Annotated in this window: 33 protein-coding genes and 1 pseudogene; 11 read left to right on the forward strand and 23 right to left on the reverse strand. The window is 70.9% G+C overall.

Annotated elements, in window-relative coordinates:
* The 3 genes and pseudogenes from GRC12_RS10600 to GRC12_RS10610 form a co-directional block, all read right to left on the reverse strand.
* Positions 1-553, reverse strand: a pseudogene (locus GRC12_RS10600) (amidohydrolase); the annotation flags it as partial.
* A gap of 78 nt (positions 554-631) precedes the next feature.
* Positions 632-952 (reverse strand): hypothetical protein, encoded by a 321-nt coding sequence (locus GRC12_RS10605; protein ID WP_208778946.1) that lies wholly within the window; start codon positions 950-952, stop codon positions 632-634.
* An 84-nt stretch (positions 953-1,036) separates the two neighbouring features.
* Entirely contained in the window at positions 1,037-1,990 is a 954-nt protein-coding gene (locus GRC12_RS10610; RefSeq protein WP_208778947.1) for a heme o synthase, read from the reverse strand.
* Positions 1,991-2,372: 382 nt separating this feature from the next.
* On the opposite strand from GRC12_RS10610, the gene tkt reads away from it, so the two are divergent.
* From tkt to pgl, 5 genes are read left to right on the forward strand one after another with little or no spacing between them, the layout of a single operon-like run.
* Positions 2,373-4,460 carry a transketolase gene (tkt, locus tag GRC12_RS10615; protein WP_208778948.1) on the forward strand — a complete coding sequence of 696 codons (2,088 nt, stop codon included), beginning with the start codon at positions 2,373-2,375 and terminating at the stop codon, positions 4,458-4,460.
* A 33-nt stretch (positions 4,461-4,493) separates the two neighbouring features.
* Positions 4,494-5,612: a transaldolase gene (gene tal, locus GRC12_RS10620; RefSeq protein ID WP_208778949.1), complete on the forward strand. Its 1,119-nt coding sequence runs from the start codon at positions 4,494-4,496 to the stop codon at positions 5,610-5,612.
* Positions 5,613-5,625: 13 nt separating this feature from the next.
* A complete protein-coding gene (gene zwf / locus GRC12_RS10625; protein WP_208778971.1) occupies positions 5,626-7,155 on the forward strand; it encodes a glucose-6-phosphate dehydrogenase in 1,530 nt (509 codons plus the stop codon).
* A complete protein-coding gene (opcA, locus tag GRC12_RS10630) occupies positions 7,152-8,261 on the forward strand; it encodes a glucose-6-phosphate dehydrogenase assembly protein OpcA (protein WP_208778950.1) in 1,110 nt (369 codons plus the stop codon). Before zwf ends, opcA begins: the two co-directional genes overlap by 4 nt.
* Positions 8,258-9,040, forward strand: coding sequence for a 6-phosphogluconolactonase (gene pgl / locus GRC12_RS10635; RefSeq protein WP_208778951.1), 783 nt, complete (start codon positions 8,258-8,260; stop codon positions 9,038-9,040). Before opcA ends, pgl begins: the two co-directional genes overlap by 4 nt.
* A 38-nt stretch (positions 9,041-9,078) precedes the next feature.
* Here pgl and GRC12_RS10640 read toward each other — a convergent pair whose 3' ends face one another.
* The 5 genes from GRC12_RS10640 to GRC12_RS10660 all read right to left on the reverse strand — a co-directional run bounded on the left by GRC12_RS10640 (position 9,079) and on the right by GRC12_RS10660 (position 15,694).
* Complete coding sequence (locus tag GRC12_RS10640; protein ID WP_208778952.1) at positions 9,079-9,918, reverse strand: carbohydrate ABC transporter permease; 840 nt, start codon at positions 9,916-9,918, stop codon at positions 9,079-9,081.
* On the reverse strand, positions 9,915-11,273 hold the full coding sequence (locus GRC12_RS10645) for an ABC transporter permease subunit (RefSeq protein ID WP_208778953.1): 1,359 nt from the start codon (positions 11,271-11,273) through the stop codon (positions 9,915-9,917). Before GRC12_RS10645 ends, GRC12_RS10640 begins: the two co-directional genes overlap by 4 nt.
* A 6-nt stretch (positions 11,274-11,279) precedes the next feature.
* A complete protein-coding gene (locus GRC12_RS10650; protein WP_208778954.1) occupies positions 11,280-12,608 on the reverse strand; it encodes an ABC transporter substrate-binding protein in 1,329 nt (442 codons plus the stop codon).
* A 64-nt stretch (positions 12,609-12,672) separates the two neighbouring features.
* A complete protein-coding gene (locus GRC12_RS10655; RefSeq protein WP_208778955.1) occupies positions 12,673-14,283 on the reverse strand; it encodes a glycoside hydrolase family 13 protein in 1,611 nt (536 codons plus the stop codon).
* Positions 14,284-14,425: 142 nt separating this feature from the next.
* Positions 14,426-15,694 carry an ABC transporter substrate-binding protein gene (locus GRC12_RS10660; RefSeq protein ID WP_208778956.1) on the reverse strand — a complete coding sequence of 423 codons (1,269 nt, stop codon included), beginning with the start codon at positions 15,692-15,694 and terminating at the stop codon, positions 14,426-14,428.
* Positions 15,695-15,819: 125 nt separating this feature from the next.
* On the opposite strand from GRC12_RS10660, the gene GRC12_RS10665 reads away from it, so the two are divergent.
* The 3 genes from GRC12_RS10665 to GRC12_RS10675 all read left to right on the forward strand — a co-directional run bounded on the left by GRC12_RS10665 (position 15,820) and on the right by GRC12_RS10675 (position 19,637).
* Entirely contained in the window at positions 15,820-16,335 is a 516-nt protein-coding gene (locus GRC12_RS10665) for a PadR family transcriptional regulator (protein WP_133042668.1), read from the forward strand.
* Entirely contained in the window at positions 16,332-17,081 is a 750-nt protein-coding gene (locus GRC12_RS10670; protein WP_133042669.1) for an ABC transporter ATP-binding protein, read from the forward strand. The genes GRC12_RS10665 and GRC12_RS10670 overlap by 4 nt, the downstream gene beginning before the upstream one ends.
* Before the next feature lie 273 nt (positions 17,082-17,354).
* A complete protein-coding gene (locus tag GRC12_RS10675; protein ID WP_208778972.1) occupies positions 17,355-19,637 on the forward strand; it encodes an ABC transporter permease in 2,283 nt (760 codons plus the stop codon).
* A 255-nt stretch (positions 19,638-19,892) separates the two neighbouring features.
* Here GRC12_RS10675 and pgi read toward each other — a convergent pair whose 3' ends face one another.
* From pgi to GRC12_RS10740, 13 genes are all read right to left on the reverse strand, one after another.
* Positions 19,893-21,548, reverse strand: a complete 1,656-nt coding sequence (gene pgi, locus GRC12_RS10680; RefSeq protein WP_208778957.1) for a glucose-6-phosphate isomerase — start codon at positions 21,546-21,548, stop codon at positions 19,893-19,895.
* Positions 21,549-21,600: 52 nt separating this feature from the next.
* On the reverse strand, positions 21,601-22,869 hold the full coding sequence (locus GRC12_RS10685; RefSeq protein ID WP_208778958.1) for an MFS transporter: 1,269 nt from the start codon (positions 22,867-22,869) through the stop codon (positions 21,601-21,603).
* Between the two features lie 134 nt (positions 22,870-23,003).
* Positions 23,004-23,339: an RNA polymerase-binding protein RbpA gene (locus GRC12_RS10690; RefSeq protein ID WP_003976875.1), complete on the reverse strand. Its 336-nt coding sequence runs from the start codon at positions 23,337-23,339 to the stop codon at positions 23,004-23,006.
* A gap of 227 nt (positions 23,340-23,566) precedes the next feature.
* Positions 23,567-23,800 (reverse strand): preprotein translocase subunit SecG, encoded by a 234-nt coding sequence (gene secG, locus GRC12_RS10695; protein WP_133042674.1) that lies wholly within the window; start codon positions 23,798-23,800, stop codon positions 23,567-23,569.
* 94 nt (positions 23,801-23,894) lie between these two features.
* Complete coding sequence (gene tpiA / locus GRC12_RS10700; protein WP_208778959.1) at positions 23,895-24,671, reverse strand: triose-phosphate isomerase; 777 nt, start codon at positions 24,669-24,671, stop codon at positions 23,895-23,897.
* 7 nt (positions 24,672-24,678) lie between these two features.
* On the reverse strand, positions 24,679-25,890 hold the full coding sequence (locus GRC12_RS10705) for a phosphoglycerate kinase (RefSeq protein ID WP_208778960.1): 1,212 nt from the start codon (positions 25,888-25,890) through the stop codon (positions 24,679-24,681).
* Between the two features lie 125 nt (positions 25,891-26,015).
* The gene (gene gap, locus GRC12_RS10710) at positions 26,016-27,023 is read right to left on the reverse strand and encodes a type I glyceraldehyde-3-phosphate dehydrogenase (protein ID WP_133042677.1); all 1,008 of its coding nucleotides are present in this window, start codon (positions 27,021-27,023) and stop codon (positions 26,016-26,018) included.
* A 228-nt stretch (positions 27,024-27,251) separates the two neighbouring features.
* Positions 27,252-30,206 carry a M14 family metallopeptidase gene (locus tag GRC12_RS10715; protein ID WP_208778961.1) on the reverse strand — a complete coding sequence of 985 codons (2,955 nt, stop codon included), beginning with the start codon at positions 30,204-30,206 and terminating at the stop codon, positions 27,252-27,254.
* A gap of 146 nt (positions 30,207-30,352) precedes the next feature.
* The gene (gene whiA / locus GRC12_RS10720) at positions 30,353-31,342 is read right to left on the reverse strand and encodes a DNA-binding protein WhiA (protein ID WP_208778962.1); all 990 of its coding nucleotides are present in this window, start codon (positions 31,340-31,342) and stop codon (positions 30,353-30,355) included.
* Positions 31,333-32,400, reverse strand: coding sequence for a gluconeogenesis factor YvcK family protein (locus tag GRC12_RS10725; protein ID WP_208778963.1), 1,068 nt, complete (start codon positions 32,398-32,400; stop codon positions 31,333-31,335). Before GRC12_RS10725 ends, whiA begins: the two co-directional genes overlap by 10 nt.
* Positions 32,397-33,383 (reverse strand): RNase adapter RapZ, encoded by a 987-nt coding sequence (rapZ, locus tag GRC12_RS10730; RefSeq protein WP_208778964.1) that lies wholly within the window; start codon positions 33,381-33,383, stop codon positions 32,397-32,399. Before rapZ ends, GRC12_RS10725 begins: the two co-directional genes overlap by 4 nt.
* A complete protein-coding gene (gene uvrC / locus GRC12_RS10735; protein WP_208778965.1) occupies positions 33,380-35,440 on the reverse strand; it encodes an excinuclease ABC subunit UvrC in 2,061 nt (686 codons plus the stop codon). Before uvrC ends, rapZ begins: the two co-directional genes overlap by 4 nt.
* Positions 35,441-35,508: 68 nt before the next feature.
* Complete coding sequence (locus GRC12_RS10740; protein ID WP_208778966.1) at positions 35,509-36,183, reverse strand: response regulator transcription factor; 675 nt, start codon at positions 36,181-36,183, stop codon at positions 35,509-35,511.
* 207 nt (positions 36,184-36,390) lie between these two features.
* Between GRC12_RS10740 and GRC12_RS10745 the strand changes: the two genes are divergently transcribed.
* Positions 36,391-36,552: a hypothetical protein gene (locus tag GRC12_RS10745; protein WP_208778967.1), complete on the forward strand. Its 162-nt coding sequence runs from the start codon at positions 36,391-36,393 to the stop codon at positions 36,550-36,552.
* Between the two features lie 108 nt (positions 36,553-36,660).
* Here the strand turns inward: GRC12_RS10745 and GRC12_RS10750 are convergent, their stop codons facing one another.
* Positions 36,661-39,318, reverse strand: a complete 2,658-nt coding sequence (locus GRC12_RS10750; RefSeq protein WP_208778973.1) for a nitrate- and nitrite sensing domain-containing protein — start codon at positions 39,316-39,318, stop codon at positions 36,661-36,663.
* Positions 39,319-39,591: 273 nt separating this feature from the next.
* Positions 39,592-40,950, reverse strand: coding sequence for an extracellular solute-binding protein (locus tag GRC12_RS10755; protein ID WP_244372599.1), 1,359 nt, complete (start codon positions 40,948-40,950; stop codon positions 39,592-39,594).
* 205 nt (positions 40,951-41,155) lie between these two features.
* Between GRC12_RS10755 and GRC12_RS10760 the strand changes: the two genes are divergently transcribed.
* Together GRC12_RS10760 and GRC12_RS10765 are read left to right on the forward strand one after the other, a co-directional pair.
* A complete protein-coding gene (locus GRC12_RS10760) occupies positions 41,156-41,530 on the forward strand; it encodes a response regulator (RefSeq protein ID WP_208778969.1) in 375 nt (124 codons plus the stop codon).
* A 211-nt stretch (positions 41,531-41,741) separates the two neighbouring features.
* Positions 41,742-42,692 carry a hypothetical protein gene (locus tag GRC12_RS10765; RefSeq protein WP_208778970.1) on the forward strand — a complete coding sequence of 317 codons (951 nt, stop codon included), beginning with the start codon at positions 41,742-41,744 and terminating at the stop codon, positions 42,690-42,692.
* Positions 42,693-42,713 lie beyond the last annotated feature (21 nt).

A 42,713-nucleotide genomic window follows, 5' to 3' on the forward strand; every position in this document is an offset into this window, starting at 1 on the left:
CGCCCCGCACCTCCCCCGGGCCGGGCGGCTCGGGCGCCAGCGCCAGACCGTGCCGTACGCCCGCGACCGAGGTGAAGGCGACGGCGTTCCCGGCGGCGCCGTGCACCGACTCGGCGAGGTTGGCGAGGAAGGACTCGACGGTGCCGGAGGTGTCGGCGACCTGCTCCGCGAGCAGTTCCAGCCGCACGATCTCATGGGCCTCGGCGTCGCCCGTGGACGCCATCTCGGAGGGCCCGGTGAGGTCGCCGGGCAGCCCCGTGTCGACCAGGTACGTCGTGATGCCGCTGCCCCGCAGCAGCCTGCGGCCCGATTCCAGGACGCCGAGCTCCCGGCGACGGGCGAGATAACGCGCGGGGGGACAGTGCGGTTCCAGACCGAGTAAGGGAGGACACCAGCGTCGTACGGCGAAACCGGTCTGGGTGTCGAAGAGGGTGGTGCCCGGGGCGGGCGGGCCCTCGGTCCGGGCCAGCTGGGTCTCGAAGGTCCCGAGACCCAGCTCCGTCCTCAACACGCCGTGGCAGTACTGGTCCACCAGGGTCGGCGTTTCGATCATCCGGACTCCCCGTGGGACGTGGTCTTACACGTCCTAACGGGTGAACCGGGTGTGAGGTCGCGGCCTGAGGGGCGTCGCTCAGCCGCCCACCTGGATGCCGGCCATGCGCTTCCACTCGTAGGCGCCGGTGCGCACCTTCGCCGCGAACTCGCCGTCGAAGGACTCGTGGGCGGTGATGCCGGACCGCTCGACCGCCTTGCCGGCGATCTCGTAGGTGGGGGCGACCAGGTCGCCCCAGGCGCCGTCCTCGCCGACGAGGACGATGCGGGCGCCGCGTTCGCCGATGTAGGCCACCTGGCCCTCGGCACCGCCGTGCGCCTTGGAGAAGGCCTGGATCCGCTGCGCGAGCTTCGCCGCCTTGCGCTCCGCCTTCGCGTCAACCTGCTGCGTGTCTGCCATGGCCAGGATGCTACCCACGAGTAGATCGACTGACGACGGATGGGGCACGTGACCCCCGCCTCACCGGCGGCTATCGGCTGTCGGCTATCGGAGGAAGGGGTCCACCGCGATCGCCACGAACAGCAGCGACACATAGGTGATCGACCAGTGGAACAGGCGCATCTCCTTGAGCTTCGCGCCCGTCACCTCCGCCTTCGCACGGCTCTGCAGCGCGTGCGCCTCCCACAGCCACCAGCCGCCCGCGACCAGCGCGACCGAGGTGTAGAACCAGCCCGTGTAGCCGAGCGGGGTCAGCAGGAGGGAGACGGCGACCATGACCCAGCTGTAGATCACGATCTGCTTGGCGACCACCTTGTTGGAGGCGATGACCGGCAGCATCGGCACGCCCACGCGCGCGTAGTCCTCCTTGACCTTCATCGACAGCGGCCAGTAGTGCGGCGGCGTCCAGAAGAAGATCACCAGGAAGAGGATGAGCGGGGCCCAGGAGAGGGAGTCGGTCACGGCCGACCAGCCGATCAGCACCGGCATACAGCCCGCGATGCCGCCCCACACGATGTTCTGCGAGGTACGGCGCTTGAGGATCATCGTGTAGACGACGACGTAGAAGAGGAGCGCACCGAGGGAGAGCCAGGCGCTCAGCCAGTTGACGGTGAGGCCGAAGAGCAGGGTGGAGACGACCGCCAGGGAGATGCCGAAGGCGAGGCACTCGCGCGGGCTCACCATGCCGGTGACCAGCGGACGCTGCGAGGTGCGGTCCATCAGCGCGTCGATGTCGCGGTCGATGTACATGTTGAGCGCGTTCGCGCCGCCCGCGGAGAGGTAGCCGCCGACGCAGGTGAGCAGGACCAGCTTCAGGTCCGGCACCCCCTGCTGGGCCAGGAACATCACCGGCACGGTGGTGATGAGCAGGAGCTCGATGATCCGTGGCTTGGTCAGCGCCACGAACGCCTTGACACGGGCCCCGAACGGCCGGTGACGCGGGCTCTCGCTCGCACCGAGTACACCCGCTGGACGGGATTCGACGGCCGTCACGCACACCCCTACAGAGACATCCCAGCGAGCCTCACCCGTGTGAAGTGCCGGTAAAGGCTCGCGCGTACCACGCCACTGTAGACGTTGCCCATACCCCGGCCTTCGCGGGGGTGGGGTCGTGTTGGCGGAGCCCCTCCACCGGCGCCTTCCGGGGTCTCTCGGAGGCCGTACAGAAGGTCGTACGGAAGCTCGATTGAGCAGTCAGATGAGCGGCTGCGTATTCACTTGCCGAACACGCATCACCGCAGTCGGGAGGCGGATCCCCCGCGGGCCGGGCAGTCTGGAATGACTCGAAAAAACGCGCTTGTTCCGGGGGTAGGCTCGACAACGGCCGGTGGGCGTCCAGTGCACCGGCGTTCGAACATGTGGAGAGGAGCCCTGACCCAGGGTGAGCACCAAGCCGACCACCACAGACCTCGAGTGGACCGAGTTGGACCAGCGGGCCGTCGACACCGCCCGTGTCCTCGCCGCCGACGCCGTACAGAAGGTCGGCAACGGCCATCCGGGTACGGCCATGAGTCTGGCGCCCGCCGCCTACACCCTCTTCCAGAAGGTGATGCGGCATGACCCGGCCGACCCGGACTGGGTGGCCCGCGACCGCTTCGTGCTGTCCGCCGGCCACTCGTCCCTGACCCTCTACACACAGCTCTACCTGGCCGGCTTCGGCCTGGAGCTGGACGACCTCAAGGCCTTCCGCACCTGGGGCTCGAAGACCCCCGGCCACCCCGAGTACGGCCACACCAAGGGCGTCGAGACGACGACCGGCCCGCTGGGCCAGGGTGTCGCCAACGCCGTGGGCATGGCCATGGCCGCCCGCTACGAGCGCGGTCTGTTCGACCCCGAGGCGGCGCAGGGCGAGTCCCCGTTCGACCACTTCATCTTCGCGATCGCCGGTGACGGCTGCCTCCAGGAGGGCATCTCCGCCGAGGCCTCCTCGCTGGCCGGCCACCAGAAGCTCGGCAACCTGATCCTGCTGTGGGACGACAACCACATCTCGATCGAGGGCGACACCGAGACGGCGGTCTCCGAGGACACCGTCAAGCGCTACGAGGCCTACGGCTGGCACGTGCAGCGGGTGGCCCCCAAGCCGGACGGCGACATCGACCCGCACGCGATCTACAACGCGATCGAGGCCGCGAAGAAGGTGACGGACAAGCCGTCCTTCATCGCGATGCGCTCGATCATCGCCTGGCCCGCCCCGAACGCGCAGAACACCGAGGCCGCCCACGGCTCGGCGCTCGGCGACGACGAGGTGGCCGCCACCAAGCGCGTCCTCGGCTTCGACCCGGAGAAGAGCTTCGACGTCTCGGACGAGGTCCTCAAGCACACCCGTCAGGCACTGGACCGCGGCCGCGAGGCGAAGGCCGAGTGGGAGAAGTCCTTCCAGCAGTGGCGGGAGGACAACCCCGAGCGCGCGGCCGAGTTCGACCGCGTCAGCAAGGGTGAACTGCCCGCCGGCTGGGAGGAGAAGATCCCGGTCTTCGAGACGGGCAAGGGCGTCGCCACGCGCGCGGCCTCCGGCAAGGTGCTGCAGGCGCTCGGCGCCGTCATCCCCGAACTGTGGGGCGGCTCCGCCGACCTGGCCGGCTCCAACAACACGACGATCGACAAGACGTCGTCCTTCCTCCCGGCGGACAACCCGCTGCCGGAGGCGGACCCCTACGGCCGCACCATCCACTTCGGCATCCGCGAGCACTCCATGGCCGCGGAGCTGAACGGCATCACCCTGCACGGCAACACCCGTGTCTACGGCGGTACGTTCCTCGTCTTCTCCGACTACATGCGCAACGCCGTCCGCCTGTCGGCGCTGATGCACCTGCCGGTGACGTACGTGTGGACGCACGACTCCATCGGCCTGGGCGAGGACGGCCCCACCCACCAGCCGGTCGAGCACCTCGCCTCGCTGCGCGCCATCCCGGGCCTGAACGTGGTCCGCCCGGCCGACGCCAACGAGACCGCCATCGCCTGGCGCGAGATCCTGCGCCGCTACACCAAGGTCTACGGCAAGGGGGCCCCGCACGGTCTCGCGCTGACCCGTCAGGGCGTGCCGACGTACGAGCCCAACGACGACGCGGCGAAGGGCGGTTACGTCCTGTTCGAGGCCGAGGGCGGCGACGCCCAGGTCATCCTCATCGCCACCGGTTCCGAGGTGCACGTGGCCGTCGAGGCGCGCGAGCAGCTGCAGGCGGACGGAGTGCCGACGCGGGTCGTGTCCATGCCGTGTGTGGAGTGGTTCGAGGAACAGGACCAGGGGTACCGGGACAGCGTCCTGCCGCCGCAGGTGAAGGCGCGGGTCGCGGTCGAGGCCGGTATCGGACTCACCTGGCACAAGTACGTCGGGGACGCCGGCCGCATCGTTTCCCTGGAGCACTTCGGTGCTTCCGCGGACGGCAAGGTCCTCTTCCGCGAGTTCGGCTTCACTGCCGAGAACGTGGCCGCCAAGGCCCGGGAATCCCTTGCGGCTGCCCAGCGCTGACGCCCGTATACGACACGTAGGAGATGTAATTCCATGACAGACGCACTCAAGCGCCTCTCCGAGGAAGGCGTCGCGATCTGGCTGGACGACCTGTCGCGCAAGCGGATCACGTCCGGCAATCTCGCCGAGCTGATCGACCAGCAGCACGTCGTGGGCGTCACCACCAACCCGACGATCTTCCAGAAGGCGATCTCCGAGGGCGACGGCTACGACCAGCAGCTGTCGGACCTCGCCGCCCGCAAGGTCACCGTCGAAGAGGCCATCCGCATGATCACCACGGCGGACGTCCGCGACGCCGCCGACATCCTGCGCCCGGTCTTCGACGCCACCGAGGGCCAGGACGGCCGCGTGTCGATCGAGGTCGACCCGCGCCTGGCCCACAACACCAAGGCCACGGTCGCCGAGGCCAAGCAGCTCGCCTGGCTGGTCGACCGCCCCAACACCCTCATCAAGATCCCGGCCACCCGGGCCGGCATCCCGGCGATCACCGAGGTCATCGGTCTCGGCATCAGCGTCAACGTCACGCTGATCTTCTCGCTGGAGCGCTACCGCGAGGTCATGGACGCCTACCTGGCCGGCCTGGAGAAGGCCAAGGAGCGCGGCCTGGACCTGTCGAAGATCCACTCCGTGGCGTCCTTCTTCGTCTCCCGGGTGGACACCGAGGTCGACAAGCGGCTCGACGCCCTGGGCACCGACGAGGCCAAGGCGCTGCGCGGCAAGGCCGCCGTCGCCAACGCCCGGCTCGCCTACCAGGCGTACGAGGAGGTCTTCTCCTCCGACCGCTGGAGCAGGCTGGAGAACGCGGGCGCCCGCAAGCAGCGTCCGCTGTGGGCCTCCACCGGCGTGAAGGACCCGGCGTACAAGCCGACCCTCTACGTCGACGACCTGGTGGCGCCGAACACGGTGAACACCATGCCGGAGGCCACCCTGCACGCCACCGAGGAGAGCGGCTCCATCACCGGCAACACGATCGCCGGGACGTACGAGCGGGCCCGCGCCGACCTCGACGCCGTCGAGAAGCTCGGGATCTCCTACGACGACGTGGTGCGGCTGCTCGAGGACGAGGGCGTCGAGAAGTTCGAGGCGTCCTGGAACGACCTGCTCAAGTCGACCGAGGCGGAGCTGGAGCGCCTCGCCCCCGCGGAGGGCTGAAACCTTGGCCCCTATTTCCGGTTCCGGAGCGAACCCGCTTCGTGACCCCGCCGACCGACGGCTCCCGCGTATCGCGGGGCCGTCGGGCCTGGTCATCTTCGGCGTCACCGGCGACCTCTCCCGCAAGAAGCTGATGCCCGCCGTGTACGACCTCGCCAACCGGGGTCTGCTGCCGCCGGGTTTCTCGCTGGTGGGCTTCGCCCGCCGCGAATGGCAGAACGAGGACTTCGCCCAGGAGGTCCACGACGCCGTCAAGGAGCACGCCCGCACGCCGTTCCGTGAGGAGGTCTGGCAGCAGCTCATCCAGGGGATGCGCTTCGTCCAGGGCACCTTCGACGACGACGAGGCCTTCGAGCGGCTGCGCGGCACCATCGAGGAGCTGGACAAGGCCCAGGGCACGGGCGGCAACTTCGCCTTCTACCTGTCGGTGCCGCCGCGCTCCTTCCCCGTGGTCATCCAGCAGCTGAAGAAGCACGGGCTGGCGGACCAGACCGGCGGCTCCTGGCGCCGCGCGGTCATCGAGAAGCCCTTCGGCCACGACCTGAAGTCGGCCGAGGAGCTCAACAAGGTCGTCCACGAGGTCTTCGCCCCGGACCAGGTCTTCCGCATCGACCACTACCTGGGCAAGGAGACCGTCCAGAACATCCTGGCGCTGCGCTTCGCCAACACGATGTTCGAGCCGATCTGGAACCGGTCCTTCGTGGACCATGTGCAGATCACCATGGCCGAGGACATCGGCATCGGCGGCCGCGCCGGCTACTACGACGGCATCGGCGCCGCCCGTGACGTCATCCAGAACCACCTCCTGCAGCTGATGGCCCTGACGGCCATGGAGGAGCCCGCCTCCTTCGACGCGGACGCGCTGGCCGCGGAGAAGACCAAGGTGCTCGGGGCCGTCCGGCTGCCGAGGGACCTGGGCCGGGACACCGTGCGCGGTCAGTACGCGGCGGGCTGGCAGGGCGGCGAGAAGGCGGTCGGGTACCTCCAGGAGGAGGGCATCGACCCCAACTCCAAGACCGACACCTACGCGGCGATCAAGCTGGAGGTGGACAACCGCCGCTGGGCGGGCGTCCCGTTCTACCTGCGCACCGGCAAGCGGCTGGGCCGGCGCGTCACCGAGATCGCGGTCGTCTTCCAGCGGGCCCCGCACTCCCCCTTCGACCACACGGCGACGGAGGAGCTGGGCAAGAACGCGATCGTCATCCGCGTCCAGCCGGACGAGGGCGTGACGGTCCGCTTCGGCTCCAAGGTGCCCGGCACGTCGATGGAGATCCGGGACGTGTCGATGGACTTCGCCTACGGCGAGTCCTTCACCGAGTCCTCCCCCGAGGCGTACGAGCGGCTGATCCTGGACGTCCTGCTGGGCGACTCGAACCTCTTCCCGCGCACCGAGGAGGTCGAGCTGTCCTGGAAGATCCTCGACCCGATCGAGCAGTACTGGGACGCCAACGGCAAGCCCGCCCAGTACCCGTCCGGTACCTGGGGGCCCGTCGAGGCGGACGAAATGCTCGCACGAGAGGGACGGAGCTGGCGCCGGCCATGAAGATAGACCTCACGGACACCACGGCCAGCAAGATCAACAAGGCGCTGGTGCAGGGCCGGCGGGCCATCGGCACGCCGGCCGTCGGCATGGTGCTCACGCTGGTCATCGTGACGGACGAGGAGAACGCGTACGACGCCCTGAAGGCGGCGAACGACGCCTCGCGCGAGCACCCCTCGCGCACGCTCGTCGTCATCAAGCGGGTCTCCCGCTCGCCCCGCGACCGCACGTCGTCCCGCCTGGACGCGGAGGTCCGGGTGGGCGCGGACGCGGGAACGGGCGAGACGGTGGTGCTGCGTCTGTACGGCGAGATCGTGGACCACGCGCAGTCGGTCGTCCTGCCGCTGCTGCTGCCGGACGCGCCCGTCGTCGTCTGGTGGCCGGTCAACGCCCCGCTCGACCCTGCGAACGACCCGCTGGGCGCCCTCGCCCAGCGCCGGGTCACGGACACCTACGCCGCCGAGCAGCCGGTGCGGGAGCTCACCGCCCGCGCCGACACCTACACCCCCGGCGACACCGACCTCTCCTGGACCCGCATCACCCCCTGGCGTTCGATGCTGGCGGCCGCTCTCGACCAGGTCACCTGCCAGGTGGAGGCCGTCGAGGTGGAGGGCGAGGAGTTCAACCCGAGCTGCGAGCTGCTGGCGATGTGGCTGGCGGACCGGCTTGACGTGCCGGTGAAGCGGTCGCTGTCGTCGGGCCCCGGTCTGACGGCGGTCCGGATGCACACGGACTGCGGCCCGATCACCCTGGACCGCGCGGACGGTTCCCTGGCGACCCTCTCCATCGAGGGCCAGCCGGCCCGCGCGGTGGCGCTGAAGCGGCGTGACACGGCCGAGCTGATCGCGGAGGAGCTGCGGCGGCTGGACCCGGACGACACGTACGCCTCGGCGCTGCGGTTCGGCGTGGAGAAGCTGAACGACGGCGCCTCCTTTCGGGAAGGCGCTCCCAAAGGAGCACCGGTCGCCGGAGGGGACGCCGCCGGAGGGCCGGCCGACGACCCCGTCGCCGTCGAAACGCCTGTCGAGGACGCTGCGAAAGCTCCCGCGAAGGAAGCGGCGGCGCGGGAACCGGTGAAGCAGGAGTCCAAGAAGGCGGCGGCGAAGTGAGCACTCCGCAGCTGGTCGTGCACCGCGACAAGGAACTGATGGCGCAGGCCGCGGCGGCCCGTCTCATCACGAAGATCGTGGACGCGCAGGCCTCCCGGGGCTTCGCGTCCGTGGTCCTCACGGGCGGCCGCAACGGCAACGGCCTGCTGGCGGCCCTGGCCGCGGCTCCGGCCCGGGACGCGATCGACTGGGGCCGGCTGGACCTGTGGTGGGGAGACGAGCGCTTCCTGCCCGAGGGCGACCCGGAGCGCAACGTCACCCAGGCCCGCGAGGCCCTGCTCGACGCCGTCCCGCTGGACCCGAAGCGCGTGCACGCCATGCCCGCGTCGGACGGTCCGTACGGAGCGGACGTGGAGGCGGCGGCGGAGGGGTACGCCGAGGAACTCGCGCGTGCGGCCGGCCCGGAGAACCATGGGTCGGTCCCCACCTTCGACGTCCTGATGCTGGGCGTCGGCCCCGACACCCATGTGGCGTCGCTCTTCCCGGAGCTGCCCGCGGTCCGGGAGACGGAGCGCACGGTGGTCGGTGTCCACGGCGCCCCGAAGCCGCCGCCGACCCGGGTCACGCTGACCCTCCCCGCCATCCGCGCGGCCGCCGAGGTGTGGCTGCTGGCGGCGGGCGAGGACAAGGCGGAGGCGGCGGCGATCGCCCTCTCCGGCGCGGGCGAGATCCAGGCCCCGGCGGCGGGCGCCCAGGGCCGCCGGCGCACCCTGTGGCTGCTGGACGCGGCGGCGGCCTCCCAGCTGCCCCGCTCCCTGTATCCACCGGCCTCGCCGTGAGCGTGCGGTGGGGGTTCCCTTCGGGAGCCCCCACCGTCTCATTTCACCGACCCGGCCATCACGCCCTGCACGAAGTGCCGCTGGAAGGCGAAGAACACCACCAGCGGGACCACCAGGGACACGAACGCGCCCGGTGCCAGGACGTCGATGTTGCTTCCGAACTGGCGTATCTGGGACTGGAGTTCCACGGTCAGCGGCTGTGACGAGGGGTCCGCGAACAGCAGGGCGACCAGCATGTCGTTCCACACCCACAGGAACTGGAAGATGGCCAGCGAGGCGATCGCGGGGCGCCCCACGGGCAGCACCAGCCGGGTGAAGATACGCCATTCGCTGCCGCCGTCCATCCGTGCCGCCTCCAGCATCTCCTTCGGCATCTCGGCGAAGTAGTTGCGCAGGAGGAAGACGGCGAAGGGCAGCCCGTACGCCACGTGGAAGAGGACGACACCGGGGATGGTGCCGAACAGGCCCAGTTCTCCGAAGAGTTTGGCGACGGGCAGCAGTCCGATCTGCACCGGCACCACCAACAGGGCCACCACGAGCAGGAAGACGGCCTCGCGTCCGGGGAAGTCCAGCCAGGCGAAGGCGTATCCGGCCAGCGCGGCGAGAACGACGACCAGGGTCGTCGCAGGCACCGAGATCAGCACCGTGTTCCAGAAGGCCTGTGTGATGCCCGCGTTCTTCAGCAGCGCCGCGTAGTTGTCGAAGGACAGCTGGCCGGGGCTGGTGAACGCGGTCCACCAGCCGCTGCTCGCGGAGTCCTCGGACGTCCTCAGCGAGGACATGAACAGTCCCGCGAGCGGTGTCAGCCACACCAGGCCGATCAGGACGAGGAAGGCCTGCACCAGACCACTGCTCAGGCCCCGTCGTATCGCCTTCATCGCTGACTCCCTCGGAAACGGCGGACGTTGAAGACCATGGCGGGGACGACCAGCAGGAGGAGCAGGACGCCCAGCGCGCTGCCCAGGCCCTGGTTGTTGCCGCCGCCGAAGGACACCAGCCACATCTGTGTGGCGAGCACGGTCGCGTCCTCCTGCACGTCCCCGGGCGCGATGATGTAGACGAGGTCGAAGACCTTCATCACGTTGATCAGGAGCGTCACGAAGACCACGGTCAGCACGGGGGCGAGGAGCGGGACCGTGATGCGGCGGAAGATCTGCCACTCGTTGGCCCCGTCCATCCGCGCCGCCTCCAGCGCGTCCCGGGGAAGGGTGGAGAGCCCCGCCCCGATCAGCACCATCGCGAATCCGGTCCAGATCCACACGTACGCCCCGATGATCGCCGGCGTGACGAGCGCGGGGCCGAGCCAGGAGACGCCCTGGTAGGGCTGCGCGAAGTTCGAGGCCGGCAACTTCACCGTGTACGAGCCCGGCTCGAGCCCGGTGAAGCGGAAGGAGCCGTCCGCCGCGGTCGTAGCGTCGGCGACCGTCCTGCCGTCCCGCACCGCCTCGACCCGCATCTCGGGCAGCCCGCTCTCCCGCCGGTCGACCTTCCCCTGCACTCCTCCTCCGCCGGGCGTGAAGTCCAGGTAGACGACCCCGCGCACCTCGTCGGCCGCCGCCTTGCGCTGTGCGGCCGGGTAGGCGGGCCGGGCCCCCTCGGGCAGGTCCTTCGGCGCGACACCGACCAGCCCCAGGGACACCGAACCACCCGGCTGGACACCGGCGTCGGTGCGGTACGAGCCGTCCCCTTCCTTCGCCAGACCGAACCCGGTGCGGGCCCGCGCGGTCGGGTACTGCGACGTGCCCTTGAAGGCGTCGTGCACCCCGACCACGGCCGCGTTCAGCACGCCCTTGTGCGGGTCCTCGTCGTAGGCGAGCCGGAAGATGATCCCGGCCGCCAGGAAGGACACCGCCATCGGCATGAACAGCAGCAGCTTGAAGGCCGTCGCCCAGCGCACCTTCTCCACCAGCACGGCGAGGATCAGACCGAGGCCGGTCAGCAGCGCCGGCGCGACCACGACCCAGATCGCCGTGTTGCGGATGGCCTTGAGGGTCGCCGGGTCGCGGAACATCTCGGTGTAGTTGTCACCGCCCACGAAACGGGTGCCGGACGCGTCGAAGAAACTGCGGCCGATCGAGAACAGCACCGGGTAGACCACCAGCGCGCCCAGCAGGAGCAGCGCCGGGAAGACGAACAGCAGGGCGACGATCCGGGCCCGCCGCCGGGAGCGCCGGGCGCGCTCGACGAGCCCTGTTCCGGGCGGACTTGTCTCTTTCACCAAGGTCGCTGTCATCGCGCGTCAGCCCTGGTACGCCTTGGCCGCAGCGGTCTCCAGCTTCGCCGCGGTGCCCTTCGGGTCGGACGGGTCGCGCAGGAAGTCCTGGAGCAGCTTCCACTCACCGGCGCCCTTGGTGCCGCCGAACGCGGCCGGTGCCTGGTCGGACATGTCGAAGCGGACCGAGTCACCGGCACCGACGAGGGACTTGGCGGTGGCCCGGGCCACGTCGTCGCCGTAGGCGCCGAGGTCGAGCTTCTTGTTCGGGGACAGGAAGCCGCCCGCCTTCGCCCACACGGCGGCCGCCTCCGGGGTCGCCAGGTACTCGAGGAGCTTCATGCCGGCCTTGGCGTTCCTGCCGTCCTTCAGGACCACCGCCGCGTCCCCGCCGCTGACGACGGGTGCCGCACCGCCGTCGACCGCCGGGAAGGGGAAGAAGTCGGCGTCCTGGCCGATGGTCTTGCCGAACTGGTCGTGGGCCACCCCGGCGACGAAGTCGCCCTCGTAGACCATGCCCGCCTCGGGCTTGGGGCCGAACACCTTCTCCACCGACCCCGGGAAGTCGGTGTTGAGGGCCTCCTTCGGGCCGCCCGCGATCAGCTGCCTGTCCTTGAACAGCTTGCCGAGCGTGCCGAGCGCCCTGACCACGGAGGCGTCGGTCCACTTGAGCCTGTGGGCGGCGAGGGCGTCGTACTTCTCGGGGCCCGCCTGGGAGAGGTAGATGTTCTCGAACCAGTCGGTGAGGGTCCAGCCGTCCTCGCCGGCGACGGAGAAGGCGGCGAGCCCGGAGTCGGAAACGGTGCGGCCGGCCTTCAGCATCTCGTCGTACGTCTTCGGCGGCTTGACGCCGGCCTGGTCGAGGGCGTCGGGGCTGTACCAGACCGTCGACTTGTGGGCGGCCTTGAAGTAGAGGCCGTAGAGGCGGCCGTCGACGCTGCCGTACTTCTTCCAGACGGGTGCGTAACCGGCGTCCACCGCCTTCTCGGTGGTGGCCGACAGCGGGGTGAGCCAGCCCTTCTTCGCGAACTGCTGCAACACGCCGACCTGGGGGACCATCACCACGTCGGGGGCGTTGCCGCCCTCGATCTTGCTGCCGACGACCGTGGAGACGTTGTCCCCGGTGGAGACGAACTCGGTCTTGGCGCCGGTCTTCGCGCTGAACGCGTCCAGCACCTTCTGGAAGTTCTTCTGCTCGCTGCCGGTCCAGACACCGGCCACGGTGACCGTCTGTCCGCCGAGCGCCTTGTCACCGCCGCCCGCGGCGACCGGGCTCCCGCCTCCGCAGGCGGTCGCGCCGAGGGCGAGGGTGAGGGCGGTGCAGCCGGTGAGCAGGGTCATGCGTCGTCGCATCATCGTTGATGTCCCTTCGGGGGTGGGTAACTGACGAGCCGTCAGGTTCGGAAAGGGGCGTGCCCGGTCAGAGGTCCGCCAGCCACCAGGCGGCCGTCGAGCCGGGCAGCACCCCGGCCGGGCACGGGCCGCTGGACAGCAGGGGGGTGCCGGAGACCGGCGAAGGGGTGGGCGCCGTACCGAAGTTGACGGCGCAGACCAGGCTTTCGCCGCGGACGAAACCGAGGACACCGGGCGGGGTGTCCAGCCAGCGGAGCGTGCCCTCGCCCAACTGGGGCAGGGCGGCGCGCAGTTGGAGGCCGTCGCGGTACAGGTGCCAGAAGGAGCGGGTGTCGGCGAGGGCGCGGTCGGTGGCGTACTCGGCGAAGTACTCCGGCTGCGGCAGCCAGGGCCGCGCGCCCTCGGCGCCGGAGGTGAAGCCGAAGGGCGAGGCCTGTCCGGACCAGGGCAGCGGGACCCGGCAGCCGTCGCGGATCCGGGCGCGGCTTCCCGTGCGCCGGAAGATCGGGTCGGTGAGGACGTCGTCGGGCAGGTCGACGACCTCGGGGAGGCCCAGCTCCTCGCCCTGGTAGATGTACGCGGCCCCGGGCAGCGCCAGCATCAGCAGCGCGGCGGCGCGGGCGCGGGCGGCGCCGAGTCCGCTGCCCTCGGTGGCCGGTTCGCCGTACCGCGTCACCGTGCGGACCTGGTCGTGGTTGTTGAGGACCCAGGTGACCGTGGAACCGGTGCCGGCGATGTCCTGCATGGCCTCCGAGATGACCTTGCGGAAGGCGTCGGCGTTCCAGGGGGCGCTCAGCAGGTCGAAGAAGAAGGCCTGGTGGAGCTCGTCGGGTCGGACGTACCGGGCGTGTTCGCGGGCGGTCGGGACGGACACCTCGCCGACCAGCAGCCTCTCCCGGCCGTCGCGGGCGGTGTACTCCTCGCACATGGCCCGCCAGCGCCGCCACACGTCGTGCACCTCGGGCTGGTTCCAGGCGAGCGGGTTGACCGAGTCGCGGGTGCGGGCGTCGGCCTCGGGATCGTCCGAGTCGGGCAGGTCGGGGTGCTTGTAGAGACCGGCGGCCACGTCGATGCGGAAGCCGTCGATGCCCCGGTCCAGCCAGAAGCGCAGCACCCGGTCGAACTCGGCGCCGACCTCGGGGTTGCGCCAGTTCCAGTCGGGCTGCTCGGGCGCGAACATGTGCAGGTACCACTGACCGTCGCCGACCCTGGTCCAGGCGGGGCCGCCGAACATGGAGTGCCAGTTGTTGGGCGGCTCGCAGCCCGCGGGGCCGCGTCCGTCGGCGAAGTGGAAGCGGGCGCGGGCCGGGCTGCCGGGCTCGGCCGCCAGCGCCTCCTGGAACCACGGGTGCTCGCTGGAGCAGTGGTTGGGCACGATGTCGAGGAGCACCTTGACCCCGAGCCGCCGGGCGGCCGCCATCAGCAGGTCGAACTCGGCGAGGTCGCCGAAGAGCGGGTCGACGTCGCAGTAGTCGGCCACGTCGTAGCCGTGGTCGTGCTGCGGGGACGGATAGAAGGGGCTCAGCCAGATCCCGTCGACACCCAGCTTCTTCAGGTACGGCAGCCCCGCCCTGACCCCGGCGAGATCGCCGACGCCGTCGCCGGTGCTGTCCAGGAAGCTGCGGACGTACACCTGGTAGATCACCGCGTCCCGCCACCAGCGGTACTTACTCAGCATGCATGCATGTTAAGTAGGCGTGTCGAGAGGGTGTCAATGAAAGGAGCAGAAGCTACCGACTGGTTGACGTTTCATATCCGGACTTAACCGGGCAAGACGAATCGAAGAGAGACCGTCGCGTTACCTAACAAGTAACTAGGAACTAGCGACCGGGGATCGCGGACAGCTCCCGGGCCAGACGGCGTGCCGCCGCCGCGGGCGTCTCATGCCCGGTCATCGCGTCGTGCACGACCGCCTGGACGACCAGGCTGACCTGGTCGTACCGCGGGCTCTTGGGACGCGGCTTCGCGTTGATCACGCTCTCGCGCAGGGTGGGGAGGTACGGGAAGCGCCGGATCAGACCGGGATCCTCGTACAGCGCGGCGCGGACGGGCGGCAGCGCGCCGCGCGTGAGGACCTGGCGCTGGACCGGCGCACTCGTGAGGTACGCGATCAGTCGCGCGGCCGAATCGGGGTGCCGGGCATGGGCGTTGACGGCGAGGTTGGAACCGCCGAGGACGCTGGTACCGGGACCGTCCGGCCCGGGCAGCGGTACGGCGCCGATCTTCCCGGCGACCGGGGACCCCTTGGCCGAGGCGAGGACGTAGGCGTAGGGCCAGTTGCGCAGGAAGAGCAGCTTGCCGTCCTGGAACGCCTGCTTGGACTCCTCCTCCTTGTACGTCAGCGCCGCCTTCGGTATCCAGCCCTCGCGCACCCCGCGCGCCAGGAACCCGATGCCCTCGGTCGCCGCCGAGTCGACGGTGACGCGGGCTCCCTCGTCGCCGAGGATGGTGCCGCCCGCCGAGTAGACGGCCTCGGCCGCGTTGACGGTCAGGCCCTCGTACGGCAGGAACTGCCCGGCGTAGCCGCCGAGTCCGTACTTCGGCGCGATCGTCCTGGCGTCGTGCTCCAGCTCGGCCCAGGTGCGCGGGGGCGGCACGCCCTCCTCGGCGAGGACGTCCTTGCGGTAGAGGAGCAGGCCGGCGTTGGTGACGTAGGGGACGGCGTACAGACGTCCCTCGTAGGTCGCGGTGTCGGTGACCGGATCGAGGAAGGCCCCCAGGGGGAAGCGGTCGCGGGGCAGGGGGCGTATCCAGCCCGCGGCCGCGAACTCCGAGGTCCAGTTCACGTCGATGTTGAGGACGTCGAAGCGGCTTCGGTCGCCGTCGCGCAGGTCGGTCGCCATCTGCGCGTGGGTCTCGTCGGCGGAGTCCGGGAGTTCGACGAGGGTGACCTTCTCGCCGGGGTGGGTGCGGTTCCAGCCCTGGAGGAGGGGGCCGAGATAGTGGGTGAGGTCGCCGGCGGTGGCGAGGGTGAGAGGCCCGCGACCGCCGCCGGAGCCGTCCTGGGCACAGGCGCCCGAGGTGACGTACCCCGTCAAGATCACGACGAGAACGAGAAGGCCCCTACCGGCGGCATGTATCCACCGCATAGGTTCCTCCTTGCACACCACCCGGCACCGGGCACCCTTGCCCGGAGTCAGAGGCCATGTATACCTGTTAGGTATGGGCGATACTAGGGTCTGGCCCACATTAGGCGAACAGGAGGACAGCACCCGTGCGCCTGCCCCTCCTGGCCCTTCTCGCGCGCGGTCCGGCCCATGGCTACGAGCTGAAGCAGGACCTTGAGCAACTGCTGGGCTCCGCGTACCCTCAGCCGAACGTCGGCCAGGTCTACGTGACCCTCGGCCGCCTCGAGAAGCAGGGACTGATCGAGGGCGAGGACGTCGAGCAGTCCAGCCGGCCCAACAAGAAGGTCTACCACCTCACCGACACCGGGCGGGCCGCACTGCGTGCCTGGTTCGAGGAGCCCGAGGACGAGCCCCGGGTGCGGGACGAGTTCTTCATGAAACTGGCGCTCGCCCCGCAGACGGGTCTCGCCGACCAGATCGCGCTGATCAACAAGCAGCGGCGACAGTATCTGAACACCATGCGGCAGCTGTCGAAGCTGGCCGCCGCCGAAGACCGGGACAACCGCATCGCCCAGTTGCTGATCGAGGGCGCGATGCTGCACCTGCAGGCCGACCTCGACTGGCTGGAGCGGTGCCAGGAAGAGCTGGAGGAGCTGGAATGAGCGAGCGTCCCGCTCCCGTGCTGCGTGCCGAGGGCCTGGTCAAGACGCATCACGGCGAGGGTGCCCCGGCGCATGCGGTGCGCGGGGTCGGTCTGCGGGTGCGGCGGGGCGAGTTCGTGGCCGTCACCGGGCCGTCCGGGGCCGGCAAGTCGACGCTGCTGCATCTGCTGGGCGGGCTGCAGCGTCCGGACTCCGGCAGTGTGTGGCTGGACGGCGAGTGCGCGGACGGATGGAGCGAGGCGCGCTGGGCGGTGGAGCGCAGGAAGCGGATCGGCATCGTCTTCCAGTTCTTCAACCTGGTCTCGAACCTGTCCGTCGCCGACAACGTGGAGCTGCCGGCGCTGCTCGCCGGGGTGTCGCCGAAGCGGGCGCGCGCGGAGCGGGAGGAGCTGCTGGGCGAGCTGGGTCTGGCCGGCAAGGAACGGAGCCTGCCGGGTGAGCTGTCCGGCGGCGAGCAGCAGCGGGTCGCGCTGGCCCGGGCCCTGGTCAACCACCCTCCCCTGCTGCTCGCGGACGAGCCCGCCGGCAGCCTCGACAGCAAGGGCACGCGCGAGGTGATGCGGCTGCTGTCCCGCTTCCACGGCCGGGGCCAGACGATCGTGCTGGTCACCCATGACGCCCGGCTGGCGAGCGCAGCGGACCGGGTGATCAGCTTCTTCGACGGCCGCATAGCCGACGACGCGGACCTGGACGACACCCTGTCCCGCCGGGCCGGCATCTCCGGGGTACTGGAGTTCAAGGACTGACATGCGGACGCACGACGACACCTTGAAGCGGTCGTTCAAGCGGGCGGTCGACACCGGCACGTGGCTGCCGCTGCCGACGCGTGACTGCTGCCGTGCGCCTGAACCGGCGGCGACCGCCGACCCCGCGAGCGATCCCCGTCCCCGGCGGATCCGACAAGTCCACTGCGGCCGCGCCCGGCTGTCGGCCTTCGGCCAGGATCGGGCGGCCGCGGAGATGTCGGCCTGCGGCCTCGGCCGGTGGGCGGCCCCGTGCCGGGTGAGGGGCTGATCGGGGTGTGGGCGACTCTGCGCTGGGCGCACTCCGATCTGCGGGCGCATCGGGGTGAGGCGTTGTTCCTCGTGCTCGCCACCGCCGGGATCGTCGTGTCCCTGTTGCTGGCGACCGCCCTGTTCGGGTACGCCACCAATCCCTGGCAGCGCGTCTTCACCCAGGCACGCGGCGCGCACGTCTGGATCCACACCAGCCCCACGGCCGACGTGCGCGAGCTGGCGCGACTGGACGGCGTCGAGTCCGTCGCCGGCCCCTACCCCACCGCCTCCACCACCCTCGTCTCCCGCGGCACCCGCGCCGCCGTCGAGCTCCGCGTGACACCCGAACGCCCCACGGTCGGCAACCCGCTGGTCACCGCCGGCCGCTGGCTCGACCCCGGCACCCCCGACGGCGTCGTCCTGGAGAGCCACCTGGCCCGCGCCCTGCTCGCCGCGCCCGGCGACCGGCTGACCCTGCCCGGTACGGCACGGACCGTGACCGTCCTGGGCGTGGCCGACAGCGCGGAGCCCCGCTACAGCCCAGGGGAGCAGCCCGGCCTGGTCTGGGCCCTGCCCTCCGCCGTACCGCACCCCACCGGCCAGGTCATCGGCCTGCGCCTGACCAACCCCGAGGACACGGTCTACATCCTCCTGCGCGCCGCCGCCGAACTCGGCCCCGGCACCATCGGCGAGATCTCCACCTGGAAACAGGCGCGCGCCGAGGCCCAGGGCGACAACCGGCTGCTCGGCCAGGTACTGGGCCTGTTCGGCCTGGGCGCGCTGATCGCGGCCGGGCTCGCGGTGCACGGCGCGATCGCCACCCGTATCCGCGGCCACCTCCGCGACATCTCGGTCCTCAAGGCGATCGGCTTCACCCCGGCCCAGGTCGTCCGGGTGTTCCTCTTCCAGCACATCGTCTACGCCCTCCTCGGCGCCGTCGGCGCGGCGGCGCTGACGCAGGCCCTGGGCAGCCGCATCCCGGGCCGGCTCGGGGACGCGGTCGGCGTCTGGCAGGGCCTGCCCGGCCACACACCGGCTCTGTTCGCGATCCCGGCCGGCGCGGTCCTGTTCATCGGCGCAACGACGGGCCTCGCGGCCTGGCGAGCGGGACGAGTTCCGCCCGTACCGGTACCCCGCCCCGCGGTGGCGCGCGGCGGACGTCTGTCGGGGGTGGCGCGGCGGGCGCTCGGCGTACGGCTGCCCCCCGCGCTGGTCCTGGGCTGGCACACGGCCTTCACCCGCCGGGTCCGCTCGCTGGCGACCATCGTCCGGCTGGCCCTGCCGCTGCTGCTGATGGTCGTGGCGATGAGCGCGTGGACCACCATCGACCGGGCCCAGAGCCGGCCCGAGCGGATCGGGCTGCCCGCCGCGCTGTCCGTGCACACGGACGCGGGGCTCGACGAGCACGACGCCCGTGCGCTGCTGGCACGGGATCCGCAGGTCGCCGCCGTCTATCCGAGCGTGGAGGTGGCCGCGCTCGTCGCCAACCAGACCGCGACGATCGCCCTGCGCGGCCTCGGCACCCGGCAGGACCCGTACCCCTACACCCTCGCCGAGGGCCGCCTGCCGCGCGGCAGTGAAGAGGCCGTGGCCGGGCAGGGCCTGCTCGACCTGACGCACACCCGGGTCGGCGACTGGGTGCGCATGACCGTCGGCGACCGGCCGCAGATCCTGCACATCGTGGGCCGCAGCATCGAGCCGGAGAACGCCGGCCGGGTCATCTCCACGTCCCTCGACACCCTCCGCGAGAACGACCCGCGGCTGACCCCGAGCGTCTACCAGCTGCGCCTGCGCCCCGGCGCCGACCCGCACACGGTCGCCGCCCGGCTGACCGGCGCCGGGCACGGACAGCTGGAGGTGCACGCCGTCACCAACCCGGCCGAGGGGCTCTCCCCGCTGCGCTCGGTCGTCGTCGGACTGATCGGCGTCCTCGCCCTGATCGGGATCGTCGAACTGCTCACCGCCATCGGCGGCATGGTCCGTGAAAGCGAACGCGATCTGCTCGCCCTCAAGGCCATCGGCCTGTCCCCGCGCCAGATCACCGCGATCACCGTCACGGCCACCGGCTGCACCGCCCTGGCCGCCGTCCTCGTCGGCACGATCCTGGGCGCCCCCCTCGCACGCTGGCTGATCGACGCCCAGGGGAGATCGAGCGGCATCGGTTCGGGCATCGCCCAGAACCCGCCGTCACTGCTGCTGGCGCTGTTCGGCACGGCAGCGGTCCTGGGCGCGACCGCCCTCGCGGCCCTGCCGGCGGCACGCGCGGCCCGACGCCGGTTGGCGGACACTCTGACGGCGGTGGCCTGAACGCGGGGAGCGCGGGCAGCTGGGGGACGCCCGCCTGACGGGCGCCCCGCCGCAACCGCAACGGACGGGACGCACCGCCTCAACAGGCGAGCGGCGCGCCGCCGATCACCAACAGGCGTGCGGTAGGCCGCCGGCCGCCAACGGGCAGACGGTACAGCTCCGGCCGCCAACGGGCAGGCGACGCGCCGCCGATCACCAACAGGCAGTCGGCGCGCCGCCGGTCACCCACCAGCAGGCGGCGCGCCGCCGGTCACCTCACTGCCGGCCGCGCAGCTCCCGGTACCTGGCCACCAGCGCCTTGCTGGACTCGTCCAGACCCGGCACCTCGGCGCCCTCCGTCAGCGCCGGCTCCACCCGCTTGGCCAGCACCTTGCCCAGCTCGACGCCCCACTGGTCGAAGGAGTCGATGTTCCACACGGCGCCCTGCACGAACACCTTGTGCTCGTACAGCGCGATCAGCTGGCCGAGCACGGACGGCGTCAGCTCGCGCGCGAGGATCGTGGTGGTCGGGTGGTCGCCCTTGAAGGTCTTGTGCGCCACCAGTTCCTCGGGCACCCCCTCCGCCCGCACCTCGTCCGGGGTCTTGCCGAAGGCCAACGCCTGCGTCTGGGCGAAGAAGTTGGCCATCAGCAGGTCGTGCTGCGCCTTCAGCCCCTCGCTCAGCTCGGCCACGGGCTCGGCGAACCCGATGAAGTCCGCCGGGATCAGCTTCGTGCCCTGGTGGATCAACTGGTAGTACGCGTGCTGCCCGTTGGTCCCCGGGGTGCCCCACACCACCGGCCCGGTCTGCCAGTCGACCTCCTGCCCGTCCCGGCCCACGTACTTGCCGTTGGACTCCATGTCCAGCTGCTGCAGATACGCCGTGAACTTGGAGAGGTAGTGGCTGTACGGCAGCACCGCGTGCGACTGGGCACCGTGGAAGTTGCCGTACCAGACGCCCAACAGGCCCAGCAGCAGCGGGACGTTGGACTCGGCGGGCGCGGTCCTGAAGTGCTCGTCGACCAGCCGGAAGCCGTCGAGCATCTCCCGGAAGCGGTCCGGGCCGATCGCGATCATCAGGGACAGGCCGATCGCCGAGTCGTACGAGTACCGTCCGCCGACCCAGTCCCAGAACTCGAACATGTTGGCCGTGTCGATACCGAAGTCGGCGACCTTGCCGGCGTTGGTCGACAGGGCCACGAAGTGCCGGGCGACGGCTTCCTGACCGGCCTTCAGCTCATCGAGCAGCCAGGCACGTGCCGAGGTCGCGTTGGTGATCGTCTCGATGGTGGTGAAGGTCTTGGAGGCGATGACGAACAGCGTCTCCGCCGCGTCCAGGTCGCGGGTGGCCTCGTGCAGGTCGGCGCCGTCGACGTTCGACACGAAGCGGACCGTGAGATCGCGGTCGGTGTAGCTGCGCAGCACCTCGTAGGCCATCGCGGGCCCGAGGTCGGAGCCGCCGATGCCGACGTTGACGATGTTCCTGATGCGCTTGCCGGTGTGTCCGGTCCACGCGCCGGAGCGCACCCGGTCGGCGAAGTCGGCCATCTTGTCGAGGACCGCGTGCACCCCGGGCACCACGTTCTCGCCGTCGACCTCGATCACCGCGTCGCGCGGGGCGCGCAGGGCGGTGTGCAGCACGGCGCGGTTCTCCGTGGTGTTGATCCTCTCGCCGCGGAACATGGCGTCCCGCAGCCCGAACACATCGGTGGCGGCGGCCAGTTCGCGCAGCAGCCGCAGGGTCTCGTCGGTGACCAGGTGCTTGGAGTAGTCGACGTACAGGTCGCCCACCTGCAGCGTGTAGCCGGTGCCGCGGCCCGGGTCGGCGGAGAAGAGCTCCCGCAGGCCCGTGTCGGCGAGCTCCTCGCGGTGCTTGGCCAGCGCGGTCCACTCGGGCGTCTGGTTGAGCCTGGTACGGCCGTCTGCGTTCATGTCCGACTTCAGCCTTCTTTCGTGCCTGTCCCAGCTGTTCCAACCTAGTTGATCAGCGCGGTGCGCGAGCCGTCATGGCGTCGTCGCCCGGCGCAACAACAGGTACGTCCGGCTTGCGGACAGGTATCAGCGCGATGACGGCCAGGACGAAGAAGGCGGCGGTCAGCAGGGGCGGGGCGCCCGGTCCCCAGGCGGTGGCGGCGGCGCCCCCGAGCAGTGCGCCCAGCGGTGCCCCCGCGACGGCGAGGGTGCGGAAGGCGGAGCTGACCCGGCCCAGCATCTCGGCGGGCGCGCGCTGTTGTGTGAGCGTGGTGGTGTTGACGTTCCACACCATGCCCATGAAACCGAACACGGCCAGGGCCGTCACCAGCGCCGTCAGGCTCCGCACGGCGCCCATCACCACCAGGGCGCCGATCTGCACGAGGCCGGCGAGCAGTACGGCGCGCGGGGCCCCGAGCCGGGCGGTGGCGCGCCGGTTCACCACTCCCCCGGCGAGCCCGCCGACGGTGTACGCGGTGGTCGCCGCCGCGTATCCGACGGTGCCGGCGTCGAGCCACCCCGTGACCAGGATGACCAGCGTGGCGATCAGCGCGCCCATGCCGATGTTGCACAGGGCCGTGGCGGCGCAGAGTCCGCGCAGGGCCCGGTCGTGCCACAGGGTGCGCAGACCGTCGGCGATCTCCCGGCGCAGGGTGCTGCCCGCCGGTGCCGCTGGCCGCTCGGGCGCCTCGGTCCGCAGCGAGGCGACCAGCGCGGCGGCCACCAGGAAGGTGCCCGCGTCGGCCACGAAGGGGACGGCGGCCCCCGCGGCGATCAGCAGGGGCACCACGGGCGCGCCGATCAGACCGCCCGCGATCTGCTGCCCGGTCATCAGCCGGGCGTTGGCGCTGCCGAGCGCGGCGCGGTCGACCAGGACGGGCAACAGGGCGGTGGAGGCGTTGTCGAACAGGGTCTGGAGGGTGGTCAGGGCGAAGGCGAGGGCGATGATCAGCGCGATGGAGGCGTGACCGAGTGCGACGGCCACGGCGAACGCGGCGACGAGCAGCCCTCGTACCGCGTCCACCGTCCACATCGCGCGCCGCTGGTCCACCCGGTCCGCGACCGCGCCGCCGAGCAGCCCGAAGACGATCCAGGGCAGATAGCCGCAGGCGGTGACGGACGCGATGAGCAGGGGCCGGTCCGTCAGCGAGGCGGCGAGCAGGGGCAGGGCGGCTCCGCGCAGCGCGTCTCCGAACCGGGAGACCACCGCGGCCGTCCACAACCGCCCGAACCCTCCGCGCCACGTGGGCGCACACCCGCCCGCGGACTCGACCGTCGTCACGTCTCCCCCTCACGATTCGCGTCTGCACAAACCGTAGAGGGCACCACTGACAATCGGTCCGGAGGCGGTCGGCCCCGGCGACGAAGACAAGTCCGGCCAGGCACCCGCTGGGGTGCCCGGCCGGCCGTCAATTCCTAGATCTCGCCCCGCAGTTTGGCGAGCGCCTCGGCGAGGATCGCCTCGCCGTCCGCGTCGCTGCGCCGCTCCCGGACGTACGCGAGGTGCGTCTTGTAGGGCTCGGTGCGCGGCGGGTCCGGCGGGTTGTCCCGGTCCTGTCCGGCCGGGAAGCCACAGCGCGGGCAGTCCCAGGTCTCGGGAACCTGCGCGTCGCTGGCGAAGCTGGGCTGCGTCTCGTGCCCGTTGGAGCACCAGAAGGAGATGCGCAGACGCGGCGCGGACTCGCCGCGCTCGGCCTCGCCCATCGGCCCCGCCCCGACCCGGCTTCCTCGGATCGCGTTGCCACTTGCCACGGTCGTAACTCCCTGCGTGATGGTGCCGCGAAGCGAGTCGGCGTGTCGCTTCGTTGCGAGCGCCTCAGTCTACGTAAGGCCCAACGCACGTCCAGTGGTTGGAGTTACAAGCCCCACACCCAGACGCAAGCCCCATGATAGGCCGCGCTCAGCTGCGCGTACCGAACATGGGGCCTTACGTGCGGAATGGAGGTGCTGTGTGCGGGTTGCCGCTCGGCTGTTCGTCGTCAGGACGACTTCATGAGGAGGCCGAGCACGACGATGCACGCCAGCCACAGCAGACCGATCACCACGGTGATGCGGTCGAGGTTGCGCTCGGCGACCGAGGAGCCGCCGACGGAGGACTGCATGCCGCCACCGAACATGTCGGAGAGACCGCCGCCCTTGCCCTTGTGCATCAGCACCAGCAGCATCATCAGCAGGCTGAAGACGATCAGGGCGATCGAGAACCCCAAAACCACGGCTGGACCAACTTCCTCGGATTCGGATGTACACGCGGGGTCCGGCACAGTGCTGGACCCCGCAAGGGTACGACGGATCGGGCCTAGCGCATACTCACTGGTCGCGGAAGCGCACGATCTTGACGAACTCGTCGGCGTCGAGGGACGCGCCGCCCACGAGAGCGCCGTCGATGTCGGCCTGGGCCATGATCTCGGCGACGTTGCCCGCCTTGACGGAGCCGCCGTACTGGATGCGGACCTGGTCGGCCAGCTCCTGGGTGTACAGCTCGGCGACCTTGGCGCGGATGGCGGCGCAGACCTCCTGGGCGTCCTCGGCGCCGCAGACCTTGCCGGTGCCGATGGCCCACACCGGCTCGTAGGCGATCACGACGGACTCGGCCTGCTCGGCGGGGAGGTCCTTGAGACCGCCCTCGACCTGGGTGAGCGTGTGCGTGACGTGGTTGCCCGCCTCGCGCACGTCCAGCTCCTCGCCGACGCACAGGATCGGGGTCAGACCGTGCTTGTAGGCGGCCTTGACCTTGGCGTTGACGATCTCGTCGGTCTCGGCGTGGTACTGCCGGCGCTCGGAGTGGCCGATCACGACGTAGGTGCACTTCAGCTTGGCCAGCATCGGGCCGGAGATCTCGCCGGTGTAGGCGCCGGAGTCGTGCCGCGAGATGTCCTGGGCGCCGTACTTGATCTTGAGCTTGTCGCCGTCGACCAGGGTCTGCACGGAGCGCAGGTCGGTGAAGGGCGGCAGGACGGCGACCTCGACGGCCTCGTAGTCCTTGTCCGCGAGGGCGAAGGCGAGCTTCTGGACGTGCGCGATGGCCTCGAGATGGTTGAGGTTCATCTTCCAGTTGCCCGCCATGATGGGCGTGCGAGTGGTCATAGCGGGGTCAGTCCTCCAGTGCGGCGAGGCCGGGGAGCGTCTTGCCCTCGAGGTATTCGAGGGAGGCGCCGCCACCGGTCGAGATGTGTCCGAACGCGGTCTCGTCGAAGCCCAGGAGGCGGACGGCCGCGGCGGAGTCGCCGCCGCCGACGACCGTGAAGGCCGGGGAGTCGAGGAGGGCCTGGGCGACCGCCTTGGTGCCCTCGGCGAAATCGGGGTGCTCGAAGACGCCCATCGGGCCGTTCCAGAAGACGGTGGCGGCGTCGGTGATCTTCGAGGCGTACAGCTTGCGGGACTCGGGACCGATGTCCAGGCCCATCTGGTCACCGGGGACGGAGTCGGCGGCGACGGTGGTGGGGTTGGCCGGAGCCTTGCTCGCCAGGTCCGGGAACTCCTGGGCGACCACGACGTCGACGGGCAGGACCAGCTCGACGCCGGTCTTCTCGGCGCGCTCGATGTACTCCAGGACCGCGGGGATCTGGTCCTCCTGGAGCAGGGACTTGCCGATCTCGTAGCCCTTGGCCTTGAGGAAGGTGTACGCCATGCCGCCGCCGATGAGCAGACGGTCGGCCTTGCCGAGCAGCTGGTCGATGACCGCGAGCTTGTCGGAGACCTTGGCGCCGCCGAGCGCGACGACGTAGGGGCGCTTGACGTCCTCGGTGAGCTTCTTCAGGACGCCGACCTCGGTGGCGATGAGGTAGCCCGCGTAGTGCGGCAGCCGGGCCGGAAGATCGAAGACCGAGGCGTGCTTCCGGTGCACCGCGCCGAAACCGTCACCCACGTAGACGTCCGCGAGGGCCGCGAGCTGGTCGGCGAACTCGCCGCGCTCGGTGTCGTCCTTGGAGGTCTCGCCGGCGTTGAAGCGCAGGTTCTCGATGACCGCGACCTGGCCGGGCTGGAGGCCGTTCACCGCGTCATGGGCGGCGGGGCCGACGGTGTCCTGGGCGAACGCGACGGGGGCGCCGAGCAGTTCGGCGAGGCGCTCGGCGGCGGGCAGCAGCGAGAAGGCGGGGTCCGGGGCACCCTTGGGGCGGCCCAGGTGCGAGGCGACGACCACCTTGGCGCCCGCCTCGACGAGGGCCTTGACGGTGGGCAGTACGGCGCGGATGCGGCCGTCGTCGGTGATGAGGCCGTCGGCGAGCGGCACGTTGAGGTCGGCGCGGACGAAGACCCGCTTGTTGTCCACGCCTTCGGCGAGAAGTTCGTCGATCGTCTTCATGAGGGACTCCTGGTGAGGGCTGCTCTGATCGTACGAGAGCTGTTCTGTACGTGAGTCAGGGCCCGGGCGGCGCGTCCCTGCGCCGCCCGAGCCCTGTTCTCACAGCAAAGTGCCTGCTCCGTGGATCAGAGCTGGTTGCCGACGAAGACCGTGAGGTCGACGAGGCGGTTGGAGTAGCCCCACTCGTTGTCGTACCAGCCGAGGATCTTCACCGACGTGCCCTCCTGGACCATGGTCAGGGAGGAGTCGAAGGTGCAGGAGGACGGGTCGCTGACGATGTCCGAGGAGACGATCTCGTCCTCGGTGTAGGTCAGGTAGCCCTGCAGCTCGCCCTCGGCGGCCTTCTTGAACGCGGCGTTGACCTCGTCCTTGGTGACCTCGCGGGACAGCTCCACGACGAGGTCGGTGGCCGAGCCGGTCGGGACCGGGACGCGCATGGCGATGCCGTCCAGCTTGCCCTTGAGCTGCGGGAGGACCAGCGCGGTGGCCTTCGCGGCACCCGTGGTGGTCGGGATGATGTTCTCGGCGGCGGCACGCGCGCGACGCAGGTCCTTGTGCGGGAAGTCCAGGATGCGCTGGTCGTTGGTGTACGCGTGCACCGTCGTCATCAGGCCCTTGACGATGCCGAAGTTCTCGTCGAGGACCTTCGCCATCGGCGCCACGCAGTTGGTGGTGCAGGAGGCGTTGGAGATGACGTGGTGGTTCGCCGGGTCGTACTTGTCCTGGTTGACGCCCATCACGATGGTGATGTCCTCATCCTTGGCCGGAGCCGAGATGATGACCTTCTTGGCGCCGCCGGCGATGTGCTTCGCGGCGTCTTCCTTCTTGGTGAAGATGCCGGTGGACTCGATGACGATGTCGGCGCCCAGCTCGCCCCACGGGATGTCGGCGGGGTTGCGCTCGGACAGGACCTTGATGGTCTTGCCGTCGACGGTGATGGTGTCGGCGGTGTGCGAGACCTCGGCCTTGAGGCGGCCCAGGATGGTGTCGTACTTCAGCAGGTGAGCGGTGGTCGCGGTGTCACCCAGGTCGTTGACAGCCACGATCTCGATGTCAGCACCCTGCTCCAGCAGCGCGCGGAAGTAGTTGCGACCGATACGACCGAAGCCGTTGATGCCTACGCGGATCGTCACGAACCGATCTCCTCGTTGGTACGCCGGCCATGCGGTGCCGGCGAGCTCTGTTTGGGATGTCCCCGACCACCCCCGACCCTACCTCCCTGAGGGCCGCGGAGTGACATCGGATTGCCGCATACACGGGCAGGCGGTCCGTACCCGCCAGTAGGGGTACGGACCGCCCGGCTCGAAACGTCCGGTCACTCTTTTTGACTACGGAGTGCTGGTCATCGTTGACCAGCCTGTTCACCCTTCCAGGGCGGCGAGCGCCTTCTTGACGAGTGCGGCACGGTCCGCCGCCGCGGTGACGTGCTCCAGGCCGAAGCCCAGCAGCACGGTCCGGTCGGTGGTGACGGCGCCGTACGTCTTGAACAGGGCGCCCGTGCGTTCCCAGTCCCTGAGCACGGCCGGGCTGCCCGCGGGCGGTCCGGTCACGCTCCAGGCGCCGAGCGAGGTCTCGAAGCCCTCCGTCTGCGTCGCCGTGCCGCCGAGGACGAGCGAGGCGTCGTCGGCGAGGACGCCGTGACCGCCGGTGCCCGGGTCGGTGACGTAGCTGATGGAGACCTGGACGGACTTGCCGGCGTAGGCGCTCAGGTCGTAGTTGACCTGCTGCCAGCCGCTGGAGGCGCCGGTGAGGCTGTTCCAGGCGCCACTGGTGCCGGTGGCGGTGCACGCGTTGTCGCCGATGGTCAGGTAGTGCTTGAGCCACGGGTGTTCGTTGATCAGGAAGCCCGCCCCGCACTCCGCGGGCACGGTCTTGCTGCTCGCGCCGCCCTTCTCCGGGAGGGTGGTCCAGTCGTCGGCGCCGACGGTGTGGGCCTCGACGATCACATGGTCGTAGCCGGGCTCGGTGTCCCACAGCAACTGGCTGCGCAGGGTCGGCTGCTGGGCCGCCGCCACACCGGTGAGGTCGATGGTGCGGGTGAGGCGCTTGTAGGCGTCGTCGGTGTGCACGGCGGCCGCCATGGAGGAACCCGCGTAGGGCCCGTACGGGTTGACGGTCCCGGCGAACTGGCCCGCGCCGGCGCTGGCGAACTGCGGGTACTTGTCGGCGGGCAGCGAGTCGGAGGTGACGCTGTAGGTGCCGGCCCTGTCGAGGGGGTTGCCGGGCGCCGCGCCGAGGGCCCCGCTGAAGCCGCCGAGTTCGCCGGAGCCGGTGAAGCCGGTGGCCCCGGGCGTCGACGTACGGGAGTAGGCGCCCAGGTAGTACTGGCTGAAGTCGTTGGACAGGGTGCCGCCGCCGAGGTCGACGTTGCCGCCGGCCTGCTCGCCCGCCTCGATCAGCTTGCCGCCCTCGTTGAGGTAGGCACGCAGCTGGAGCTGGGTGGCGTTGCCGGGGACGCTCGCGCCCGTGTAGTGGACCACGGTCCTGAAGTGCTTCAGCACGCCGAGCGCGTCGGGCGCGCCCTGGGTGGCGACGTCCCAGACGAGGGCCTTGCGGCCGTTCGCCTTCAGCGCGTCCACATAGGTCTGCGCCTGCGTGGCGGTCGCGCCCTCCTCCGCGACGACGAGGGTGTCGGCCTTGGCGCGCTGGGCGACGGTGTAGGTGAAGTGCTCGCTGGAGACCTTCTTGCCGCTCCTGCCGCGGCCGGTGAACCACACCTCGACCTTGTCGCCCGGGTCGCCGTCCCGGACTTTGGCCCGGTACTCGTCGAAGTGCAGGTTGTCGTCGCCGCCGTAGGTCTCGCCGCCCTTCCAGGCCCTCAGCGGCTCGTCCTTCGTACGGCCGCCGTTGACGCGGTAGTTGAGCTCCTTGCCGCGGATCGCCTTGCGGGCGACGACGGAGACCTCCTGGTCGGCGCCGCGGGAGTAGGACGTGGAGAACGTCGCCGGGGTGAAGTCGGCGGCCTTCAGGCCGAGCGAGGAGGAGGGGGTGTCCGGGTGCTGGGCGGTCTCGGCGACCGAGAGCGCGAAGGGGATGTTCTTGACGAACTCCTGCTGGATCAGCTTCTCGTCGTCCGGGAAGTTGAACACGGACTGGCAGTCGGCCGCGTTCCACTGGTCGTTCGGGTCGAGGTTGGAGGCCGTCTGGCAGGTCGACATCTCGGGGGTGAACATCGACATGCCGTTGACGTTCGCCGCGTGGCCGTCCGCCTCGCCGTTGGTGGTGTACAGCTCCGAGGAGACCTGCGGACGGTAGCCGGGGATCGCGGAGTTGTCCGGGGTGCCGGCGAGCGCCTTGTAGACGACGTCGTCGGGGGTCGGGGTGGCCACCTGCCAGCCGACGCCGTAGAGGAGGAGTTGGGCGGCGGAGTGGTAGTTGACGCCGTAGGAGAAGCCGACGCGCTTCTCGAAGGCGTCGAGCGCCTTGGTCTCGGGCTCGGAGCCGGGGCTCGCGCCGCGGTAGGTCTCGCTGGTGGGGTTGGGGGACGAACCCTCGTCGTCGTAGCCCCACTTGTAGGCGAAGTTGCGGTTGAGGTCGACGCCGTCGCCGGTGGAGATGACGCCGTCGCCGTTGACGTCCCGCAGGTTCTTGCGCCACAGACGGGTGTCGGAGTTCTTGAAGGTGTAGTCGTAGCCGTCGGGGTTGGCCGAGATCACGAACCACAGCTCGGTGGAGTCGACGATCTTCCTGATGCGCTTGTCGGTCCTGTAGTGGTCGAGGTAGTAGTGCATCAGCCGGCGGGTCATCTCCGGCGTGATCCACTCGCGCGCGTGCTGGTTGGACAGGTACAGCACGGAGGGCTTCGAGCCGTCCTTGGACTTCTTCGCGTCCTTGGTCAGTTTGAGCGCGAGGATGTCCTGGCCGTTGATCGTCTTGCCGATGGAGACGACCTTGGTCAGACCGGGGTTCTGCTGCCCGGTGCGGACGATCTCCTCCTTGATGCCGCCGCTTCCGCCGTACGGGCGGAACACGCCCTGGGCGGCGTTGTCGACCCGCTTCTCGGCCTTGGCCGAAAGTGTGTGCTCGGTGAGGTCGACGCCCTGCTTCTCGAGCTGGTGGGCCTGCCGACCGGTGAGATAGAGCTCGACCGAGGCCGTGCCCTTCGCGGGGACCTGCTCGGCGAGCTCCTGGCCGTCCTGTCCGGCCGCCAGCAGCAGGGGTACCTGCCTGGCGGTGACGTCCGCGCGGTAGACGTTGACCTCATTGGGATCCGAACCCTGTGACGGTCCGTTCTGTGCCTGGGCGATGGGTGCGAGGCTCGCTCCCCCGATCAGGAGCGCGCCGACAGCGAGGATCGATCTCGCTCTGTGTCTCATGAACCCCCCTAGCCGTCCTTCGTCACGGCGACGAAGTGTTGCCAGGCTCATGCCACTTCTCAGCCGAGTCAAGGGTGCCTCAAAGACAGTCAAACGCCGGTGCCGACGGCCCAAGTGGGCGTCGGCACCGACGGGTTGGAACCTGGTCAGCCGACGAGGTTGTCGGCCATCTCCTCGGTGAGAGTGGACTCCGTGCCCGGGATGCCGAGGTCGGAGGCGCGCTTGTCGGCCATCGCCAGCAGGCGGCGAATGCGGCCGGCGACGGCGTCCTTGGTCAGCGGCGGGTCGGCGAGTGCGCCCAGCTCCTCCAGCGAGGCCTGCTTGTGCTCCATGCGCAGCCGGCCGGCGGCCGCGAGGTGCTCGGGGACCTCCTCGCCGAGGATCTCCAGCGCGCGCTGGACGCGAGCGCCGGCGGCGACCGCCGCACGCGCGGAACGGCGGAGGTTGGCGTCGTCGAAGTTGGCGAGACGGTTCGCCGTGGCCCGGACCTCGCGGCGCATCCGGCGCTCCTCCCAGGCCAGCACCGACTCGTGCGCGCCGAGGCGGGTGAGCAGGGCGCCGATCGCGTCCCCGTCCCGGACGACCACGCGGTCCACGCCGCGCACCTCGCGGGCCTTGGCGGCGATCGACAGGCGGCGGGCGGCGCCGACCAGGGCGAGGGCGGCCTCGGGGCCGGGGCAGGTCACCTCGAGGGAGGAGGAGCGGCCGGGTTCGGTGAGCGAGCCGTGCGCCAGGAAGGCGCCGCGCCAGGCGGCCTCCGCGTCGCAGGTGGCCCCCGAGACCACCTGCGGGGGCAGGCCGCGGATCGGGCGGCCCCGCCCGTCCACCAGACCCGTCTGCCGGGCCAGCTGGTCACCGCCGGCGACGACCCGGACGACGTAACGCGAGCCGCGGCGCAGTCCGCCGGGCGCCATCACGATCAGCTCGGAGGAGTGGCCGAAGATCTCCAGGATGTCCCGCTTCAGGCGCCGGGCCGCCATCGCGGTGTCCAGCTCCGCCTCGATCACGATGCGCCCGCTGACCAGATGGAGGCCGCCGGCGAACCGCAGGATGGCGGAGACCTCCGCCTTTCTGCAGCAGGTCCGGGTGACGGGGAGCCGGGAGATCTCGTCCTTCACCGCTGCCGTCATCGCCATGGGCCGATCCTTCCATGCATCCGAAAAATACGGTCGTACGCGGCGGCCAGCAGCTCCGGGTCGTGCCGCGGAGTTCCGTCCCTCCGGGCCACCGGGGCCAGCTCGACCGCTGCTCCGAGCCGCCCTGCGGCTTCGGTGAGCACGTCGCGGTCGGGCACGGCGGCCTCGTCGGCCAGCACCACGTCCAGGGCGAGTTTAGGGGCGTGTCGTCCCAAAACCTCCAAATGACGCTGCGGGGAGAAGCCCTCGGTTTCTCCGGGCTGCGGGGCGAGGTTCAGCGAGAGTACCCGGCGCGCCTTGGTCTCGGTGAGCGCGTCCAGCAGTTCCGGCACGAGCAGGTGCGGGATGACCGAGGAGAACCAGGAGCCGGGGCCGAGCACCACCCAGTCCGCGTCCAGCACGGCCTCGACGGCCTCCGGAACGGCGGGCGGGTCGTGCGGCACGACGTGCACGGACTGCACCTCGCCGGGCGTGAGCGCCACGGTCGCCTGTCCGCGCACGGTGTCCACGTCCTCCGGCCGCGCCGGATCATGCCCCTTGACCAGGGCCTGCAGCTCCAGCGGGACGGCGGACATGGGCAGCACGCGCCCGTGCGCACCGAGGAGCTTGCCCACCAGGTCCAGCGCCTGGACGTGGTCGCCGAGCTGCTCCCACAGGGCGACGATCAGGAGGTTGCCGACCGCGTGGTCGTGCAGGTCGCCCTGGGAGTGGAAGCGGTGCTGGATGACCCGGGCCCAGGTCTGGCCCCAGTCGTCGTCACCGCACAGCGCGGCCAGCGCCTTGCGCAGGTCGCCGGGCGGCAGCACGCCCAGCTCGTCGCGCAGGCGCCCGCTGGAGCCACCGTCGTCGGCCACGGTGACGACGGCGGTGAGGTCGCCGGTGATCCGGCGCAGGGCGGCGAGCGAGGCGGACAGGCCCATGCCGCCGCCGAGGGCGACGACCTTGGGCTGGGCACCGCGCCGGCGCGGCCGGGCACCGCGGGCCTCCACGGACCGGCCGGCACGCGACTCGGGAACCGTCCGGCGCAGCCTGCTCAGCCGCACAGAGCGCTCCGTCATTCGCGTCCCATGTCCCGGTGCACGACCACCGTCTCCACGCCCTCGGCCGCCAGACGCGCGGCGAGCTTCTCCGACATGGCCACCGAGCGGTGCTTGCCGCCGGTGCAGCCGATCGCGATCGTCACATACCGCTTGCCCTCGCGGCGGTAGCCGGCGGCGATCAGCCGGAGCAGCTCGGCGTAGCGGTCGAGGAACTCCTTGGCGCCGGGCTGGTTGAAGACGTACGCCGACACCTCCTCGTTGAGGCCGGTGAAGGGGCGCAGCTCCGGGACCCAGTGCGGGTTGGGCAGGAAGCGCATGTCGGCGACCAGGTCGGCGTCCACGGGAAGGCCGTACTTGAAGCCGAAGGACATCACGGTGGCCCGCAGCTCGGGCTCCTCCTCGCCGGCGAACTGGGCGTCCATCTTGGCGCGCAGCTCGTGCACGTTGAGGCTGGAGGTGTCGATGACCAGGTCGGCGTCGCCGCGCAGCTCGCGCAGCAGCTCGCGCTCGGCGGCGATGCCGTCGACGATCCGGCCGTCGCCCTGCAGGGGGTGCGGGCGGCGCACCGACTCGAAGCGGCGCACCAGGGCCTCGTCGGAGGACTCCAGGAACACGATCCGCCGGGTGACGTTCTTGGCCTCCAGGTCGGCGAGTGACTCGCGGAGGTTGTCGAAGAAGCGGCGGCCGCGGACGTCCACGACGACCGCGATCCGTGCCACGTTGCCCTGCGACCGGGCGCCGAGCTCCACCATGGTGGGGATCAGCGCGGGCGGGAGGTTGTCGACGACGAACCAGCCGAGGTCCTCCAGGCACTTGGCGGCCGTCGACCTGCCCGCGCCCGACATTCCGGAGATGATCACCAGCTCGGGGATGGCTGCCTCGGGGAGCCCGCCCTGGTCGCCGGTCGTGCCCGTACTCACCTGTGCTTCGTCTCCGCCCTGGTCCGTCTGTCCGTGTTGCTCGTCGTGCTCGTCGTGCTCGTCGTGCTCGTTCACATTCATGTCTCCTGCCCCCGTCGTTCGTCCGGGGCGCCCGTCGTCACGGGCTCCCCACCGGAACCCATGGTGCCGGGTTCCTCCTCCATGATCTCTCCAGTCGTCATGTTGACGGCGGGTGCGGCGGGAGCCGCCTGGGCGAGGGCCACGGCGATCGTCTCGGCCGTCTTGCGGCCTATGCCGGGGACCTCGCAGATCTGGTCGATGGTGGCGGACCGCAGTTTCTTGAGCGAACCGAAGTGCTTCAGCAGTGCCTGCTTGCGGGTGTCGCCGAGGCCGGGCACCTCGTCCAGGGGGCTGGCCTTGAAGCGCTTGGCCCGCTTGGTGCGCTGGTAGGTGATCGCGAAGCGGTGGGCCTCGTCGCGGACGCGCTGCAGCAGGTAGAGGCCCTCGCTGGTGCGGGGCAGGACGACCGGGTCGTCCTCGTCCGGCAGCCAGACCTCCTCCAGTCGCTTGGCGAGGCCGCAGACGGCGATGTCGTCGATGCCGAGCTCGTCGAGGGCCTTCTTGGCGGCGGCGACCTGCGGCTGGCCGCCGTCGACCACGACCAGCTGGGGCGGGTAGGCGAACTTCTTCGGGCGGCCGTCCTCGTCCTTGAGACCTGTGCCGAGGTCACCCGCGAGGCCGTCCTCGTGACCGTCCTCGACCCACTCACCGGTCTTCTCCTTCTCCGCGAGGTAGCGCCGGAAGCGGCGGGTGATCACCTCGTGCATGGAGCGGACGTCGTCCTGGCCGGCGAAGCCCTTGATCTGGAAGCGGCGGTACTCGCTCTTGCGCTGCAGACCGTCCTCGAAGACCACCATGGAGGCCACGACGTCGTCGCCCTGGAGGTGCGAGATGTCGTAGCACTCGATACGCAGGGGAGCGCTGTCGAGGTCGAGGGCCTCGGCGATCTCCTCCAGGGCACGCGAGCGCGTGGTGAGGTCCGAGGCGCGCTTGGTCTTGTGCAGCGCGAGGGCCTGCAGGGCGTTGCGCTGCACGGTCTCCATCAGGGCCTTCTTGTCGCCGCGCTGCGGGATGCGCAGCGAGACGCCCGAGCCGCGGCGGTCGGTGAGCCACTCCTGGACGGGCTCGACCGGGTCGGGCAGGGCGGGCACCAGGACCTCCTTGGGGACGGAGTCGCCCTTCTCCTCGCCGTAGAGCTGCTGCAGGGCGTGTTCGACGAGGGCGCCGGTGGTGATCTCCTCGACCTTGTCGGTGACCCAGCCGCGCTGGCCGCGCACGCGTCCGCCGCGCACGTGGAAGATCTGCACGGCCGCCTCCAACTCGTCCTCGGCGACGGCGATCAGGTCGGCGTCGGTCGCGTCGGCGAGCACGACCGCGTTCTTCTCCATGGCCTTCTTCAGGGCCTCGATGTCGTCGCGCAGACGCGCTGCGCGCTCGTACTCCATCTCCTCGGCCGCCTCGGTCATCCGCTTCTCCAGGCGGCGGATGTACGTGCCCGTGCGGCCGGCCATGAAGTCGCAGAACTCCTCGGCCAGTTCGCGGTGCTCCTCCGGGTCGACGCGGCCGACGCAGGGCGCCGAGCACTTGCCGATGTAACCGAGCAGACAGGGACGGCCGGTGCGGGTGGCGTTCTTGAAGACGCCCGCCGAGCAGGTGCGTACGGGGAAGACGCGCAGCAGCAGGTCGACGGTGTCCCGGATGGCCCACGCGTGTCCGTAGGGCCCGAAGTACCGGACGCCCTTGCGCTTGTGGCCGCGCATCACCTGCACGCGCGGGAACTTCTCGTTCATCGTCACCGCGAGGTACGGATAGCTCTTGTCGTCGCGGTACTTGACGTTGAACCGGGGGTCGAACTCCTTGATCCAGGAGTACTCCAGCTGCAGGGCCTCGACCTCCGTGGACACCACGGTCCACTCCACGGACGCGGCGGTGGTGACCATCGTCCGGGTGCGCGGGTGCAGGTTCGCCAGGTCCTGGAAGTAGTTCGCCAGGCGCTGGCGCAGGCTTTTCGCCTTTCCGACGTAGATCACCCGGCGGTGCTCGTCACGGAACCTGTACACCCCGGGAGAGTCCGGGATCTGTCCCGGCTGGGGGCGGTAGCTGGAGGGGTCGGCCATGTCTCACACCCTACTGGCGAGGACTGACACCGCGTCGGGCCTGTGGACAACGCCTGGCCGGACTCCGCCTAGCGTGACTCCAGGAAGGTCAGGACGGCCAGGACCCGGCGGTGGTCGTCGGTGTCCTCGGTGAGGTGGAGCTTGCCGAGGATGCTGCGGACGTGTTTCTCGACCGTGCCCTCGGTGACCCACAGACGGCGGCCGATGCCCGCGTTCGAGCGGCCCTCGGCCATGAGGGCGAGGACCTCGCGCTCCCGGGCGCTGAGCTGGGCGAGGGGGTCGTCGCGGCGCTGGGCCGAGAACAGCTCCTGCACCAGGGAGGGGTCGACGACCGAGCCGCCCCGCCGGACGCGCTCCAGGGCCTCGATGAACTCGTCGACGGCCGTGACCCGGCTCTTGAGCAGATAGCCGACCTTGCGGCCGCTCGCCAGCAGCTCCAGCGCCTCCTCGACCTCGACGAACGCCGAGAGGACCAGGATGCCGGTGTCGGGGTGGCGCTCCCGGATGGTGCGGGCCGCCTTGAGTCCTTCGGTGGAGTGGTCCGGCGGCATCCTGATGTCGACGATCGCGAGGTCGGGGCGGTGCCCGGCGACCAGTTCGAGGAGGCCCACGGCGTCTCCGGCCTGCCCCACCACGTCGTATCCGACCCGCTCGCACAGGCTGGCGAGTCCCTCGCGGAGCAGCACGTCGTCGTCGGCGAGGACGACCCGTCCCCGTGCCGGATGCTGCGATGCGTCGTCCATGGTCCCGGCTCCCCTTGCCCGGCCGATCGGTGCGCGCCCCAACAGCCTGCCGCACCCACGGGGTTCCGGCTAGCCGGAAGCGGGATTGGAGGCTCGCGGTGACGACAACGGAGCCGGTCCCGGGCGATTCTCGATGCAGTGCAGAGCAAGGCGGACCGGCCGGTCCGGGCGAGGCGCCGGCCGGCCACGGGTCGAAGGGCTGCGGAAATGCGTCGGACGCGGATGGAGAAGCCACGGCGGCCGGTCCGCGCCCGCCGGTACCAGGACGACACGCACGCGTGGAACGAGCTGCTGGATCCGCGGGACCACGAGATCGTGCGGGCCAAGCGCCCGCCGAGCACTGATCACGGCGGCACGGGCCGCACCTAGAGCCGGACGGACGCCTCTCCGTCCGACACGACCGCCCGGCGCGTACGCGACGTCACCAGTCCAGGTCTCCCCCGCCTGGGCGACTCCCCCGGCGTGCGCCCCGGGCGGTCACACGTCCGTCGGGGGCACGGCCAGCGGCAGCCGCACCCGCACGGTCGTGCCCTCGCCGGGCGGACTGCGGACATCCAGCTTGCCGCCGATCGCCTCCACCCGGTCGATCAGCCCGATGAGACCCGAGCCCCGGCCGGGCTCGGCCCCTCCGGCCCCGTCGTCGGCGACGGTCAGCTCCAGGACGTCGTCACGGACCTTGGCTTCGATGCGCACCACGCGTGCGTGCGCGTGCTTGGCGGCGTTGGTGAGGCACTCGGAGATCACGTAGTACGCGGCCACCTCCGGCTGCTCCGGCAGACGGGCGGAGGGCAGGGCGAGGTCGAGCTCCACGGGGACGGCCGATCGACGGGCCAGGGAACGCAGTGCGGGGCCGAGGCCGCCCTTGGACAGGATCGCCGGGTGGATGCCGCGGGCGACCTGGAGCAGGTCCTGGAAGGCGTCGTCGAGCCCCTTGCTGACATGGGCGAGCTGTTCGGACAGCTCGGACGTGGGGTCGGTGACCAGGGACTCGGCCAGCCGCAGATCGAGTTGCAGGGCGACGAGCCGCTGCTGGACACCGTCGTGCAGATCGCGCTCGATCCGGCGCCGGGAGGCGTCTCCGGCGGCCACCACGCGCGCGCGTGAGGCGGTGAGCTGGGCCCGGCTGTCGGCGTTGGCGATGGCGGTGGCGATGAGCTCGGTGAAGTCGGCCAGCCGGTCCTCCGTGCCGCGGTCCAGCGCCTCCCGCAGGGACGCCGCGACGACGAATCCCCACAGTCGGTCGTCGACGACGATGGGCGCGGCGACGGCCCTGCCGGCCCGGGCGGCGCGTCCGGTCCGGGTCACCTCGTGGATCGCCCGGCGTGCGGCGTCCCGTCGGGCATCCCGCGAGGCCGGTTCGAACACCTCCGGGTCGTGCGCGGTCCCGAGGACCGTACGGCTGCCGTCGGGCTGATGGCGCAGGACGGCCGCCGTCGTGTCCAGCAGCTCGCCCACCTCCTCCGCCACCCGCGTGAACACCTCCTCGGGCGGGGCGCCACGGGCCACGAGGGTGGCGACCCGGCGCAGCGCGGCCTGTTCTCGGGCGTGCCTGCGGCTCTCGGTGACGTCCCGGGCGGCGGCGTAGACGAGGCCCTGCTCGGGAACAGGCCGCGCGCTCCACTGCAGCCAGCGTTCGGTGCCGTCCGCGCGCAGATAGCGGTTCTCGAACTCGGCCACTTCGACGCCGCTCGCCAGCCGGTCGAGGGCCGCCCGTGTGTCGGCCCGGTCCTCCTGGTGCACGAACTCGGTGAACGGCCTGGACAGCAGCGTTTCCGCCGGGTGGCCGAGGGTGCGTTCGAAGGCGGGGTTGACCCGCTTGAAGTAGCCGTCGACCCCGGTGATGCACAGCAGGTCGAGGGAGAGGTTGAAGATGCTCTCCAGCTCCTCTTCGGCCCGCTTGCGCCGGCCGTGCGCCGCCGCGAAGGACGCCATGGTGGCGTTCATGCCGCCCAGCAGCTGCGCCCAGGTTCCCGCGAAGGCCCCGACGTCCGCCCGGTGGCCGAGCCGGTTGTCGTCGATCGCCGTGGTCAGGGAACGGATCTCGGCCGCCAGCCGTTCCGTGGTCACCCGCAGTTCGCGGAACGTGTCGGCGACGTCCCCGAGTTCGTCGCGTCCCGCGTACCGGATATCGTACGACAGATCACCCTCCGACAGGGCCCGGGCGCCCGCTGCGACCTCGCTCAGCGGCCGGGTGATGGAGCGCCGCAGGGCCAGGGCGAGGACCGTGACGACGCCCAGGACGGCGAGGGAGAGGGCGAGGTCGCGCAGCGCGTCGGCCTTCGCGGTGTGCAGGTCGTGGGCGGCCGTCCCGGCGAGTTCGCGCGCCGCCTGGTCCTGGATGCCGCGCAGGGAGTCGATGCGGGCCCGGGAGTCGGCCAGCCAGCTGTCGTACGACGGCCAGTGCGCGGTGCGCGGGTCGGCCGCGGCGAGCATGTCGCGCACGCTACGGACGGCGCGTCCGGGCTCCCCGAACCGTGTCGCGTACAGCTCGGCCCGCAGCGGGGCGGAGGTGTCGCGGCGGAACTCCCGCAGCTGTGCCTCCTCCAGCGCGGGCCAGCGCCCGGCCGCGGTGGGCCGGTGGGCGAGGGGGGTGCTGAGCAGAATGGCCACCTCGGCGCGCTCCCGCTCCCCGGCCTCGATGGCCTGCAGGAGCGCGATGTGCGCGTCGGCCGCACGCCCCGCCGCCCTGGTCGGGCCTCCCGATTCCAGGTCGGCGACGGTGTCGAGCAGCTCGTCCTGGACCGTCTGGTACTGCTGCACGACCGCGCTCGCGGAGAGCGAGCCGGTGTCGGTCTGTGCCCGGATGGCGTGCAGTTGGCGGCCGAAGGCGCCGAGTTCGCCATCGACGTCGGCCCCGGACCATGCGCCGGCCCGCTCGGTGGCCGTGGTCAGGGCCCGGTCCGTGGACCGCTCGGCGGCGGCCCGCTCGCCGAGGGTGTCCCGGGCGGGCCGCAGACGGGCCAGCACGGCGGCGATCCGCTCGCGGGCGACCGCGTCGCAGACCCCGGTGGTCTCGAACGCCACCCGGGTCGCGGTGTGGAAACGGTCCAGTTCCCGCGCCTGAGTCCACTGGGCGACGGCGCTGAACGCGGTGAAGGCGAGCATGGCGGCCACCGGCAGCAGCACGAGCAGCATCAGCTTGCTGCCGACGCGGAGTCGGGCGAGCAGGGGCGGACCATTCCCGCCCCGGAGGCGGCGCACGACCGGACCTAGTACCGGGAACGGGCGCCGGTGATCGTCGAGGAATCCGCCGTAACCGCTCTGTTGGCGTCCGTCATGCGCACCACACCTCCCGCCGACCCCACCACGGGCATGAGGTCGTACGTGTCCTCGGTGTCCCGCCTCGCGGGGTTTCCCCCGCGGGGTTTCCCCAGCATGCCCGTGCGACCGGCGGCGGTCCAGGCCGGGTCAGGGGCCCTTCCGCGGATAGCCGTCGTGGGCCTCGATGTCCTCGTCGATCCGGTGGGCCGCCTGATCGAGCGTGGCCCTGACCGGGGCGTGCTCGAGGACGATCCTCCTGAAGGCCCAGGAGAAGGCCGCGGTGATCGCCGGATAGGCCGGCGTCTGCGGACGCGGCCGGGCGACCCCGCCGCGCAGTTGGTCGATGTAGAGGTGCTCGGCGCCGTTCGGGCCGAACCGCGGTGAGAGCCGCACGGCGCTGTTCGTGGCCGGAACGGCCCCGTTGGCCAAGGTCATCCGGTGGACCTCCCGCGGTTCGAGCAGGTAGGCCAGGAATCGCCAGACCGCGTCGCCGTCGGCGGTACCTGCCGGGATGCCCCACTGCCACGAACCCATGCCGGTGACGGTGCCCTTGCCGAAGTCGGGCAGCGGCACGATGGCGACATCGCCCGGGAACGCCCTCGTGTTCTCGCCGAACACCCAGTGCCCGAGCCAGGAGAGGACACTGCGGCCCTGGACGAAGGCCTGATCGTCTCTGCCCGGGTCGACGAGTCCCTCCTCGACCCAGCTCTGGATGATCGTGAGCGCCCTGACGGACGCGGCGCTGTTGAGGTACCCCTCGGCCGTCCGGTGGCTCAGCGGGTCGACGAGATCACCGCCCGCCGACCAGACCGCGGGCGCGAAGCCGTACGTGGGCCACTCGTCGCCCGGCTTGGTGGACTCGAGATACAGATCGAGCGGCGTCCGGTGGCCAAGCCCCCGGAGCCGGTGCAGGATCCCGGTGAACTCCGCGGCGCTCCACGCGTCCGCCGGTCCCGTGGGGATACGGATGCCGGCCTTGCGCAGCACGGACTTGCGGACGTACAGCCCCAGACCGGAGTCGAACGTGCCCACGCCCCACAGTCGGCCCGCGTAGGTGCCCTGCCGGCGGATCGAGGGCAGTAGATCGTCCCGGACCGAGCGCGGCACACAGGAGTCGATCGGCCTCAGCCTGCCGGACCACGCGTAGCTGTAGAGGTTCGGCCCGTCGAAGTCGAGCAGGTCGGGAAGGTCGCCGCTGGCCGCGGCGGAGTCCACCAACTCGCCGTAGGACCGCCGTCCCGGCAGGGGCACCAGCTCGACGCGGACCTGGTGCTGCGCCCTGTTGAAGTCCGCGACCTGGCTGCGCAGGGTGCCGATCTCGCCGGGCTGCTCGGAGTGGAACCAGACGGTGATGTTCGCGGTGCCCTCGATCCGGCCGTCACAGGTGGTGTCGCCCGGGACCTTCCGCGATTTGTCGTCGCCGCCCCCGCCACCGTCGCATCCAGCCAGTAGCAGAGCGGCCCCCAGCAGTCCCGAGACCAGCTTGCTCCCGAGCGAAGCCCGCATCGCGCACCCCCACTCGACCGGACGACCGCGGTCTTTCCAGGGCGGATCCATGCTACCGCCGGTGACACCCGACTGCGCAGGGTGAGCACGAACCCGCGTACGGGGAACGGGACTTCAGCACGTTCCGGCTGACGGGTAACGCCGCTCCCGACTCTTTCCGGGTAGCGGGAAAGCGCAATCAACCCGCGCTTGGCACCCTGTCCGCATGTCCCTGCGCTGTCTTCTCGTCGATGACAGCATCCGGTTCCTGGAGGCCGCACGCACCCTGCTCGAACGCGACGGGATTCCCGTCGTCGGCCTGGCCTCGACGGGTGCGGAGGCGCTCGCGCGGGCGGCGGAGCTGGTCCCGGACATCGTCCTGGTGGACCTCGACCTCGGCGGCGAGAGCGGTTTCGATCTCGCGGTGGAGCTGGCCGACCGCGTCTCCTGCGTCATCATCCTGATCTCGACCCACGCCCTGGAGGACTTCGAGGAACTCGTCGCCGCCAGCCCGGCCCGCGGTTTCCTGCACAAGTCCGACCTGTCCGCACGGGCGATCCGGCAGGTGCTCGGCAACGGCGGCGGGGCCGCACCGAGTTGAGGGGACCTGACAGGTCTCGGCCAGGAGCGCGGGACTGTTGGGCTTCAGGTGTTGTCGGGACTTGGTCAACACGCTTCAATGCGTGGGAACTCGGGGCCGTGAACGACGGCGTACGGATGTGAAGACGCCCCGACGCCGACGGGGTGGCCCCGACAACCAGCGCGAACCCGGCCCGACCAGCCGTAGCGAGATTTCACAGAAAGGCCCCTGCATGCCGCACGCCACACAGCACGCGGACGCCGCCGTCGCCACCGCGGAACTGGACTCGGCTCTGCGAGGCGGCCCCTTCCATGTCGCGCTGCGCGCCGCCATCGCCGCCCGCGGTCTGCCGCTGCAGCGCGTGCAGCACCATCTCTCGCGCTACGGGGTCAAGGTCGGTGTCACCAGCCTGAGTTACTGGCAGCAGGGCGCCCGGCGCCCGCAGCGCCCCGAGTCCCTGCGTGCCGTACGGGCCCTGGAGGAGATACTCCAGCTGCCGGAGGAGTCCCTGATCCGGCTGCTCGCCGAGACCGACGAGGCCTCGCCGGGACAGCGGTCCGCGGGCCGTTCCTACCGCTCCCTGGTGGAGGCGTCGGGCGTGCTGGAGCGGCTGCTGACCGAGCTGAGCCTGCCACCGGACGGCGGTCTGCACACCCTCGGACACCATGAGCGGGTCCACATCGGGGCGCGCCGCGAGCTGGCGGGGCGCGAGTCGCACCACATCGTGCGGGCCCACATGGACGGCGTCGACCGTTTCGTGGCCGTCCACCACGGCGACCCGGGATGCGTGCCGGAGCGGGTGCGGGTCCACGCGCTGGAGAACTGCCGGACGGGACGCGTGCGCGTGCACCAGGACACCGGCGTGCTCGTCGCCGAACTCCTCTTCGACACCCGTCTACGGGCCGGGGACACCTACCTCTTCCGCTACGGCGTCGAGGACGGCACGGCCGGCGTCTCCCGCGAGTACGTCAGGGGGTTCGGACCGGCCGGCGGCCAGTACGCGCTCCAGGTCCGCTTCGACGAGCGCGCCCTGCCGGTGCGCTGCCACCGCTTCGCCCAGCACTCACCGGCGGCCCCCCGCAGCGGCCGCCAGGAACTCCCCCTCAGCGGCCACCACTCGGTCCACCTCGTCGAACCGCGGGTGCGCGCGGGGATCGTGGGGATCGGGTGGGACTGGGAGTGAATCGGGCCAGGGGGTGAGGGG

The sequence above is a fragment of the Streptomyces griseorubiginosus genome (genome assembly GCF_017614965.1).
Classification (GTDB): Bacteria; Actinomycetota; Actinomycetes; order Streptomycetales; family Streptomycetaceae; genus Streptomyces; species Streptomyces griseorubiginosus_B.

Coding starts and splice junctions, on each gene's coding strand:
- opcA (WP_208778950.1), top strand. CDS start 7,152: ATGAAGATAGACCTCACGGACACCACGGCCAGCAAGATCAACAAGGCG.
- GRC12_RS10645 (WP_208778953.1), bottom strand. CDS start 11,273: ATGACAGCGACCTTGGTGAAAGAGACAAGTCCGCCCGGAACAGGGCTC.
- tpiA (WP_208778959.1), bottom strand. CDS start 24,671: ATGACCACTCGCACGCCCATCATGGCGGGCAACTGGAAGATGAACCTC.
- rapZ (WP_208778964.1), bottom strand. CDS start 33,383: ATGAATGTGAACGAGCACGACGAGCACGACGAGCACGACGAGCAACAC.
- GRC12_RS10755 (WP_244372599.1), bottom strand. CDS start 40,950: ATGCGGGCTTCGCTCGGGAGCAAGCTGGTCTCGGGACTGCTGGGGGCC.
- GRC12_RS10650 (WP_208778954.1), bottom strand. CDS start 12,608: ATGATGCGACGACGCATGACCCTGCTCACCGGCTGCACCGCCCTCACC.
- GRC12_RS10740 (WP_208778966.1), bottom strand. CDS start 36,183: ATGGACGACGCATCGCAGCATCCGGCACGGGGACGGGTCGTCCTCGCC.
- GRC12_RS10765 (WP_208778970.1), top strand. CDS start 41,742: ATGCCGCACGCCACACAGCACGCGGACGCCGCCGTCGCCACCGCGGAA.
- uvrC (WP_208778965.1), bottom strand. CDS start 35,440: ATGGCCGACCCCTCCAGCTACCGCCCCCAGCCGGGACAGATCCCGGAC.
- pgi (WP_208778957.1), bottom strand. CDS start 21,548: ATGAACGCAGACGGCCGTACCAGGCTCAACCAGACGCCCGAGTGGACC.
- GRC12_RS10705 (WP_208778960.1), bottom strand. CDS start 25,890: ATGAAGACGATCGACGAACTTCTCGCCGAAGGCGTGGACAACAAGCGG.
- whiA (WP_208778962.1), bottom strand. CDS start 31,342: ATGGCGATGACGGCAGCGGTGAAGGACGAGATCTCCCGGCTCCCCGTC.
- GRC12_RS10655 (WP_208778955.1), bottom strand. CDS start 14,283: ATGCTGAGTAAGTACCGCTGGTGGCGGGACGCGGTGATCTACCAGGTG.
- GRC12_RS10745 (WP_208778967.1), top strand. CDS start 36,391: ATGCGTCGGACGCGGATGGAGAAGCCACGGCGGCCGGTCCGCGCCCGC.
- GRC12_RS10660 (WP_208778956.1), bottom strand. CDS start 15,694: ATGCGGTGGATACATGCCGCCGGTAGGGGCCTTCTCGTTCTCGTCGTG.
- GRC12_RS10725 (WP_208778963.1), bottom strand. CDS start 32,400: ATGACGGAGCGCTCTGTGCGGCTGAGCAGGCTGCGCCGGACGGTTCCC.
- GRC12_RS10760 (WP_208778969.1), top strand. CDS start 41,156: ATGTCCCTGCGCTGTCTTCTCGTCGATGACAGCATCCGGTTCCTGGAG.
- GRC12_RS10605 (WP_208778946.1), bottom strand. CDS start 952: ATGGCAGACACGCAGCAGGTTGACGCGAAGGCGGAGCGCAAGGCGGCG.
- tal (WP_208778949.1), top strand. CDS start 4,494: ATGACAGACGCACTCAAGCGCCTCTCCGAGGAAGGCGTCGCGATCTGG.
- GRC12_RS10750 (WP_208778973.1), bottom strand. CDS start 39,318: ATGCTGCTCGTGCTGCTGCCGGTGGCCGCCATGCTCGCCTTCACCGCG.
- GRC12_RS10640 (WP_208778952.1), bottom strand. CDS start 9,918: ATGAAGGCGATACGACGGGGCCTGAGCAGTGGTCTGGTGCAGGCCTTC.
- GRC12_RS10715 (WP_208778961.1), bottom strand. CDS start 30,206: ATGAGACACAGAGCGAGATCGATCCTCGCTGTCGGCGCGCTCCTGATC.
- GRC12_RS10670 (WP_133042669.1), top strand. CDS start 16,332: ATGAGCGAGCGTCCCGCTCCCGTGCTGCGTGCCGAGGGCCTGGTCAAG.